Below are 42,886 nucleotides of genomic sequence, written 5' to 3'. Positions count from 1 at the left end.
CGATATCTATGCCGGCCCGTCGACGCGTTACTGTCCGGCCGGGGTCTATGAATGGGTGGAGAAGGACGGGCAGGAGACCTTCGTCATCAACGCCCAGAACTGCGTCCACTGCAAGACCTGCGACATCAAGGACCCCAACCAGAACATCAACTGGGTGCCGCCGCAGGGCGGCGAGGGGCCGGTATATCCGAATATGTGAGGCGGATTATCCCCACCGCCGACAATTTTTAGGTGCTGCCGCCTTCGTGGTCACTTGCTGCGGGCTGCCGTTAGCCGTTCGTTAACCATAATTTCCTTAGCTTGCGACATCTTGTTGACGCACTAAGGACACATTTCATGACGATCTCCCGCCGGGGCTTTCTGATCGCTCTGCCGCTTTTTGTCGCCGGCTGCTCCTCGACCGGCCTCAACAGCCAGACGAATTACGCCGCACTTCCGGATGAAAAATTCCCGTTGAAGCAGGTGCCGATCGACAAGATCAAGCCGGAGCTCCGCCGCCAGGAAGTGGCCTATGAAACCACCCATGCAGCGGGCACGGTGATCGTCGATACCCCGGCACGGCGCGCCTACTATGTCCTCGGCGACGGCCGGGCGGTGCGCTACGGCGTCGGTGTTGGCCGCGAGGGGTTGGCCTTTGCCGGCAACGCCTATATCGGCCGCAAGGCGGAATGGCCGAGCTGGACGCCCACCGAAAACATGCAGCGTCGCGAAGAGCGCTATCGCAAACTCGCTGGCGGCATGCCGGGCGGCCCGAACAATCCGCTCGGCGCACGTGCCATGTATCTCTATCGCGGCGGCGGCGACACGCATTTCCGCATTCACGGCACCAACCAGCCGCAATCAATCGGTCTCGCCATGTCGAGCGGCTGTATCCGCATGATGAACCATGACGTGATCGACCTCTATAGCCGTGTCGAAGTCGGCGCCAGGGTCGTCGTCATCCAGGCCTGAGCGGTCCAAATCAGTTTCATTGAAAGAGCCGCCGCAGCGATGGCTGTCGGCGACTTTCGACTTTGTTAGGTCCGGCTGGCGGTCAGCGGTGCCGGGCGGCGATCCCGGTGGAAAGTGCCACGCCGATGCCGGTGATCACGGCGGCGCTGATTTCCGTTAGCCCGATCGGTTCGCCAAGCAGGAAGCCACCGCCCAGCGTCGCCAGCACCGGTGTCAGCGCCGTGAAGGCGGCGGCCTGTGTTCCCCCGAGTGTTCTGACGGCGGTGCCGTAGGCGACCATGGCGACGAGGCCGGAAAGAACGCCCTGGCTTAGCACCTGCAGGCCGATTTCCGGGAGAGGCGCCTGCGGCAGGGAGATGCCGAAGATGAGGGCAAGCACGCCCATGATCAGGAAGGACCAGACGGCGATTAGCGCGCTTGCCTGCACGGCCGTCAGGCCCGAGCGGCGGAAGGCATGCGTATAGCTCGCCCACAGAAAAGCGCCGGCCGGGAGCAGCAGGAAGCTCGTCCATGGCAGCGAGGCATCCGCGAGGCTGTGCGTGAGCAGGATCAGCACGCCGGCGACGATCGCGGCGAGCCCGGCGATGCGGGTGGTGTCGGGTCTTTCGCCAAACAGGGTTATACCGATCAGCGCCGCAGCGAGCGGCATCGAGCCGCCGAGCAGAATGCCCGAAGAGGCAGCCGGCGTCGAATGAATTGCCAGCGTGGTCAGCAGGAAGAAGACGGCGCCCGAGCCGGACACCATGATCGCCAGCAGATGCAGCGGCACGGACTTCGGCAGCAGCCCGGTCTTCAGCCAGACCGGCGACAGCACTAGTGCGGGAATTCCGAAGCGGATTAGCCCGATGTCGATCGAGCCGAGCGGCGTTGCGGCGCTGTGGCGGGTGACAAGAAACCATGTCGCCCAGATCAGTACGGTAACGGTGCCGCCGGCATAACCCAGTGCCTGCGATGGCGACTTGTCGTTCGTAAATGCAATCGTGCTCATCGTCCTGTCCCTTCCTTCATCCGGAGCGTTCCGGTCGAGGAGAAGATTAGTTCGAGAGGGCAGGGCATGTCCTTGCTATCTCTGGCTCAAAAATCATGCTACGCGCAATCTTCTGCCAAACGACGCCAACGGGGATCGCGAAAATGCCAAATCTCGATAAATTCGATATCGCCATACTGAAGTGCCTGCAGGAGGATGCGCGGGCGACCAATGTCGAGATCGCCGAGAAGGTGAACCTTTCGCCGTCGCCCTGCCTGCGCCGCATCCGCAATCTCGAACGCTCCGGCATCATCCGCGGCTACACGGCCGATATCGACCGCAAGGAAGTCGGGCTCGGCCTGACCGTCTTCGTCGAGTTCAAGGTCGTTCATCACAGCCGCGAGAATTCCGAGGCGCAGCAGAAGGCGTTGCTCGCCATCCCCGAAATCGTCTCCTGCTTCCTGATTTCGGGCACCGCCGATTTCCTCGCCGAAGTGGTGGTGGAGGATCTTGCCGCCTACGAGCGGCTTCTGACGGAAACGCTTCTGACGCTCCCGAATGTCAGCGACATCCGCTCGAACTTCGCCATCCGCAGCATCAAGACACACGGACCGTTGAAGCTGCCCGAGGGAAGATGATTTCCCAATAGTTTTTCTCGCTAATAAAAACCCCTCCCCACAAGCGGGAGGGACTAATCTGGGGCACCGTCTCGCTCCCCACCAAGGGTCAATATTTGGGATGCGGGTGCGGCAGTTTAAGCCCCTCCCCTTGTGGGCAGGGGTTGGCGAGGGGTCTTGGGTGCTACAGCAGCGTCCCGCTGAGGATGAGCAGCGCCACCGAGAAGTAGATGACGAGCCCGGTGACATCGACGAGCGTGGCGACGAAGGGGGCTGAGGCGCTCGCCGGATCGAGCCGGAGCTTCTGCAGCACGAAAGGCAGCATCGAGCCGCAGATCGAGCCGAAGGTGACGATCCCGATCAGGGCGGCAAACACCGTGATGGCGACCATCTGCCAGTGCGGGCCGTAGTCGTAGAGCCCGGCCGACTGCCAGAAGACGATGCGCGTGAAGCCGACGAGGCCGAGGATCGCGCCGAGTACGATGCCTGTGGGAAGTTCGCGCAGCAGCACCTTCCACCAGTCCGAAAGCTTCAGCTCGCCGAGCGCCAAGGCCCGGATGATCAGCGAGGTCGCCTGCGAACCTGAATTGCCGCCCGAGCTCATGATCAGCGGGATGAACAACGTCAGCACCACGGCCCTTTCCAGCTCGCCTTCGAAATGCTGCATGGCGCTTGCCGTCAGCATCTCGCCGAGGAACAGGGCGGCGAGCCAGCCGGCGCGCTTGCGGATCATGCCGGCGAAGCCGATCTTCATATAGGGCTGGCCGAGCGCCTCCATGCCGCCGAACCTCTGGGCCGCTTCCGTCGTGTCTGAGATCATCGTGTCAATCACATCGTCGACGGTGACGATGCCGAGCATCTGCCCGTGCTCGTCGGTCACCGGCAGGGCGAGCAGGTCGTGTTTGCGGATCAGCCGGGCGACATCCTCCTGCTTCATCAGCGGATCGGCCGAAACCGGCGTGCCCTTCTGCGCCACCGTGAGGATGGAAGCATCAGGCTCGCCGGTGATGAGGCGGCGCAGCGTCACCACATGCATCAGCGCATGGCTGATCTCGTCGAGCACATAGATCGCATAGACGGTCTCGCGCGAGCGTTCGACCTGGCGCACATGGTCGAGTGTCTGGGCGACCGTCCAGTTCATCGGCACGCTGACGAACTCCGTCGTCATGATGCCGCCGGCCGTGCGCGGCGGATAGCCCATCAGGTGCTGGATCGCGATGCGCACCGGTTCGTCGAGGCTAGCAAACAGCCGGGCGCGGGTCTCGCCGTCGAGTTCGAGCAGCACGTCGGCGACACGGTCGTTGGACATGCCATGCAGCAGCCGTGCGGCATCCTCGGCACTGACCAGCGCCAGGATCTGCGCGGCGTTGCGAAGCTCCGGCCGGTCGAGAATATTGACGGCATAGTCGAGCGGCATGCCGGTCAGCACACGGCCGGCGTCCTGGACGGCAAGCGCGTTCAACGCATCGACGCGTTCGGCGATCGTTGCACCGCGGCTGTTGTTGATGAAGGCACGGGCGGCATGGCCTGCCCGAAGTGGGAAGCGATTGATGTTCATTGAGGCTCGCCTTTCCGTCGATCCGCCGTAGCGTCCCGAACGGGCGAGCCGACAGGAGTCGGTCAGCGCACGAGGGCCGCGTACGGCAAAGGCAATCGACTGCTACTGTCGCTTGGCATCTGAGTGATGGCTCCGTTAAAATCGGTGGAAGACAAGTGTCATCCACGTGTCATGCTAGGTGGTCCCGAACGCGGAATAAGTCAAGCGGGAGAAATGCTTAACGCCAGAATGTCGCACCTCGCGATGCAACATTCCAAGAGAGGTATTTGCACGGGCGACCGGGTCTCAGAACCCGGCAAGCACCGCCTTGCCCTTCATCCGGCCCGTTTCAACCATCGCATGCGCTTTCTTCAGGTTCGCCGCATTGATGGGGCCAATGGTTTCGGAAAGTGTCGTGCGGATCTTGCCGGCGTCGACGAGCTCGGAAATCCTGTTCAACAGCCTGTGCTGCTCGATCATGTCGGGCGTTTCGAAGAGCGGACGGGTAAACATCAGCTCCCAGTGGATAGAGGCGCTCTTGCGCATGAAGGGCACGACATCGAGGGTCTTCGGATTGTCGATCAACGCGAAGCGGCCCTGCGGCGCGATGACTTCGACGATGTCGCTGATATGGAGATCGGTGTTCGTCGTCGAGAAGATGAAGCCCGGGGCGCCGATGCCGAGCGCTGCCACCTGCGGTGCGATCGGGCTGGAATGGTCGATGACGTGATGGGCGCCGAGATCCTTCACCCAGTCCTGCGTTTCACGCCGCGACGCCGTGGCAATGACGGTGAGATCGGTCAGCACCCGAGCGATCTGAATGGCGATCGAGCCGACCCCGCCGGCGCCGCCGATGATGAGGATGGAGCGCGCCGCACCCGAAACCGGATCTTGCACCTTCAGCCGATCGAACAGCGCCTCATAGGCGGTGATCGTGGTCAGCGGCAGCGCTGCAGCGGCGGCGAAATCGAGGCTCTTCGGCTTGGCGCCGACGATGCGCTCGTCGACGAGATGGAATTCGGCATTCGTGCCGGGGCGGGCGAGGGCGCCCGAATAGAACACTTGGTCGCCGAGCTTGAACAGGGTGACGTCGGCGCCGACGGCCTTCACGATGCCGGCGGCATCCCAGCCCAATACCCTTGGCTCGTCCGTGGGCGGCGCCACATGAGCGCGGATTTTGACATCGGCTGGATTGACGGAAACGGCCTTGATCTCGACCAGCAGGTCGTGGCCTCGGGCTTCCGGTATCGGCAGCTCGATATCGATCAGCGAGGTTTCGGCGGTAATGGGTTGTGGGCTATTGTACGCAACGGCGCGCATGGCAAACTCCTGTGTTCTTTGCACGGAGGCTAGATGCGCACTATGCTGAAACAGCGCAAGAATGCACAAATTCTGTACATAGTACCAAAAAGGATACTGTAAAAATGTCGTTGCCCCGCGCCAAATTCATCAAGAATTTCCCCGGTTGCCCTGTGGAGGCGACGCTGGGTTTTCTCGACGGCAAATGGAAGGGGGTGATCCTCTTTCACCTGATGCAGGGCACGCTGCGCTTCAATGAACTGCGCCGCAAGCTGCCGGCCGTCACCCAGCGCATGCTGACCAAGCAACTGCGGGAACTGGAACAGTCCGGGCTGGTGTCGCGCACCGTCTATCCCGTCGTGCCGCCGCATGTCGATTATGCCATGACGCCGCTCGGCATGACGCTGAAGCCGGTCGTCGACGCGCTCGCCGCCTGGGGCGACGATTACGTCTTCTGCAGCCCTGAAGGGCGTGAGCTGCGCATGGCGTCAGACGGGCTCTATGCGCCGGCGCGGCGCTCCAGCCGTGCGGAGGCGGCGAAGACGAACAGGCCGAGGAAGGAAAGTGCTGCGCCTACATAGCCGGTTGCGGCAAAACCGTAACCCCAGGCGATGACGAGGCCGCCGAGCCAGGCGCCGATCGCATTGGCGATATTGAAGGCGGAATGGTTGGAGGCGGCGGCAAGCGTCTGCGCGTCGGCGGCGACATCCATCAGCCGCGTCTGCAGCGCCGGGCCGGCGGCAAAACCGCAGCCGACCAGGAAGACCGAGAGGCCGAGCATATAGGGATTGGCGGCGGTCAGCGAGAAGGTGGTCAGCACGACGATATTATAGACGAGCGAGCCGCCGATCGTGCCGAGCAGCGATTTGTCGGCAAGCCAGGAGCCAATGAAATTGCCGGCATTCATGCCGACGCCGAACAGTACCAGCATGATCGGGACGGCCGTTTCCGGCAGCATCGCCACCTGAGTGGTCGTCGAGGCGATATAGCTGAACATTGCAAACATGCCGCCGTAACCGACGGCGGCGATGCCGAGCGTCAGCCATACCTGCGGCCGGCGGAAGGCGCCGAGTTCGCGCAGGAAGCTTGCCTCTTCGGAAACCCTGTCCTGGGGAACGTAGAACCAGATCAGCACTACCGTCAGCAGGCCGAGCATGCCGACGGAGAAGAATGCGATCTGCCAGTCGAGCGACTGGCCGAAGAATGTCGTCAAGGGCGTGCCGAGAAGTGTCGCGACGGTCAGGCCGAGCATGACGCGGCCGACGGCCCGCGCGCGGCGATGCACCGGCACCATCGAGGCGGCGACCAGCGCCGCGACGCCGAAATAGGCGCCATGCGGCAGGCCGCTGACGAAGCGCAGCAGCGTGAAGGTTTCGAAGGTCGGCGCCATGGCGCTGGATATATTGCCGGCGGCAAAGATCAGCATCAGCGTCAGGAGCAGCGTTCGGCGCGCCATTTTCGCGGCGAGCACGGCGATAACGGGCGCGCCGATGACGACGCCGAGCGCATAGGCGCTGATGACGTAGCCGGCCTGCGGCGTCGTCACCGAGAAGGTGTCGGCGACATTCGGCAGCAGCCCCATGATCGCGAATTCGCCGGTGCCGATGCCGAAGCCGCCGCAGGCGAGCGCCAGCTGAACCAGGGCGACGGTCGTTGCCGATGGCAGCTCGTCATCCGGCTGGCTTTCGATGGAATCATTGATGGCGATCTCACTCATGAGCGCTCCTCGGGACGGTCGCTGCTTGGCATTGGCCTCAGGCGCAAGCGCGGCCGCGAGGCGATCGTGGTCTATGGCGGGAAGTGGAGACGATCTCTCCGATATCTGATCTATCCGTGATGTACCGGCAGGCGTCGAGTGCATTTTTCGCAGTGCAGCGTCCTGCTATGTGCATATGTCCGTTGCAATATTTGCAATTCAGTCATTCCTTCGGAAAGGCGGTTGTGCTTGAAATCGCCGATGCCGCAACCATCTCAAGGCAAAGGCAGGAACAATTCCGCGCCAGGGACGGGAGCCCTTATGAAGCTTGTAGGCTTTTTCAATCGCGACGGCGGCACCTTCAGGACCACCGATATGCTGGCCTACGAAAAGAGGGCGGAGGAGGCGTTCCGCGACGCGGGGCATGATTTCGACGCCATCGTCTTCTCCGGAAAGGAGATCATTCCCGCCATGGAGCGGGCGGCCAAGCGTGACGATATCGACGGCATCGTCGCCGGCGGCGGCGACGGCACGATTTCGGCCGCGGCATCGATCGCCTGGAAAAACGGCATTGCGCTCGGCGTCGTGCCGGCCGGCACTATGAACCTTTTTGCCCGCTCGCTGCGTGTGCCGCTCGATATCTGGCAGGCGCTCGATGTGCTTGCCACCGGCGAGATCGACAATGTAGATATTGCCAGCGCCAACGGACGCCCCTTCATCCACCAGTTTTCCGCCGGCCTGCACGCCCGCATGGTGCGCTACCGCAACGCCTACAGCTATCGTTCCCGCCTGGGCAAGATCCGGGCGAGCACGAAGGCGGCTTTGGGTGTCGTGTTCAATCCGCCGGAATTCGAAGTCGAGTTCGAGGCGGCCGGCATGCGGGAGCGCCGCTGGGTGTCGGCAATCTCGGTCTCCAACAATCCTTTCGGCGAGAATGCGCTGCTCTACGCCGATAATCTCAGAACCGGCGAACTCGGCTTCTATACGGCAAATCCGCTAAAGCCCCTCGGTGTCGCCCGCCTCGCCATCGACATGCTGCGCGGCAAGGTCCGCGAGAATGCCGACGTCATGGTGATGCACCCGGCCGAAGTGCAACTGCATTTCCCGAAACTGCGCTCCAAGGCCAATTGCGTGATGGACGGCGAACTGCTGCCGCTTGAACGCAATGTCTCGATCCGGCTGCATCCGGGCGAATTGAAGGTTATGGTCAAGCAGGGCCTGGCAGCGCAGGTGGATGAGGCCGAACGGCGCGAGCCCGCCGCGTAAGTCGGCCGCGGCGCAAGTTTTAGAGCCGCGGGAGATAGGTTTGGTAATCGAAATCCGAGACGGTGCGCAGATGCGCGAGTGCTTCCTTGCGCTTGGTGTCGCCATAAAGCGCCTGATAGCGTGCGCCGAAGGTATCGGCGATGAAGGGCGAGGTGCGGAAGGTCTCGACCGCGCTGAGGAAATCATGGGTCAGCCGTGTCGTCTCGGCAGGCGTGTGGGCGGGCGTCGTCTCCTCGCCGGGATCGAGTTCGCCGTCGAGGCCAAGCAGCATGCCGCCGAGGATCGCCGCCAGCAGCAGATAGGGATTGGCGTCGGCGCCGGCGACGCGGTGCTCGATGCGGGCGGCCGGCCCGTCCTTGTCGGGTATGCGGATCGCCGTGCCGCGATGGCCGTTGCCCCAGGTCAGATCGACAGGTGCAAACGAGCCCGGCTGGAAGCGGCGATAGGAATTGGCGAAGGGGGCGAAGACCAGTTGCGCTGCGCGCATCGTGTCGAGCAGGCCTGCCGTGACCGATTTCAGCCGCGTCGGCTCGCCGCCCTTGGCGTCGAGGATGTTGCGGCCTTGGCTGTCGATGACGCTTGCATGCACATGCAGGCCGGAGCCGGCATGGTCGGAATAGGGCTTGGCCATGCAGGTCGATTTCAGCCCGTGGCGGCGCGCCGCCTGCTCGGCGATGCGCTTGAGGTAGAGGCAATCGTCGGCGGCCGCCAGTGCATCGGGGCGATGCAGCAGGTTGACCTCGAACTGGCCGGGGCCGAATTCCGCCGTCGTTGCATCCGCAGGCAGTCCCTGCGCCTTCGCATAGGCCCTCAGCATCTTGAGATAGCCGTCGAGCGCATCGACTGCGCTCATGTCGTAGAGCTGGAAACCGTTCGGCTCGCCACGATAGGTGAGGCTTTCAGGCGGGGAAGGGCGCCCGGTTTCGCGCCAGTCGCCGGACATCACGTAGAATTCCAGCTCGGTGGCGACGACAGGCGTCAGCCCGCGCGCCGCATAGCGCTCGACCACCGAAGCGAGGATGGCGCGCGGATCCATGAAGCTCGGGCTGCCGTCGAATTCATGCATGGTGGCAAGCACCTGCATCGAGCCTTCGGGCGCCCAGGGCATCGGCGCCAGGCTGCGCCTGTCGGGGATGACCTTGCCGTCCGGATCGCCGATCGTCAGCGACAGGCCGGTGATGTCGTCATTGTCGTCGCCCCAGATGTCGAGCGATTGCGTCGAGGTCGGCAGGCGGATTTCGCCGGCCCAGACCTTGCCTTCGGCGCCTGATGGAAGCTGCTTGCCGCGCAGATCGCCGTTCATGCCGACGATCAGGATTTCGAAACGTGGGTCGCCGCCCTCGGTCTTGCCGTCCATCCTGCCGCTCGCCATGACCTTGAAAATCCTCCGGGACAAGGCCAAGCTCCTATCCCATCGATAGCAGCCTTTCAATCCGCGAGGGTCCTCACCTTATGCCCGATACTTCCCCACCCCCGAACCTTGAGGCGATCGACGCCGCGCATCACCTGCATCCCTTCGCCGACATGAAGAAGCTGAATGCCGATGGCACGCGCATCATCCAGCGCGGCGAGGGCGTCCATATCTTCGACAATCACGGCAGGAAATATCTCGACGGCTTTGCCGGCCTCTGGTGCGTCAATATCGGCTATGGTCGCCGGGAAATCACCGAGGCCGTCGCACGGCAGATGAACGAGCTGTCCTATTACAACACCTTCTTCGGCACGAGTTCGGCGCCGGCGACGCTGCTGGCGCAGAAAGTCACCGCCCATGCCGGGCCGCGTTTCAACCACATCTTCTTCACCGGCTCCGGCTCGGAGGCGAACGACACCTGGTTCCGCATGGCCCGTGTTTACTGGAGCGCCGTCGGCAAGCCGTCGAAGAAGATCGTCATCGCGAGAAAGAACGGCTATCACGGTTCGACCGTCGCCGGCGCCAGCCTTGGCGGCATGAAATATATGCACGAGCAAGGCGACCTGCCGATCCCGGGCATTGTCCATATCGGCCAGCCTTACTGGTACGGCGAGGGCGGCGATCTCTCGCCTGATGAATTCGGCCTCAAGGTCGCCCGCGAGCTCGAAGCGAAGATCGACGAACTGGGCGAAGAGAACGTCGCGGCCTTCGTCGCCGAGCCGGTGCAAGGCGCTGCCGGCGTCATCATCCCGCCCGAGACCTATTGGCCGGAGATTGACCGCATCTGCAAGGCGCGCAATATCCTGTTGGTAACCGACGAGGTGATCTGCGGTTTTGGCCGGTTGGGCGCCTGGTTCGGCCACCAGCATTTCGGCGTCGAGCCGGATCTCGCGCCGATCGCCAAGGGGCTGTCCTCCGGCTACCTGCCGATCGGCGGCGTCCTCGTCAGCGACCGCATCGCCGATGTGCTGATCAACGAGGTCGGCGAGTTCAATCACGGCTTCACCTATTCCGGCCATCCGGTCTGTGCGGCCGCCGCCCTCGAAAACCTGTGCATCATCGAGGAGGAGAAACTGGTCGAACGCGTGCGCGACGATATCGGCCCCTATTTCGGCAGGGCTTGGGCGGCGCTCGTTGATCATGATCTCGTCGGTGAGGCCGTCAGCATCGGCCTGATGGGCGCCCTGCAGCTTGCCGCCGACAAAAGCACCCGCGCCCGTTTTGAAAAACCCGATCAGGTCGGGGCGCTGGTGCGCAACCACGCGCTCGCCAACGGCCTCGTGCTGCGCGCCACCGGCGACCGCATGCTCGCCTCGCCACCGCTCGTCATCAGCCATGCGGAGGTGGACGAGATGGCAAGGATTACCAGGCTGGCGCTGGATTTGGCCTGGAAGGAGCTGAAATCCTGATTTCGCTCAGTTCAGCTGGTTGATCCAGGCATAGCCGAAACGGTAGCTGTCGTCGCCGCGCCTGTAGAAATAGGGCACGTCGATCACCAATCCCTCAGGTGCGGATGCGCCGAGATTGGCTTGGAGCCATTGCGCCATATCAGGCGGGAGTGCTTCGCTGCCGCCCTTAGGCGGTATCAGCCAGACGAGGAGAAGTGGTCGCCGGCCGGTCAGATCGGGGTTGAAACCGGGATAATCGACGGAGAGGACCGGCACGCCGGGAATATCCTGCCTGAGATTGCCGGCAAGCAGGCTGTCGCCGGCGAGGATCGCCGTCGGCTCGGCCTGTTTTCGCAAGCTTTCCAGCATCGTGGCATAGGGCCTGTTCAATCGTTCGTAATGACCGGAAAAGCGTGCCGCCGCGACGCTGGCGTAAAGGGCGGCCGGTACGCCGATCATGATGATGGCGACGGCGACCATGAAACGCCTGAACGCCCTACCTGTCGTGACGCCGGCGGCCTCGATCTTCAAGCAGAAATAGAGCGGCAGGATGAAGAGCATCGGTACCAGCCAGCGATCCTTGATGCCGGCCGCGCCGCCGAAGACGATCAGAAAGAGAATGCCGATGAGGAAGACGAGCATCATCCGCTCGATGAGCTGCGTCCATTCCGAGCCGGCGGTGAGCGCCGGGCGAAGAGCGTTGCCGAAGACGATGGCGAAGACCGCCACGGTCAATCCGGCAAAGCTGATGATGGCCAGAGCAAGCGAGCTGACACCCATGGTGACCTGCATGAAATAGCTCGCATCACCGCTCGCGGTCATCTTCTCCAGCGTGCGGGCGGTGGCGAAATCGAGATTGTCCTTCAGCCAGAAGAGATGCGGCAGGACGATGATAAGCGCCACGACAGCGGTCAGTAGCAGCCGCCGGTCGAAGATGCGCGGCCGCAGACGCGCATCCGCCAGCGCGGCAATCAGCGCTGCCGCCGGCAGGATTGCGAAATTATATTTGGCCAGCAGGCCGAAACCGATGCCGATGCCGGCGATCAGATAGGAAGCAAGGCCCGGCTGCTTCAGGCTGCGGATGAAGCCGTAGAAGAAGATGCTGGCCGAGAAGAATACCGCGACTGTATGCGTCAGGTCGCGCTGCATCTCGAAAACCATCTGCGGGATGGTCAGCAGCCCCAGCGTCGATATCGCCACCAGCGCCCTGTCGCGCAGGACGAGCCGTGCGGTCAAGCCGTACAGCAGATAGGAGATGAACAGCAGAAGGTTCTTGACCACCGAAAGTGCGGCAAGCGACACGCCTGTAAATTGGAAGACGGTGTATTGCAGCCAGTTGTAGAAGGGCGGCTGCGGGCCGTAGCCGGCGGCAAGCCATTGCGAGCGGAAGGCCTGTTCGGCCTCGTCGAGATCGAGCGAATGCGAGGTCGCCAGCCGCACGCCGATCTGAAGCACGAAATAGGCGGCCAGCAGGACGAAAATCCAGCGGATGTCGCGGCTGTCGGTTTCGGTCATCTATCTGGTCCCCGGCTGAACCCAGGCATAGCCCAGCGCGAAATTATCGCCCTGGCGGCCGAAATAATAGGGAAGCGACAGCGAGCCGATCTCCTGCGACGCAATGCCCGCCGTTGCCAGTGCCGACGAAAACCGTTCCGGCATGACCGCATCGGCGGCCGTCGCCGTCTTCTTGCCGCGCCAGACGACCAGCACCGGTCCCTTCGCCTCGGCATAGGCGGGAATGCCCGGTGCCGGAAAATCCGGGATGATCACCGGCACATCGGGAAATTGCAGCCGCATGTTTCCGCCGATATAGGTGTCCGAGGCGATCACCAGCGCCGGTTCCGCCTGCCGCGTCATCTCGCGGGAAAGGCCCGCCATCGGCACGTTCGGCCTCGCGTAGACGCCGAACAGGCCGGCGCCGACGACACGCAGGCCGAGCGCGATCAGCACGCAAGCCATCAGCACGGGCAGCACCGGCCGGAGGCGGCGCAGCCCCGCGGAAAGGTCGATGCCGGCAGCCTGCATCTTCGCCAGGAAATAGATCGGCAGCACCAGCAGGAACGGGTCGAGCCAGCGCTCGCGCACGGTGGTGGAACCGGTGAAGAGCACGATGAGAACGATGCCGGCAAGGCTTGCGAGCATCATCCGCTCGATCATCCGGGTCCAGCGGTTGCCGGCCGAAACGGCACGAACAAAATCCGGGCGGAAAGCGGCGGCGAAGATTGCGACCGGCAGGGCCGCAAAGGCGATGATGGCGACGACAAAGGCGATGAGGCCTTTGCCGGCTCGCGCGATGCCGGCCGGTTCGTTGCCGGCGGCCATCTTCACCAGAGTATCGGAGGATGCGAATGCGAGATTGTCCCGCAGCCAGATCGCGTGCGGCAGGATGATGACGAGCGCGACGGCGATCGCCGCCAGCATGCGCCAGTCGATCGCCCTGCGCCGCCATTCGGCATCCGGGAGTATGGCGATCAAGGCAGCGGCCGGCATCAGCGCGAAATTATATTTCGAGATCAGCCCGATGCCCGTGGCAAGCCCGAGCAGCAGATAGCTGCCGATAGCGGGCCGGTCGAGCGCGCGGAAGAAGCCGTAGAGAAACAATGCGCTGGCAAAGAGCAGCGCCGTCGTGTGGGTCAGATCCTGCTGGGCCATAAAGGAGACCTGGGGCAACGTGATCAGCGCCAGCATGCCGATGGCGGCAAGCGCCTGATCCTTTAAGACTTCGCGCCCGGCAAGGCCGTAAAAAAGGTAGCACAGGAAGAGCAGGATGTTCTTCGGCACGATCAGCGCGCCGATCGACATGCCCGTCACAGAAACGACGGCATATTGCATCCAGTTGTAGAAGGGCGGCTGTGGGCCGTAGCCCGCCAGCAGATATTGCGAGAAGAAGGATTGCTCTGCCTCGTCGAGCTCCAGCGAATGCGGAAGCGCGATGCGCAGCACGATGTTGAGCACGAAATAGGCCGCAAGCAGCAGGCCCGCGGTTTTGATCGTCCTCGTCGCGCGCTCCAGCATCGTGCTGCCGGCTTAGGCTTGGCTTCGATCGTCGAAGATCTGCCGCACGATATAGTTCGGCGAGGCATCGTCGCGGTAGTAAGTGCGCGCGATCATCTCCGCCAGGATGCCGGTTGTGATCATCTGCACCGACGACAGCAGCAGCACGACGCCGACCATCAGCATCGGGCGCGTGCCGATATCGTTGCCCATGATGAACTTGTCGAAGCCGAGATAGAGGAGGATCAGCATGGCGACCGCGCCGAGGCCAAGTCCCAGCGAGCCGAAGAAATGCCCGGGCCGGGCCTTGTAGCGCATGAAGAACATCACCGACAACAGGTCGAGGATGACGCGGAAGGTGCGCGAGATACCGTATTTCGAAACGCCGTGCTCGCGGGCATGGTGGGTGACGGCCATCTCTCCGATGCGCGAGCTCGGGACGACGCCCGCCACCCAGGCCGGGATGAAGCGGTGCATTTCGCCCATCAGCTTCACCTGCTTGATGATCGAGGCACGATAGATCTTCAGGCTGCAGCCGTAATCGTGCAGCTTGACGCCGGTGATGCGGCCGATCAGGTAGTTGGCGCACCAGGATGGGATCTTACGCAGGAACAGACCGTCCTTGCGGTTCTTGCGCCATCCCACCAGGAGGTCGAGTTCACGCCGTTCCAATTCGGCGACCATCGAAGGAATGTCCTTCGGATCGTTCTGCAGGTCGCCGTCCATCGTTGCAATCAGGCGGCCCTGGGCGGTGTCGATACCGGCCTGCATGGCGGCGGTCTGGCCGAAATTGCGCTGCAGCTCGACGATCCTGAGCGCCAGCCCTTCGCGTCCGACGAATTTGCGGGCGTTGACGAGCGTCGCATCCGTGCTGCCGTCGTCGATGAGGATCAACTCCCAGTGATGGGGATACCCGGCCATCGCAGCCACGACGCGCTCGACGAGCGGACCGACGCTTTCCTCTTCGTTGAAAATGGGCACGACCAGCGACAGCTCGAGCGATTGTATCGGATCAGTCGTACCGCGCATGGGCTCTACGGTTGTCTGCAACTTTCATCTCCAAAAGGCCGGACGGCCAGGCAATCTTTACTGCCGCCGCCGCGCTTGCGGAAGGCTAGTACATGAAGTGTCCACCGGTTGCCAGCGGACAATGCCGGTTTCCCCGCAATCGGCCGACCTGTGGGAACGCTATTTCGCGCCCCCCTCCACCCAGGAATAACCGATGGAGAAACTGCGTTTGCCGTCACCGAAGAGATAGGGCAGCGTCAACGTGTTCAACTCCTGCAGATGAATGCCCGATCTCACCAGATCGTTGGCAAAGCCGGGGGAAATTGTCGGGTCATCTGCGGTCTCGCCGCGCCAGATAACCAGCACCGGCCCCTTCGCCGTCGCATATTCGGGAACCCCGGAACCCGGGAAGAACGGTATCACCACCGGAACATCGGGTAGTTGAAGCTTCATATTGCCGGCGACGAACTTGGTTCCAGCCACGATGAGAACCGGCTTGCGGGTCGCGGTCAGTTCGGCGACGTAGCCGGCGAAGGGGACGTTCGTTCTCGTATAGGTGCCGATGTATTGAATGCCGATGATCCGGAAGAGAAGGATCGACAGGATGATCACCATGAACACCGGTACGACGGGGCGGAAGCGCGCAAGGCCGGCGGAAAGATCGACATCTGCGGTTTTCAGTTTCAGGAACAGATAGATCGGCAGGACGAGCAGGCAGGGGTCGAGCCAGCGCTCGTGAATATCGCTTGCGCCGGCGACGAGGATCACGCCGACGAAAGCGAGCAGGCTGACGAGCATCATCCGCTCGATCACCCGGATCATCGGGCTGGACGAGGACAGCGCGCGAAAGAAATCCCGCCGAAAGGCGGCGGCAAGCAGAACGATCGGCAATGCGACGAAGCCGAGCACGGCGATGAGGAGAGATAATAGTCCTTGTCCGATACGGGGGATGCCTGCAGGCGCCACATGTTCGGCGGTCATCCGCTCCAGTGTCGGCGCAGAGGCGCTGAGGAGATTGTCGGGCAGCCAGAGCGCATGCGGCAGCACGATCAGGATGGCGACGACGGTCGCCGGCAGCAAGCGCCAGTCGATGAGGCGGCTGCGCCACTCACGGTCCGGCAGCACGGCGATGAGCGCTGAGGCCGGCAGGATGGCGAAATTATATTTCGAGATCAGCCCGATGCCGGTGGCGATGCCGATGACCAGGAAGCTTGTAATCGTCGGCTGGCGCAGTGTACGGAAAAAACCGAAGAGGAAGAGCGAGGTCGCAAACAAGAGCGCGACGGTATGTGTCAATTCGCGCTGCGCCATCAGACCCACCTGCGGCAGCGTAATCAGGCTCAGCATGGCGACGGCTGCGAGCGAACGGTTCTTCAGCACCTCGCGGGCGGCAAGCCCATAGAATACATAGCAGCCGAAGAGAATGATGTTCTTCGGGACCGAGAGCACCCACATCGATATGCCGGTCACCGAAACGATGGCATATTGGATCCAGTTGTAGAACGGCGGTTGCGGGCCGTAGCCTGCAAGCAGGTATTGCGAATAGAAGGATTGCTCGGCCTCGTCGAGATCGAGCGTATGCGGCAAGGCGATGCGAAGCGCGATATTGAGCAGGAAATAGGCTGCCAGAAAAAGGCTTGCGCTCGGAATGTTTCTGGTAATCCGCTCCAACATCGATCTCCGCGTCAAGCCGGCAAGGCGAGTGATTTAGCGGTCAGCGCTCGGATCGTCGGCGGGGAAGCGTGTTCGCTGCCATCGCCCATCAACTCCGCCGTTGTGCGCAACCGTCATTTCTCCTAAAAGGCCTGGCGAACGGGGCCGATGCCGACGCCAAGCGAGGAATGCCTACTACATGAAGAGTTCGATCGTTGAAAGCCGGCAATCCTGGTTTATGCGCAATCGCATGACGGTGCTGACGGTCGTCATTGTCGCAGCCTATGCCCTCTTCATCCAATGGTTCTGGGGTTGGCCCGTCATTATCCGGCAGTGGGCCGATGTCGGCGCCGGCCCGGTGATCGGCGCGCTGGTGCTGTTGACGAGCACCTATTTCCTGCGCACCTGGCGCATCTATGACTACTTTCCGAAGGAGACGGCCGGCCGGTTCGCCGTCCTCTTCCGCGTCACGCAGATCCACAACCTGTTGAACATCATGCTGCCCTTCCGCACCGGCGAGACCAGCTTTCCACTGCTGATGCGCTCGGAGTTCGGCATTCCGCTGACGCGTGCAACTTCGGCACTCCTCGTCATGCGGCTGCTCGACCTGCACGCGCTTGTCGCTGCCGCCGGCATCGGTTTTGCCGTCGCCTCCGCCGATCCGATCGTTGCCTGGTCGCTCTGGACCGGCTTTCTGCTGCTGCCGGTCGCAGCCTTTGCCGCCCGCAAGCCGCTGCTGCGCCTCGCTGCCAGGCTGCTGCCGGAAAAGGCGCGGAAATTCGTCGCCGAGATCGAAAACGGTTTGCCGCTCGATGCCGTCGCCTTTGCGCGCGCCTGGGCGATGACCATCGTCAACTGGCTGGTAAAGGTCATGGTGCTGGCCTGGGCGCTCGGCCTGATGGGCGTGCTGCCGATAGCGGCAAGCTTCGGCGGCGCGCTCGGCGGCGAGCTTTCCTCCGTGCTGCCGGTCCATGCGCCGGGCGGCGTCGGCACCTATCCGGCCGGCATCACCGCCGGCGCCATTGCTCTCGGGGCTTCGAGCGAGCGGCTGGCCCTGGCCGCGCTCGCCCAGGCCAGCGTCAATGCCCACCTGCTGATCATCGTCTCGGCGCTCACCGGCACGGCGATCTCACTGCCGCTCGGGCGTCGCGGCAAGCTCTGAAATGCGCTTTCTTAAGAAGACCTGCTCCGGCTCCTGCCGGCAGAGCGACAGCGCTTTCTCATAGGCTGCGATCGCCTCCTGCCTCCGGCCAAGGCGGCGCAGGAAATCGGCGCGCGCCGAATGGGCGAGATGATAGGTCTGCAGTTCCCGGCGCTCCAGAATGGCGTCGATCAGTTCCAGCCCCTTCGCCGGCCCCTCCGCCATCGCGATCGCCACGGCGCGGTTGAGTTCGACGATCGGGGAGGGCTGGGCCGTCAGAAGCAGATCGTAGTAGAAGGCGATCCGCCGCCAGTCGGTCTCTTCCGCAACCGGTGCCCTGGCATGCTCGGCGGCGATCGCCGCCTGCAGCGTAAAGCTGCCGATCTCTCCTGCTCTCATTGTTTCGGCAAGCAGCGCCAGGCCTTCCCCAATCTTCGCATGATCCCAGAGCGAGCGGTCCTGATCGGCAAGCAGCACCAGCGCCCCCCGCTCGCTGCTGCGGGCGGTGCGGCGGGACTCCTGCAGCAGCATCAGCGCCAGCAGGCCGGAGACGTCGGGATGCGGCAGCAGCGCCAGAAGCAGCCGTGCCAGACGGATTGCCTCTGCGGTCAGGTCGGCACGGACCACGTCTTCGCCCGAAGAAGCGGAATAGCCCTCGTTGAAGACAAGGTAGATCACGTGCAGAACCTGCTCGAGCCGCTGCGGCAGCGCCTCGTGGCCCGGCACCTCGTAGGGGATCTTCTCAGCCCGAATCCTGCCTTTGGCGCGGACGATCCGCTGGGCAATCGTCGGTGCCGGCACGAGGAAGGCATGGGCGATTTCTTCGGTGGTCAGTCCGCAGATTTCCCGAAGCGCCATTGCCATCTGCGCATCGGCAGGAATGGCGGGATGGCAGCAGGTGAAAATCAGCCGTAGCATGTCGTCCTCGATCGGTTCCATGTCGCTGATGTAAGTTGCCTCGGGCGTGTAGAGGCTGTCCTCGATGTGGTGCTGCGAAGCATCGAAACGCGCCCGCCGCCGGATCGTGTCGATTGCCTTGAAGCGGCCCGCCGAGACCAGCCAGGCGAAGGGGTTGCCGGGAATGCCATCCGCCGGCCATGTCTTGGCGGCCGCGGCAAAGGCGTCGTGGAGCGCTTCCTCGGCCCGGTCGAAATCGCCGAGCAGGCGGATCAGCGTCGCCAGCACCCGGCGCGACTGTGTTCGGTAGATCTCGTCGATCACGTTTTCCAATCTGGCACCTCAGTCCGGCAGCGTCAGCATCCGCACGGGCCGCAGTTCGACCGCGCCGAAGCGCGCCGAGGGGATCCGCCCGGCAATTTCTCTTGCCGCCGCCATGTCAGGCGCCTCGATGACGTAGAAGCCGGCCAGATGTTCCTTCGTCTCGACATAAGGGCCGTCGGTCACAGACAGCGCACTGTTTCGCACACGCAGCACGGTCGCCTTGTCGGGCATCTCTAGCGCATCGGCATGGATCATGATGCCGTCGCGGCGCAGTTCCTCGTCGAAGGCGAAATGCGCTTTGATAAGGTCATCGGTTTCATCAGGTGTCAGCGTGCCGTCGGTATCGGCGCAATTGTAGATCAGGCAGATGTAGCGCATGCCTATCTCCCATCCTGAATGGAATAGGCCGGGCGCACTTCGATCGAGCAATATTTGAGGATGGGAAAACTGGAGGCGATGGTCTTCGCCTCCTCGATATTCTCGGCTTCGATCAACACAAAACCGCCGAGATGCTCTTTGATCTCGGCAAACGGTCCATCGGTCGCGGAGACTTCGCCATTGTGCAGACGGACCGTGATCGCCATTGACGGCTCATGCAAGGCGAACGCCGCTTGCAGATGACCGCTGTCGCGCCAGCGATTGTCGCTGGCGATGCATTCCTGTGTGAGCGCATCCCATTCGCTCTGAGGGACCAGCTTGCTTTTTTCCGTGTCGAACCAGATCTGGCATAAAAACTTCATTGGTACCTCCTCATTGAGCTGCGAATTCGTGAATGGGCCGCACCTCGATCGCGCCGAGCCTGGCAAGCGGGATGCCGGCGGCAATGCGGATCGCGTCGTTGAGGTCCTTGGCCTCGATCAGGATGAAGCCGCCGAGCGCCTCCTTGGTCTCGACGAAGGGACCGTCCGTGACCGACATTTCGCCGCTGCGCACCCGGACCGTCACCGCCGATTTCGGCTGCTGCAGCGCCTGGGCGACGATCATATTCCCGCTTTCGGCGAGATCCTTGTCGTAGTTCAGCGAATTCGCGTCGAGCTCGGCCTTCTCTTCTTTCGTCATGGCGTCGAGTATCGCGCCGTCGAACCACACCTGACAGAGATATTTCATCGCAGGCAGCCTCCTTTGCCGTGTTCCATACCCCTGGACGAACGACCTCCGTACATTTCGACAGCGGCGGAAAAAAATCTTTGTGCCGGTCAGGTGTCGAAATCGCAAGGCAGCACTCGACAAGGCTTCATCGAAACCTGTCGAGGAGAACTGAAATGAGCATTCTTGAAATCGCGCTGGCAAGCCAGATCTGGGCACGCCGCCATGAAAAGCGTCAGCCTAAGTTCGATGAAAGCGACGGTCTGAAGATTCTCCAGCGCACCGCTTTCGCCTTCATCGCCTTCACCCTGCTGATATCAGGGCTGAATGCCGCCGCCGGCAGACCGCAGATGCTTGCGGACCACCCAGCACCTGTCGTGGCGGGACGGTGAGGAAACCGCCTATTGGAAGGCGGTTTCGAAGAAGCTGCGCAGTTTGCGTGAATGCAGCGCTTCCGTCGGCATGGCGGCGAGCTTCTGCACGGCGCGGATGCCGATCTGCAGATGCTGGTTGACCTGCGTGCGGTAGAAGGCGGTCGCCATGCCCGGCAGCTTCAATTCGCCGTGCAGCGGCTTGTCGGAGACACAGAGCAGCGTGCCGTAGGGCACGCGGAAGCGGAAGCCGTTGGCGGCGATCGTCGCCGACTCCATGTCGAGCGCGATGGCGCGCGCCTGCGAGAGCCGCTTCACCGGCCCGCGCTGGTCGCGCAGTTCCCAGTTGCGGTTGTCGATGGTGCCGACGGTGCCGGTGCGCATGATGCGTTTCAGCTCGAAGCCCTCGTAGCCGGTGATTTCGGCAACGGCTGCCTCCAGCGCCACCTGCACTTCGGCGAGCGCCGGGATAGGCACCCAGACCGGCAGGTCGTCATCGAGCACATGGTCTTCGCGCATATAGGCATGGGCAAGCACGTAGTCGCCCAGCCGCTGGCTGTTGCGCAGACCGGCGCAGTGGCCGAGCATCAGCCAGGCATGCGGGCGCAGCACCGCGACGTGGTCGGTGATCGTCTTGGCGTTGGAGGGGCCGACGCCGATATTGATCATAGTGATCCCGGCATGCCCCTTCTTCTTCAGATGGTAGGCCGGCATCTGCGGCAGGCGGGCGAGTGCCGCATCCGTTTCCGGCGCGCTCGAGCCCGGCAGGGTGACGATGTTGCCGGGCTCGACGAAGGCGGTGTAGCCGTCGCCGCCCTCCGCCATCAGCTTGCGCGCCCAGCTGCAGAATTCATCGATATAGAACTGGTAGTTCGTAAACAGCACGAAATTCTGGAAGTGCTCGGCATGCGTCGCGGTATAATGCGACAGACGGGCGAGCGAATAGTCGATGCGTTGCGCGGTGAACGGCGCAAGCGGCGAGGGCTCTCCCGGCGGCGGGATATATTCGCCATTGGCGATCTCGTCGTCGGTGGTGTTGAGATCCGGCGTGTCGAAAATATCGCGCATCGGAATGTCGATGAAGGCGTTGGTCGATGCTTCCACATGCGCACCCTCGCCGAAGGCGAAGTGCAAGGGGATCGGCGTCGTCGATTCCGAAACGATGACCGGAACATTGTGGCTCTTCACCAGGAGCGCCAACTGCTCCTTCAAGTAATGTTTGAAGAGCTTCGGCCGGGTGACCGTCGTCGTATAGATGCCCGGTGCCGTGACGTGGCCGTAGGAAAGGCGCGAATCGACGTGGCCGAAGCTTGTCGTCTCGATGCTGACCTGGGGATAGAAAGCACGGTAGCGCGAGGAGATCGGAGCGCCTTGCGCAAGCTCGGTGAAGCTCTTGATCAGGAACGCTGTATTGCGCTCGTAAAGCGCCGTCAGCGCTTCCACCGCCTTGGCGGGATCATCAAAGCTCTGAGGCTGGAAAGGAGGTGGCGAAGATATGTCGAGCGGCGACAAAGGGGAGATTCGTTTGTTCATGACGCATTATAGAGACTTGTTTTTGACAAGCAAACGACGCGCCCCGGCGGAATCTGATTATTTTATCCTCTTTGGTGTCGGATATCGTCAGTGCACCGATGGCGCGCAGAAAGTGCCGTTTCGTTCCAGGCAGGTATAGCTCGCGCCGAAATGCGACTGTGCGCCACCTCCGCCATTATGCACCACCACCGCCGAAAACGTGACAGCGAAGATCGCCGCAAACAGTGTGATAATGCTGAACCGTTTTGCCAGGATATACATGTCCATCGCCGTTCCCCCCGATACGCAACTCTATCGTGACAACAGTTTTGCCATGGGGCGGCTGAATGAGTGCTGAGATACCGGTTCATCCACCGTTCACCTTGCCGGGCACGCTGGGGGCGGGATCGGGAGAGAAGAGGGTTTTTCAGGGCCACGCTCCCACGCGTTAGGCTTTCCCGCGGCGTCCGGGCGAAGGGGCAGAAAGGCCGCGGGAATGCCGGTGCATCGGCATTCCCGCGTCTGATGATCGTTGTTGAACTGCCTGATGCGCTCAGAGCCGCGTCCAGGTCTGTGACTTGCAGAGCACTTTCATCACGCAGCCCTGCATCCTCAGCGAATTGCCGGAAATCTTGCCCGAGCCGCTATAGGTCTTGTCGGCGGCCGGGTCGGTGATCTCCCCGGCATAGCTGCCGCCGGTTCCCGCAAGCGTGCCGATCTTCCGGCCGGCATATTTACCGGTCTTCAACGTCACGCAATAACTGCCGCCGCAGGAGACGATCACTGCCGTGTCGCCGGCGGCTGTTTTCCAGCTGCCGACGATCGGCTCTTCAGCATGGGCGATGCCCGAGATCATTGCGATGGCGCTGGCGAGAACGAAGCTGCGGATCATCTTTTCCTCCATGATGTCCCTGATCGGGCGCGAAATTAACTGACGCGAACGTAAAGGTAAATATGCGTGGTCATTTTCCAGGCTAATGCATGTCGCCCGGCAGTGTGCAGCGGTCCCGGGATAACGACATGCATAAAAACAACAAGCTTTAGCGGCGGAAAAAGCGCCGAGAAACACTCATGCGGCGACCTTTCAAAATTTCGGCTGCTGATTTCATGATGAACGATCCCTTTATTTTCAGATCTGAATCTTTCGTAAAATTCGAGCGAAAATCCTTAAGCTACAAGGCATCTGATGTTTAACAAAAACCCAAATTTACCAAGCATTTGCACTTTGTTTGTCTAGAATTAATCATGCATTTTAGGCGTTTTTTGAAAGCCGTTCGGCATAGTGAAGCCATCAAACGAGCGGGGCAAACCCGCCGGACCGCAAGGGCCGCAAGCCGCGATAGACGGCAAGGCCCGGAGGTAAAACAGGGTAAGTCATAAACAGGCTAACAGGGATAAAACCGATGGCACGCTTTGAAATGCACAATGCTGAAACGGCCACCATGGGTGGCGACAACAGCGCCGATGTCTTCTGTGAAATGGGTCTGATGTATGCGACCGGCCGCGGCTGCGAAGTCGATCTGGTCGCAGCCCACAAATGGCTGAACATCGCCGCAATCAAGGGCAACGATCGCGCCGCCGAGCTTCGTGCGGATGTGGCCGCCGCCATGGACAAGATGCAGATCGTGGCGGCGCTGCGCGCCGCCCGCGAATGGATGACGGTCCACTGAACCTGTCCTGCCGACCCGGCGGGAATGGATATAAGAACCTCGGAAAGAGGGGAGCCGGCAGGGCGCTTTCGATGGGCCCGACGCCAGGAGAACGGAACCGCGGCCGGATCCTCCACCGGCCGCGGTTCTGCTGTTTTACATCAACTGTAAGAGCATGATGTCGCCCGAAAACCGCTGACACTTTTCGGCATCATGCTCTATCAGCCGATCTGTTTCAGCACCTGCGGCAGCGCGTCTTCGAACAGCGCCATATCCGCCTCCGGCCCGACGCTGACGCGAATGCAGCGATTGAGTGGCGCCACGCCGGGCATGCGGATGAAGACGCCGCGTTCCATCAGCCCGTCGACGATCGCCCGCGCATAGGCGCCATCGCGGCCGGCGTCGATCGCCACGAAATTCGTAGCCGAGGGCAGGGGCTCAAACCCGTTTGCCCGGGCGATGCCGCCGATCCGCTCCCGCGCCGCCTGGATTTTCCCGACTACCTCGGCGAGATAGGCCTGGTCCTTGAGAGCGGCAAGGGCTGCGGCCGTCGCCAGCCGGTTCATGCCGAAATGATTGCGGATCTTGTCGAAAGCCTGCGCCGTCCCGGCCGTCGAAATCACGTAACCGGTGCGTGAGCCGGCCAGTCCGTAGGCCTTGGAGAAGGTGCGGGTGCGAACGACGTTCGGCAGTTCGATCAGCGAGGCGATCGACGGCAGCGCGCTTGCCGGCCCGGTCTCGCTATAGGCCTCGTCGAGTACCATCAGCGTCGTCTCGGGCAGCGCCCGGGCGAAGGCGACGATCCTGTCGGCATCCCACCAGCTTCCCATCGGATTGTCGGGATTGGCGAAATAGACGAGCGGCGCGTTCTCCCGTTTGACGGCATCGAGCAGGCCGTCGAGATCCTCGCGGTCGTTGGCGTAAGGAACGGTCACAAGCCGGCCGCCGAAGCCGGCGACGTGGAAATTGAAGGTCGGATAGGCGCCGAGCGAGGTGACGACCGGCGCGCCGGGCTCGATCACCAGCCGGACGATCTGGCCGAGCAATTCGTCGATGCCGCTGCCGATGGCGATATTGGCAGCGGGGACGCCGAGATGGTCTGCAAGCGCGTGCCGGAGAGCGAAATTCTCCGGGTCATTGTATTTCCAGATATTGCCGGCCTCCTCGCGCATCGCTGCAAACACCGAAGGAGCGGGGCCGAAGCCATTCTCATTGGCGCCGATGCGAGCCGAAACGGCAAACCCGCGCTGGCGCTCGATCGCCTCGGGACCGACGAAGGGAACAGTGGAGGGCAGGGCGCTGGCAAGAGGCGTGAAGCGCGAAAAGGCGGACATGCGAAGGCAGTTTCCCGGATATGTTGACGATCGGCGCAACAATAGGCCCGGCCACCACCGACGCAAGCAACATTATTTCTGCAACCAGCTTGTTGTCGGCCTGTTTTACGCGCGGAAGATCGGCGCCCGCCGGGCGGCGATTGCTTCCATGTTGCCGACAAGGAAATCGGTGCGGACGACGCGGCGCAGAACTTCGGGGTCCATGATATTGATGAACCGCACCCCGATGCGTTCCTTGTGACGGTAGACCTCGGCACAGCCGATCCGGTAGGCGAGGCCGAGAATGTTGAGATAATAATGTTTCGGCAGGCCGGCGGTGGTCGACACGATGAACGTGGCGCCGCCTTGGGAGATATCGATGATCTCGGCGCTTCGCATCGAGACGCCGGTGAGGCATGGACGGACGGCGACGATACGGGCTGGCCGCTTGACGCTGAACTCTTCCCAGCGCAGGTCGTAGACAGCGGATTTGACCGTGGCAAGGTGTGTGGCGCGGAGCATAGACATTCACATTCTCCGTCAGTCAGGACGCATTTGGGGTCTTCATCACAAGCATGCGGGTCTTGATCACAAGCGAGCGGTCTTGATCACGATCAAGCGGGGTCTTGATCACGATCAAGGTCACACGAATGTTTTGCACATTCGTCAAGGATAAAATTACAATTTTAACGAGTTCAAACTTTGTTCCCAAGCGGGACGCCCCGATGTTCATTATCGGGACGCGGGCTTTCAACCGGAGGTCTCGTTTTCAGCCAAGGATTCTGACGGCGAGATATCCGCCGACGGCAGTCACCCCCGTCAGCAACGTGCCCCAGGCCATGTCAATGAGGCTCATCGTGAGCGGCCAGTTGCGGAGCGTTGCGAGATTGGTGATGTCGTAAGTGCCATAGGCCGCCAGTCCCAGAATGGCACCGTGGAGAAGGGCCGTGGCGATCGAGCCCGCTGATAATGCCGGCAGCACGGCAAGCACAACCACCGCGGCGGCAAAGAACAGATAAAACAGCGCGGCGACGGCAAGATTGGGCGAGGGCAGCATCAGCGCTCCCAGCTGGTCGCGATAAAAATTGCGCGCCACCAGTCCAAGCCAGATCCCGTCGCAGACGAGAAGGGTGAGAAAGGTGCCGGCATAAGCAAACAATGCTGTTTTCATCGTTGATCTCCGAACCTGTCTTTCTACGCGGCAACGGCCGATCGGATCGCTGTCCGATCGATTTTGCTGCAATTTTTGCGAACTCTTTCAATGGCCGGGCGTTCTGCCTTGATCGATGAAGCACGGCGCGCTTCGAATGACGACAGCGAGGAGTTGAAAATGACCAACGTCAAAATCCCTTGGGAATCATGGGTCGTGGTCTGCGACGGAGCCAAGGCTCTGATCATGCAGAATGCTGGCGACGCTCAACTGATGAACCTAAAGGTGCTTGAAACCCTGACGCAGCCGAGCGCGCCGGATCGCGAGATGGGCGCCGATAAGCCAGGCCGGACCCATGCCGCAGACGGCTTGAGCGGCAGCGCTGTTGAGGAGACCAGTTGGCAGGACCAGGCCGAAGCCGGATTTTTGAAACAGGTGGCCGAAAAGCTCGATGAGCTGGTGCAGAAGAAGAACGCCCGTCGCATCGTTATCGTTGCACCGCCAAAGGCGCTCGGTACATTGCGGCCGGCGCTTCGTGCCGACACGCAAGCCGCGATCACCGCGGAGGTGGCAAAAGATTATACCAATATGCCGGTGGACGAGATCGAGCGGCATCTCGCTGCTTGAGGGTAAGCCGATCTCCCAGACATCCAAAACAAAGCGATAGGGAAAACGCGGGTTTGACGGCCCGCGTTTTCGCTTTATATCGCCGGGCTCTGCCCGGCAAACAGCGCTTCATGATCGGCAAAGAGCGCTGCCAGGCGGTCGATGACGATTCTGACCTCCGGCCGTTGCCTCTCGTCGTCATGCGCGACGATCCACATATCGTAGGTCAGCGCGTCGATGAGCGGCCCGGCGCGGACAAGCTTGCGGTCCTGATCGCCGATGAAACAGGGAAGCACGCCGCGGCCGGCGCCGCCGCGGATCAGATGAAACAGCATATGCGGCGTGTTTGTCCAACTGGTGATCCAGTAGTCCGGCTGCTCAAACGTCCATTTATCCGCCGGCGTGACGGCGGTATCGGTGCCGAGCGAGATCCAGTTGCAGTTGGACGCGTCATAATCCGCTGCCTGGTAAGCCGCATGCGCCACCTTGACCGAGCGGCGGATCGCGACGTTGCCGCTGTCGGGCCGGCTGTGGCCAACGGCGATATGCGCCTGGCGATAGGTGAAATCGACGCCGGTATCGCAGGTCTTGTAGCACATGCGGAAGCTGTCTTTCGGCGTCCAGACGCTGGCGAGATGGTCGGCGATGAAGCGCGAGGTCCAGCTGTCGGCGGCCGTCGAGACGATCGGCAGCGTCAGAACCTCGCCGCGCCAGTCGGAGATCGCCCGCGCCGCATCCTGCATCAGCCGCACGCGGTCGAGCAGTTCCTGCCCATCTTTCGCCAGCAGATAACCGGTGGGGCCGCGGCTGAACAACGATCGGCCCGTCACCCGTTCGAGCGCCAGCATGCGCCGGCCGATCGTCGGCGCGCTGAGGCCGGTGCGCGCGGCTGCCGCCGAAAGCCCGCCGCCGGTCGCGACATGGAAGAACAGCTGCAGGTCGTCCCAGTTCGCATCTTTCATGGATGAAAACCCCCTTTCCCCAGCGCCTCTACATCGGAGAGGCGTGAAGGCCTAGCTCAAGTGCTCCAGCAATAGATGGAGGATGAAGCAATGCTTCTCAACTGGATCATTCTGTTCGAGGAAGTCGAATCCCGCAGTCGCCGCATGCGCCGCGATCCCATGGCCGATCCGCTCGATGGACCGGAATGGCGCGGACTTCTCTGGATCGTTCCGATCATGGCATACCTGGCCTCGAGAAGAGGCGAGACGAGGAGATGGCGCCGCCACAAGGCGCAGCTTGGACGAAGCCTCAGGTTTCGAAGCTCAGCCGCAGCACGTGGTGCAGGAATTCCGGATTGAGCAGCATGTTGAAGCTGACCGTCACCCATTCGCCTTCGCGCTTGACCATGGTCGCGCCGATCTCGTCATGGATGCCGAGGATTTCGAGGAAGAAATGGCTCGGCATTTCCAGGTTCGGGCTGACTTCGAGCAGTGCGCCGGCAAGGGTGATCGTGCGGATCAGGCAGCGCACCTGCGTTCCGGTGCTGAGGTGGTGGCCGACGAAAATGATATTGCCGGGCCTGTCGAGCTTGAATTCCCTGTAAGCACGTTCCGGCTTGGGGTGGTCTGTGTCGAGGTGCATCTGAAAGGCCCTTTTAGCCTCCGCTTGTTCTACCACAGGATATTAGTTGAAGAATGCTGACGATTGCTGAAGAACATTGTGAAGATTGAATGCTTATGGGGGACTTGCGGGAAAATCGCACCGATTTCGGGCAGATTTGCCCCAAATTTGCTCACTCCAGCTCAATGTCAGCCATTCTTGACATGTCGGCAGCCTTCGCGCATACAAAGGCCGGTTCGAGGCACCGGCCGCTCGCGGATGAAAATCCATGGTGAAGTCCTCGCGATCATGGTCACGGCCCTTGTGCATGCTGACTGGCGGCAATGCGAGCTCCCATCTACAGTCGAAGAGCATGCCTTGCGAAGGCTCACTCCATGACGACCACCTATCCTGCCATTGACGAATTGAAGGCCCAGGCCAAACGCCTGCGCCAGGCGATGAACGATCGCGGCACCGCGCTGACCCACAGTGCCGCCTTGGAAATGATTGCCCGCCAGCACGGCGCGCGTGACTGGAATACGCTGGCGGCGCTAGCGGCAAAGGCCAATGCGGCTGCGAAGACGCCGCTCTTCGTCGGCGCGCATATTCGCGGCCGTTATCTCAATCAGCCGTTCACCGGCGAAATCCTCTCGCTCTCGGCCCTGCCGGGCGGCGATCTCCACAGGATCACCATCCATTTCGACGAAGCGGTGGATGTCGTGACCTTCGAGAGCTTTTCAGCCTTTCGCCGGCGTGTGACCGGACAGGTCGACGCCGACGGCGTCTCGCCGAGGAAAACCTCGAACGGCGTGCCGCATCTGGTGCTTGATCTCTAAATCACTTTTGATTCCCTTTGAGGCCGCCTGAATCCGGATGTTTTCTACCCGGATCGGACCTCGCCATCCCGCACGGATTTCTCCATGACCGATCTTTCCCAGGGCAATGCCTTTCTCACCGGCTGGTTGCCGGGCGTCTTCATCAGGACGGCGGCGCCGATCGTCGCGATCACCACGCTCAACGGCCTCTTCACCGTCGTCGACGCCTATTTTCTCGGCGCCTATGTCGGCCCTGACGCGCTCTCCGCCGTCAGCCTGATTTTCCCGGGTCTGATGCTTCTGATCGCCCTGCAATCGCTCGTTTCGAACGGCATGGCGAGCATCCTCGCGCGCCGGCTCGGGGCCGGCGATCGCCGGGGCGCGGGCAGGGTATTTGCCGGCGCCCATATGCTGGCGCTGGCCGTCACCCTCATCCTCAACATGCTCTACTGGACCCTGGGCCGCCAGATCATCGACGCCGGTGCCGGTACGGCCGCGGTGGCCGAGGGTGCCATGCTGTTCATGGGCGCGATGATAGCCTTTGCGCCGGTGAGCTTCTTCCTGTCGCTGCATCTCGACGGATTGCGCTGCGAAGGCAAGATCGGTTTCATGACGCTGGTGACGCTGTCAGCCTCGCTGCTCAACATCCTCGCCAACTGGCTATTCATGGCGGTGATGCATTGGGGCGTGCTCGGTTCGGCCGCCGGCTCCATCGCCTCGCAATTCGTCTGTCTCGCCGCCGTGCTCGCCTATCGTTGGCGCCGGCCGGCGGCACTCAGGCCTTCTCGAGGTTTCGCGCTTGCCGAATGGCGCGGCATCGTCGCCTTCGGCGCGCCGATGAGCCTCGGCTTCATCGGCATATCGCTGGCATCCGCCGCCATTCTCGTCAATATCTCGCTCTGGAGCGTGGCAGATCATGTCGCGACGGTCGCCGCTTACGGCATCATCACCCGGATCATGACCTTCACCTATCTGCCGCTGCTTGGTCTCAGCATCGCCCTGCAGACGATTGCCGGCAACAATCACGGCGCTGGCCTCGGGCTTCGTGTCGGCCGCAGCCTGCAGATCGCCATGCTTTCGGCACTCGTCTATTGCAGCCTGGTCGAGATCGCCGTCGAACTGCTGGCCGGCCGTCTCGGCGCCATCTTCGTCACTGACCCCGCCATTGTCGCCGAGGTCAGGCGAATTCTGCCCTGGACGATCGGCGCCTATTTCCTCTTCGGGCAGATGCTGATCCTGTCTTCCTATTTCCAGTCCATCGGCGATGCACCGCGCGCGGCGATTTTCGGACTGTCGCGGCCCTATCTCTTCACCCTGCCGCTCACCTTCCTGCTGCCCTTCGTCTTCGGCGAGCAAGGGATCTGGATGGTGCCGGTCTTTGCCGAGGCAGGCATGTCCATTCTTGCCTTCCTGGTGCTGTCGCAGAATGCCAGGCACCGCGGCTGGCGCTACGGACTTCTGCCCGCCTGAGTCGTAATAGCCGCGCGGGGAGCGCGGCTATTGGCCGATCCCGTCTATTCCTTGCCCGCCGAAGCGGCCGATGTCGCGGCTTCCGCCTCGTTCAGCGCCTCGGCGCATTCCTGGCAGCAAACCTCGACAGTCTTGCCGCCGAGCTTGACGGTGATGGTCTCTGCGCCGAGTTCACAGTCGCAGGCAGCGCATGTCGTCTTCTTCATAGGATGATCCTCCGGTTGATCGTCCCCGGATCGGGACAGTCTCATAAGATCATCGAAGACCGCATCGCCGCTGTCGAAATCTTTAGCGATCGATGTGGGACTTACTTGCGCCGCAACCGCGCCGAGCGCTGGAATTCGGCTGGCGTCTGCCCGAAGGACTGCTTGAAGGACGCGCTGAAATGGCTGTGGCTTGAGAAACCGAGATCGAGGCCAAGCGCCGTCAGATCTTCATACTGGCCGAGCAGATCGAGTGCGCGGGCGAGCCTGAGCCGCAGCTGATAGCGGTAAAGCGGCGTCGCCTCGACCTGCTGGAAGACCTGGGTGAGATAAACAGGCGAGACGCCGACTTCGGCGGCGATTTCCGAAAGTGTCCAGCGCCGGGCGAGATCGGAGGAAAGCACAGCTTTGCCCGGTCGACGAGTTTCTGCCGGCCGGCGCTGGCGCCCGCCGCATGCGATGTGCGCTCGCCGAGCGAGCGGCGCACCAGCGTCAGCGCCAATGTTTCCGCCTCCAGCGTCTCGGCGACGTTGCGGCGGAGACCATGACGCAGAAGCGCGACCAGTGCCTGCGCGCGCGGATCGATCCGCCGGCGCTGGCGACGGAATGAAAAGGCTGCACCCCGCTGCACCTGGTCCTTCGGCGCGAGCTCTTCGAGCATGGTCTCATCGATCGCGAGATCGACGCAGGCGTCGCCTCCTTCGATCGGATGGCTGATCCTATAACCCTGGTCGGCATTGAAGAACAGCATCTGATTGGCCTCGGCCACCGTATCATTGCGGCCGACATGCCGCATGAAGACGCCGCGATAGGGATAGACGAGGCTCGTCTTGTGAGCGCATTCCTCGTCGCCCTTATGGCGGCAGCCGCCATCGCAGACGATGTCACGAATGGCGACGGTCTTCGTTTGCAGGAGCAGCGCTGTTGAAAACTGCGACATCTTATATTCCCAGCCGGACAGGCCGCCGACGAGGCGACCCGCGGCACAGTATCACAACTGTTGCCTGTGTTCAGTAGCGACTATAGACGTGAACGTCGCTTTCCGTCTGCCCCCTGGAAAGGCCGATATCCTTCAACTGATCGTCGGAAAGTTCCATCAGCGCATTGCGGTTGCGCCGTTCGCCGATCTTGCGTGCGAGCCAGCGGACGGCCGTGATTGCCGCAGGCAACAGGCCGGGCCTGTGACGCGAGGAATGGACGTTGCGGCCTGCTATGGAAATATTCGAGCTATGCATGATGATCCTCCATCCTTGTTGGATGGAGGCAGTGAACCATCAGCGGCGGCTCGGCGCTGTCAGATTATTTAGCGATCTGAGGCAGTCCTCACGCCTTGATCAGCCACTCGTGCTCGACGGCATTGTGGAATTTCCAGATCCGTTTCGGCCCGGCCATGACGTTGAGGTAGTAGAGATCGTAGCCATGCGTTGCCGCGCAAGGATGGTAGCCCTTTGGCACCAGCGTCACGTCGCCGTCCTCGATCGCCATCGCTTCGTCGAGCGAGCGGTCGTCGGTGTAGACGCGTTGGAAACCGAAGCCCTGCGGCGGGTTGAGGCGATGGTAATAGGTCTCTTCCAGGAAGCTCTCGTTCGGCAGATCGTCCCGGTCGTGCTTGTGCGGCGGATAGGAGGAGGTGTGTCCACCCGGCGTGATCACCTCGACGACGAGCAGCGAATGCGCCGAGCTGTCGTCCTCCGGCATGATATTGTTGACGTAGCGCACATTCGTACCCTTGCCGCGCGTCACCTGCGGATGCGTGCCGGGCGGGATTTCTTTCGCCTGATAGGTGCCGCCGCCGGGCGCCGAGCAGACGGCGAGTTCCAGATCGGTCTCCGCCGTCACCGACCATGTCGATCCCATCGGGATGTAAAGCGCATGCGGCGCGCCTTCGAACGGGGTCATGCGGCCGCCGAGCGTGCCGAAATCCTTGGTTCCGGCCGATGCCTTGCCCTTGCCGGTGACCCAGACGAGGCAGACTTCCCGGTCGCCGGTCTCTCCCGAAACCGTCTCGCCCGGCTTTAGCCGGTGCAGATCGAAGCCGACATAGGTCCAGCCGGCATTCTCAGGGGTGACATGCGTGACGCGGCCATGCGTGCCCGATGGTTTCACCTTGAGGTTTGGCATTGGTGGTTCTCCTCGTACGTTAAAAACTCCCCGCCCCAAACCCCTCCCCACAAGGGGGAGGGACTTAATCTGCGGCGCTGTCTCGCCCTCTTGCGGCGTTCCTTTTGCAAGTGGCGCAGTCTGGAGCGGGGCGGTGCCTCAAGTTAAGTCCCTCCCCCTTGTGGGGAGGGGTTGGTGAGGGGTTTTCTTTTCCGTTATCGCTTAGGGAAACCTTCGGTCTCCACCGTGTAACCGGCAGCCGTCATCACCCGCATCAATTCGGCATGGCCGATCTCGGCCATCTTCTGCGGCGGCGCCTTGCGCGGATCCTGCTCGGCTTCGACGACGAACCAGCCTTCATAGCCGTGGTCGGCCAACCGCTGGACGATGGCGCCGAAATCGAGCGAGCCGTCGCCCGGCACGGTGAAGGCGCCGAGCGCCACTGCGTCGAGGAAGGACTGCCGGCTGCGGTCCAGCCCGTCGATGACCGACTTGCGGATATCCTTGACGTGAACATGGTTGATGCGGGCGTGGTGATGGTCGATGGCGCGCAACACGTCGCCGCCCGCAAAGGCGAGATGGCCGGCATCGAGCAGCAGCGGAATGCCTTCGCCCGAAGAACGCATGAAGGCGTCGAGTTCCGGCTCGGTTTCGACAACGGCTGCCATATGATGGTGATAGGAGAGCGGCATGCCCTGTTCGGCGCACCATTCGCCGAAATCCGTGACGCGGCGTGCATAGGCCTTCATCTCGTCGTCGGCAAGGCGCGGCTTGGTCGCGAGCGGTTTGGAGCGGTCGCCCTGGATCGAGCGGCCGACTTCGCCGTAAACGATGCAGGGCGCATTGACCGCCTTGAACAATTCGATCATCGGCGCGATGCGGTCTTTGTTGGCGGCAAGCTCCTCATTGACCAGTGTGCCGGAGAACCAGCCGCCGCACAGCGTCACATCCGCGGCGCGCAGAATGGGCAGCATTTCCTCGGGATTGCTTGGGAAACGGCGGCCCTGTTCCATGCCGGTGAAACCGGCGCCGCGCGATTGCCGCAGGCATTCCTCGAGGGACACGTCGTCGCTGAGTTCAGGAAGATCGTCGTTCCACCAAGCGATGGGCGACATGCCAAGTTTGGCCTTCATCTATAGTCTCCTTAAAAATAGTGCGGAGGAGTGGGCGCTCCTCCGGAAAATGATGGCAATCGAATCAGCCGATGCGCTGGGAAGCGCGCGCTTCGACATAGCCCTTGCGCGCCTTGTTGACCTCTTCGCGCGGGCTGACCTCCGGCACCGCGACATCCCACCAGTGGCCGCCGGCCTCGGTGGTGATCAAGGGATCGGTGTCGATGAGGAAGACCGAGGTGCGATCGTTCTTCTTTGAGTCGGCGATCGCCTGCTCGAGTTCGGCGATAGAGGCGACCTTGACGGCGATGGCGCCCATGCTTTCGGCATGTGCGCGGAAATCGATCTCCGGCATCACCTCGTGATAGGAGTCCTTGAGCAGGTTGTTGAAGTTGGCGCCCCCGGTTCCCATCTGCAATCGGTTGATGCAGCCATAGCCGCGATTGTCGAGCACGACGATGTTGAGCTTGAGGCCAAGCATGACCGAGGTGGCGATCTCGGAATTCATCATCATGTAGGAACCGTCTCCAACCATGACGACGACATCGCGTTCGGGATGCGCCATCTTGGCGCCGAGCCCGCCGGCAATCTCGTAGCCCATGCAGGAAAAGCCATATTCCATGTGATAGCTGCCCGGCGCCGTCGCCGGCCAGAGCTTGTGCAATTCGCCGGGAAGACCACCGGCGGCGCAAAGCACCGTCGTATTGTCGCCGCCGATCGAACGCGCCACTGCGCCGATCACCTGCGCATCGGAGGGCAGGGCGGCATTGGTCGTCGCCATCGCCTTGGCGGCCGCCTCCATCCAGACCTTCTTCTCCGCAGTTGCCTTTTCGGCAAGTGCCGCCGGTGCCTTCCAGCCGGAAAGCCCTGATGAAAGCGCCTTCAGCCCTTCGCGGGCATCGGCGACCAGCGGATGACTGTCATGCTTCACCGCGTCATAAGCGGCGATATTGAGCCCAACCATCCTGAGGCTGTCGTTCTTGAACAGCGCCCAGGACCCGGTGGTGAAATCCTGGCAGCGCGTGCCGACGGCGATGACGAGATCCGTCTCCTCCGCAATCGCATTCGCCGCCGACGTGCCGGTGACGCCGACCGAGCCGATCGCCAGCGGATGGGTCTCGTTGATCGACGATTTGCCGGCCTGAGTGACGACGACCGGAATAGCGTGAGCCTCGGCAAAAGCAGCAAGCTCCTTCGTCGCCTGCGAATAAAGCACACCGCCGCCGGCAACGATTACCGGCTTCTGCGACGCCTTGATCAGCGCGATGGCATTGGCCAGCTCGTCCGCATCCGGCTGCGGCCGGCGGGTCGCCCAGACTTTTTCATCGAACAGGCTTTCCGGATAATCATAGGCCTCAGCCTGGACGTCCTGGCAGAGCGACAAGGTCACCGGGCCGCAATCCAGCGGATCGGTCAGCACCTGCATGGCGCGCTTCAGCGCCGAAATGATCTGTTCAGGCCGGGTGATGCGGTCGAAATAGCGCGAAACCGGGCGGAAGGCGTCATTGGCCGAAACCGTGCCATCGCCGAAATCCTCAATCTGCTGCAGCACCGGATCCGGCGCGCGGTTGGCGAAGACGTCGCCCGGCAGGAAGAGAACGGGAATACGGTTGACATGCGCGACGCCGGCAGCCGTCACCATGTTCAGCGCGCCGGGGCCGATCGACGTCGTGCAGGCCATGAAGCGGCTGCGGAAATTCGCCTTGGCATAGGCGATGGCGGCATGCGCCATGCCTTGCTCGTTGTGGGCGCGATAGGTCGTCAGTTCGCCGCGCACCTGGTAGAGTGCCTCGCCGATGCCGGCGACGTTGCCATGACCGAAGATCGCCCAGACGCCGCCGAAGATTGGCACCTTCTTGCCGTCGACAACAGTCATCTGCTTTTTGAGGAAATGCGCGACGGCCTGCGCCATCGTCAACCGTATCGTCTTGCCCATCGGGGCCTCCCGGACTTTTGACATTCTGTCTTTTCCCCTCCCCAACCCCTCCCCACAAGGGGCAGGGATTTAATTTGCGGCGCTTCCTCAGGCAAATTTCAGCGTCTCTTCCTATAGGAGGGCGCTGTCTGACATCGAGCGGTGCTCCGCGTAAGTCCCTCCCCCTGTGGGGAGGGGTTGGGGAGGGGTCTTTTTCCTATTTCCTACTGACGGCCGCGCGTCTTCAGCCACGCCTCTGTCAGTTGCCGGAAGCGGCCGGCCATATCGGCGATCGCTTCCTCGTCGTTCATTGCGCCCGAAAGCCAGGCGCGCGCCGCATCGGCAAAGATCGTCCGGCCGACGGCAAAGCCCTTCACCGAAGGGGCCGCCAGCGTCGCCTCGAAGCAGGAGATCAGCTCCTCGGCGGGCGCTTCGAGCCCCAAGAGCACGATACCCCGGCACCATGGATCATTTTTGGCGATCACCGCATCGATCTTCTTCCAAGCTTCGCTCGATGCCTGCGGCTCGAGTTTCCACCAGTCCGGCTTGATGCCGAGCGCATAGAGTTCTTCGAGCGCGGTCGCGATCGTATCGTCGGTCAGCGGTCCGTTCTTGCCGGCGATGATCTCCACCAGCAGCTCGCGCCCGACCTTGCGTGCGGCTTCGAACAGCGTGCGCAGCTTCTCCTGCTGCTCGCTCTTCAATTCGGCCGGATCGTCGGGATGATAGAAGCACAGGCACTTGATGCAATGGCCGAGCGGCCATTCGACAAGCTGGGAGCCGATATCCTGGCTGAATTCGAAGCGCAGTGGCTTCGAGCCGGGCAGCTCCACCGGCCGGCCGATCCAGGAGAAATTCTTCGTCGCCGCATCGAAGAAGGCGTCGCGGCCGAAACGTTCGTCGATCAGCATGCCGTAACCGTCGCGGCCGTCCGAAACCCGCGCTGCCGCCGAGACCGCCAGCCGCTTGAAGGCGACGATCTTCTCATGGCCGACGCCGAGCTCGTCGGCGACGCTGACGAGCTGCGAACGGTGGTCGATCGCCAGCGCCATCAGCAGCGGAATTTCGCCGCGCCGGGTCGATGCCCAATGAATATGGTTGATCGCCTCATCCTTGCGCAGCGCCCGATGTTTGCTGCCGGTCTTCAGGAAGTAGTCGAGTTCCGCCCAGGTCGGATATTCCGGCGAGCAGAGCAGGCGGGAGACGGCGAAGGCGCCGCAGGCATTGGCCCAGGTGGCGCAGGTCTGCAGCGGCTCGTCGCGCAGGAAACCGCGCAGGAAGCCGGACATGAAGGCATCGCCGGCGCCGAGCACGTTGAAGACTTCGATCGGGAAACCCTGGCCGACGATGCCGGCTTCTAGATCGTCGGCGATCGGCCCGTCATAGACGATGCAGCCCATGGCGCCGCGCTTCAGCACGATCGTCGCCGGCGTCAGGCGGCGAATCTCCGTCAGCGCGCCGAGCACGTCATCGGCGCCGGAAGCGATCAGGATTTCCTCTTCGGTGCCGACGATGAGATCGCAATCCGGCAACGTCTCCTTCATCTTCGAGGAAACGCGGTCGGATTTCACGTAGCGTTCGAAGCCTTCGGCATGGCCGGCAAGACCCCAGAGGTTCGGCCGATAGTCGATGTCGAAGATCACCTTGCGGCCGTTCGCCTTGGCGATGCGGATCGCCTTGCGCTGCGCGGCCTCGGTATTCGGCCGGGAGAAATGCGTGCCGGACACCAGGACAGCGCGCGACGACTTGATGAAATTCTCGTCGATATCGCCTTCGTCGAGCGCCATGTCGGCGCAGTCGGAGCGATAGAAGATCATCGGCGACACGCCCTCGGCCTCGACCGCAAGCAACACCAGCGCCGTCAGCCGCTCTTTGTCGGTGATTATGCCGTCGGTCGCGACACCTTCGCGCGCCGCTTGCTCTCGGATGAAGCGTCCCATCTGCTCGTCGCCGACGCGGGTGATGAGGCCAGATTTGAGACCGAGCCGCGCCGTGCCGATGGCGATATTGGACGGGCAGCCGCCGACCGATTTGGCGAAGGTGCCGATATCCTCCAGTCGTGACCCGATCTGCTGGCCGTAAAGATCGACCGAGGAACGGCCGATAGTGATTACATCAAGCGCCGGCTCCGGCTGTGAACCCGGATTCGATTGTACCATGATGTCCTCCCGCTAGATTTTGCGCGGCTTCCAGTGCCTGCGAATTTCAATAATGAAACATCGGTTCCGATATTTTGTCAATTCGGAATGTTTATTCCATTTTGGCTTTCCCAGCTTTTGCATGCTGACGCTTGCGCCGCCGCTCGGCGATGGCGACCGGCAGCGCCATGGTGAGCGCCATCGAGGCCGACAGCGAGCGGAAGCCGGCGAAATCGGCCTCGGCCACCTCGAACCAGTGCGTGGCGCAGGCGGCAAGCGGCGAGAAGGCCGAGTCGGTGATGGCGATGACGGGGACGCCGCGGTCGGCGAGTTCCTGGCTCTGGTTGAGGCTGTCGGCCGCATAGGGCGAGAAGCTCGCGGCGATCGCCGCATCCTTCGGTGTTGCGAACTGCACCATTTCAGGGTCGACGCCGTTCGGCGAGGCGACGATCTGGTGGCGGATATTGAGCTTGGAAAAAGCGTAGGTCATGTGCGCCGTCAGCGGGTAGGAGCGCCGTTTGGCGATCAGATAGATCGTCTCGGCGGCGGCAAGGATATCCACGGCTTTGGTGAATGTGTCGCTCTGTACCGTCGCCGCCAGCCGATTGACCGACTGGCTGGCCGCGGCAATGAAGCCGGACAGCAGATTGGCGTCCTCGTCGTCGCCGCTCGCCTGCTCCAGCGTGACGAGCCGCTCTTCATAGCTCAGCGTCCGTTCGCGCAATCTTTCACGGAAGATGCTCTGCAGGTCGGAAAAACCTTCGTAGCCCAGATGATGCGCCAGACGCACCAGCGTCGAAGGTTGGACCTCGGAGGCGGCCGCGATGCTCGCCGTCGTGCCGAAGGCGATCTCGTCGGGATTGCCGAGCGCGAAGGCGGCAACCTGCGCCAGCCGCTTCGGCATGCTCGCCTTGCGCTCGATGATGGTGCTGCGCAGGCTTTCGAAATCGCGCGGCACACGTGCGTGCCTCTGGGGGTCATTATCCATGCTTGCAGCTCACGAGATGAAACAAATATTCCATATTGTCGAGCATAAACGATTTCAAACGGCACGCCTAATTGTTTTTAATCGCCTGTAATTCAAGGCCTTTAGACAATCCTCCCGAAAAATGGTGCCGGTGACTGTGGATGGGTCTCTTGTCAAAATGATCCAAATATTCCAAAAATCCGCGCGCAGCTCTGGAGGAGACGGAAATGAAGCCACTCGGCATTGGTTTGATCGGCACCGGCTATATGGGCAAGTGCCACGCGCTGGCATGGAATGCGGTGAAGACGGTGTTCGGCGATGTCGAGCGTCCGCGTCTCGTGCATCTGGCCGAAGCCAATGCCGGGCTTGCTGAGGCGCGGGCCGGTGAGTTCGGGTTCGAGAAGGCGACGGCTGACTGGCGGGCGCTGATCGCCGACCCCGAGGTCGATGTCGTCTCGGTCACCACACCCAATCAGTTCCATGCCGAGATGGCCATTGCAGCGCTTGAAGCCGGCAAACACGTCTGGTGTGAAAAGCCGATGGCGCCGGCCTATAGCGATGCCGAGCGTATGCTGGAAACGGCGAAACGATCAGGCAAGGTTGCCGCCCTTGGCTACAATTACATCCAGAATCCCGTCATGCGGCACATCAAGACGCTTATCGGCGAGGGCGCCATCGGCACGGTCAATCATATCCGCGTCGAGATGGACGAGGATTTCATGGCCGATCCCGATGTCTTCTTCTATTGGAAGAGCGAGCTTTCCGCCGGCTACGGCGCGCTCGACGATTTTGCCGTGCACCCGCTGTCGCTGCTCTGGTATCTCTTCGGCCATGTCGAGGCCGTCATTACCGATATGGTAAAGCCCTATGCCGACCGCCCGCAGAGCGAGGGTGGTCGGCGTGACGTCGAAAATCACGATGCCGCCAATGTGCTGATGCGGCTTGGCGGCGGCATCTCCGCCGTGTTGATGGCCAACCGCGCCGCCTGGGGCCGCAAGGGCCGCATCGCCCTGCAGATTTATGGTTCAAAAGGTTCGATCGTCTATGACCAGGAGCGGATGAACGAATTCGAGCTCTATCAGGCCGAGGGTCGCGGCTCCGAACAGGGCTTTCGCAAGATACTGGCGGCGCCAGCCCATCGGCCTTATGATCGCTTTATCCCGGCGCCCGGCCACGGCCTCGGCTTCAACGATCTGAAGATCATCGAATGCCGCGAGCTGATCCGGGCAATATCGGGCGAGCCGTCGTCGATCGTGACATTTGAAGACGGTCTCAGGATAGAGAAGTCGGTGCATGCCATGGCACAGTCATTCCACGAGCGTCGCTGGATCGAGATCGGCTGAAGGTAAGAAGCCGCTTTCCGTTGACGGCGCATAGGGCAGGGGATAGGCCTTGGCATGAGTGTCGGGCCTAGTTTCAGGAGTGAGATCGTGACGGATAGACTGGTGATCATCGGCGCGGGGCAGGCCGGTTTCGCAATGGCGGCAAAGCTGCGTGCCTTGAAGGACACGCGCCCGATCACCCTTATCGGCGCCGAAGACGTCGCGCCCTATCAGCGCCCGCCGCTTTCGAAGAAATACCTGCTCGGCGAAATGGCCTTCGACCGTTTGCTGTTCCGCGACGAGCACTGGTATGGCGATAATGACGTCGACCTTCGCCTTTCCACATGGGCCGAGCAGATCAAACCGGACAGCAAGCAGGTTCTGCTGCAGGACGGCTCCGTTCTCGACTACGGCACGCTGGCGCTCGCCACCGGCTCGACTCCACGCCGGCTGCCGGCCGCAATCGGCGGCGATCTCGAAGGTGTCTATGTCGCCCGCGACAAGCGCGATGCCGATCTGCTCGCCGAGGAGATGCGCCCCGGTCGCCGCGTCCTCATCATCGGTGGCGGTTATATCGGCTTGGAGGCGGCAGCCGTCGCCCGCCATCGCGGCCTTGAGGTCACCGTCATCGAGATGGCCGACCGCATCCTGCAGCGGGTCGCGGCGAAGGAGACCGCCGACATCATGCGCGGGATCCATCAGTCCCACGACGTGGTGATCCGCGAGAAGACCGGGCTCAAGCATCTGGTCGGCAAGGATGGGCGCGTTACCGGCGCCGCACTGTCCGACGGATCGGTTATCGACATCGACTTTGCCGTCGTCGGCATTGGCGTCGTGCCGAATGACCAGCTCGCCAAGGAAGCCGGCCTCGAAGTCGCCAACGGTATTGTCGTCGACGAATACGCCCGCACCTCCGATCCGGCGATCTATGCCGCCGGCGATTGCGCGGCGCTTCCCTGGCAGGGGGGCCGCATCCGGCTCGAATCGGTGCAGAATGCCGTCGACCAGGCCGAAGCGGCGGCAGCGGTCATTGCCGGTGGCAGCGAGCCCTATGATCCGAAGCCATGGTTCTGGTCCGACCAGTATGATGTCAAGCTGCAGATCGCCGGCTTCAATCTCGGTTATGACGAAACGCTGCTGCGCCCCGGCGCTCGCGAAGGCGCCCATTCCATCTGGTACTTCCGGGAAGGCCTGCTGATCGCCGTCGATGCCATCAACGACGCCAAAGCCTATGTGACCGGAAAAAAGCTGCTGGAATCCGGGACTAACCCCGACAGATCGATTCTCGCCGACCCCTCTACCGATCTCAAGCGCCTGCTCGGGTGAGTCGGGAGCCCATTCCGCAAGGAATGGCCCCTGCGGGGACGCCGTGTTGGGATCGCCGCTCCTATCGGACGCTGGACGGCAAAGCTCAGCTTCGTCGTCGAAGAACGAAGCGCGATCAAATTTCCCCGATCACGCCTGCAAATGCGGTCTGTTTACGCAACCGTCCGAAATGCCAGCCACTGCATTTCTTCTGGTGAAACCTGAAAAAACCCTTGCATTCACAGACCGGTCACCATAGTTAGGCCGCACCGGAGAGGTGGCCGAGTGGTCGAAGGCGCTCCCCTGCTAAGGGAGTATACGTCAAAAGCGTATCGTGGGTTCGAATCCCATCTTCTCCGCCACTTTGATTTTTCCCAGCTCAGTTCAATCCTTATCGTGCGGCAGAGAATAACCTGCGCTTAGGCGGTTATGTCTCGTGGTCGCTGGACGGTCATGCGCCACGGCGCGTAATGAGAAAATCGCTTCGCCTCGAATGGGAGAATCGCCAGCAGGGAATCACTCGCCGCTCCCATGCCCCCCGGCAGGCAGCGAAACCGGATCTGTGCATGTCCGGTTACGCTTGCAGCAGTGGTGATATCCCTTCAGCATCCGGATTTCGTCAAGAAAGCGTCGAAAATGTGCGGCGCAGCCGATGTCCAGTTCACTGTCGCTCCCACTTAAGCCGCCGCAAAATCAGGGTTTTCTTAACAAAGCATAAAGGAAATCGAGGCCGGCTGCCCCACTTGTGTCCTTTGAGCAACAGAAAGTCGGGAAGGCTCCCTCAAACCCCCCATCCGAGTAAGTTGGTGATTGCGTGACGGCTTCCGTCTTGTATTTTCAGCGTCGGAAGCCAGGGCGACTGATCGTCCACTTCTTGCAACACGGGAATGGGGCAGGGAACGCTGCTCAGCGAAAGATCCCAAACCCGATCGAAACTTTGAATTGGAGGTCATTTATGAACATCAAGAGCCTTCTTCTCGGCTCCGCTGCTGCTCTCGCAGTAGTTTCCGGTGCTCAGGCTGCTGACGCTATCGTTGCTGCCGAGCCGGAACCGGTTGAATACGTCCGCGTCTGCGACGCTTACGGCACCGGCTATTTCTACATCCCGGGCACCGAAACCTGCCTCAAGATCGAAGGCTACATCCGTTTCCAGGTCGACGT

General features: G+C 62.0%; 44 protein-coding genes, 1 tRNA gene and 1 pseudogene. 17 read left to right on the top strand and 29 right to left on the bottom strand.

Annotated elements, in window-relative coordinates; translation table 11 throughout:
* Together FHX03_RS33620 and FHX03_RS33615 are read left to right on the top strand one after the other, a co-directional pair.
* Positions 1-199: 4Fe-4S dicluster domain-containing protein (locus FHX03_RS33620; RefSeq protein WP_183857499.1), on the top strand; the 199-nt coding region annotated here is incomplete at its 5' end.
* A gap of 137 nt (positions 200-336) precedes the next feature.
* Entirely contained in the window at positions 337-951 is a 615-nt protein-coding gene (locus FHX03_RS33615; protein WP_097629477.1) for a L,D-transpeptidase, read from the top strand.
* An 82-nt stretch (positions 952-1,033) separates the two neighbouring features.
* Here FHX03_RS33615 and FHX03_RS33610 read toward each other — a convergent pair whose 3' ends face one another.
* Complete coding sequence (locus tag FHX03_RS33610; RefSeq protein WP_097629478.1) at positions 1,034-1,939, bottom strand: DMT family transporter; 906 nt, start codon at positions 1,937-1,939, stop codon at positions 1,034-1,036.
* Positions 1,940-2,034: 95 nt separating this feature from the next.
* Between FHX03_RS33610 and FHX03_RS33605 the strand changes: the two genes are divergently transcribed.
* Positions 2,035-2,556 (top strand): Lrp/AsnC family transcriptional regulator, encoded by a 522-nt coding sequence (locus tag FHX03_RS33605; RefSeq protein WP_179867185.1) that lies wholly within the window; start codon positions 2,035-2,037, stop codon positions 2,554-2,556.
* Between the two features lie 163 nt (positions 2,557-2,719).
* On the opposite strand, the gene mgtE is transcribed toward FHX03_RS33605, so the two are convergent.
* Entirely contained in the window at positions 2,720-4,093 is a 1,374-nt protein-coding gene (gene mgtE, locus FHX03_RS33600; RefSeq protein ID WP_183857497.1) for a magnesium transporter, read from the bottom strand.
* 285 nt (positions 4,094-4,378) lie between these two features.
* Positions 4,379-5,392 (bottom strand): zinc-binding alcohol dehydrogenase family protein, encoded by a 1,014-nt coding sequence (locus FHX03_RS33595; RefSeq protein ID WP_097629480.1) that lies wholly within the window; start codon positions 5,390-5,392, stop codon positions 4,379-4,381.
* Positions 5,393-5,496: 104 nt separating this feature from the next.
* On the opposite strand from FHX03_RS33595, the gene FHX03_RS33590 reads away from it, so the two are divergent.
* Entirely contained in the window at positions 5,497-5,952 is a 456-nt protein-coding gene (locus FHX03_RS33590) for a winged helix-turn-helix transcriptional regulator (RefSeq protein ID WP_097629481.1), read from the top strand.
* On the opposite strand, the gene FHX03_RS33585 is transcribed toward FHX03_RS33590, so the two are convergent.
* Positions 5,871-7,088, bottom strand: coding sequence for an MFS transporter (locus tag FHX03_RS33585; RefSeq protein WP_131711782.1), 1,218 nt, complete (start codon positions 7,086-7,088; stop codon positions 5,871-5,873). The two genes, FHX03_RS33590 and FHX03_RS33585, sit on opposite strands and share 82 nt — an antisense overlap.
* A 300-nt stretch (positions 7,089-7,388) precedes the next feature.
* Between FHX03_RS33585 and FHX03_RS33580 the strand changes: the two genes are divergently transcribed.
* Positions 7,389-8,333, top strand: coding sequence for a diacylglycerol/lipid kinase family protein (locus tag FHX03_RS33580; RefSeq protein ID WP_183857496.1), 945 nt, complete (start codon positions 7,389-7,391; stop codon positions 8,331-8,333).
* A gap of 19 nt (positions 8,334-8,352) precedes the next feature.
* On the opposite strand, the gene FHX03_RS33575 is transcribed toward FHX03_RS33580, so the two are convergent.
* On the bottom strand, positions 8,353-9,705 hold the full coding sequence (locus tag FHX03_RS33575; protein WP_097629484.1) for a glutamine synthetase family protein: 1,353 nt from the start codon (positions 9,703-9,705) through the stop codon (positions 8,353-8,355).
* An 80-nt stretch (positions 9,706-9,785) separates the two neighbouring features.
* Between FHX03_RS33575 and FHX03_RS33570 the strand changes: the two genes are divergently transcribed.
* Positions 9,786-11,153 carry an aspartate aminotransferase family protein gene (locus FHX03_RS33570; RefSeq protein WP_183857494.1) on the top strand — a complete coding sequence of 456 codons (1,368 nt, stop codon included), beginning with the start codon at positions 9,786-9,788 and terminating at the stop codon, positions 11,151-11,153.
* Between the two features lie 6 nt (positions 11,154-11,159).
* On the opposite strand, the gene FHX03_RS33565 is transcribed toward FHX03_RS33570, so the two are convergent.
* The 4 genes from FHX03_RS33565 to FHX03_RS33550 form a co-directional block, all read right to left on the bottom strand.
* Positions 11,160-12,647, bottom strand: coding sequence for an ArnT family glycosyltransferase (locus FHX03_RS33565; protein ID WP_183857492.1), 1,488 nt, complete (start codon positions 12,645-12,647; stop codon positions 11,160-11,162).
* Positions 12,648-14,147, bottom strand: coding sequence for a glycosyltransferase family 39 protein (locus FHX03_RS33560; protein ID WP_183857490.1), 1,500 nt, complete (start codon positions 14,145-14,147; stop codon positions 12,648-12,650).
* 12 nt (positions 14,148-14,159) lie between these two features.
* On the bottom strand, positions 14,160-15,176 hold the full coding sequence (locus tag FHX03_RS33555) for a glycosyltransferase family 2 protein (RefSeq protein ID WP_183857488.1): 1,017 nt from the start codon (positions 15,174-15,176) through the stop codon (positions 14,160-14,162).
* 138 nt (positions 15,177-15,314) lie between these two features.
* Positions 15,315-16,808, bottom strand: a complete 1,494-nt coding sequence (locus tag FHX03_RS33550; protein ID WP_183857486.1) for an ArnT family glycosyltransferase — start codon at positions 16,806-16,808, stop codon at positions 15,315-15,317.
* Positions 16,809-16,986: 178 nt separating this feature from the next.
* Here FHX03_RS33550 and FHX03_RS33545 point away from each other — a divergent pair, with 178 nt between their 5' ends.
* A complete protein-coding gene (locus FHX03_RS33545; RefSeq protein WP_183857483.1) occupies positions 16,987-17,949 on the top strand; it encodes a lysylphosphatidylglycerol synthase domain-containing protein in 963 nt (320 codons plus the stop codon).
* On the opposite strand, the gene FHX03_RS33540 is transcribed toward FHX03_RS33545, so the two are convergent.
* Genes FHX03_RS33540 through FHX03_RS33525 form a run of 4 tightly spaced genes read right to left on the bottom strand, consistent with a single transcriptional unit; the run spans position 17,917 to position 20,256 of the window.
* The gene (locus FHX03_RS33540) at positions 17,917-19,158 is read right to left on the bottom strand and encodes an RNA polymerase sigma factor (protein ID WP_183857481.1); all 1,242 of its coding nucleotides are present in this window, start codon (positions 19,156-19,158) and stop codon (positions 17,917-17,919) included. The two genes, FHX03_RS33545 and FHX03_RS33540, sit on opposite strands and share 33 nt — an antisense overlap.
* 9 nt (positions 19,159-19,167) lie before the next feature.
* The gene (locus FHX03_RS33535) at positions 19,168-19,527 is read right to left on the bottom strand and encodes a YciI family protein (RefSeq protein WP_183857479.1); all 360 of its coding nucleotides are present in this window, start codon (positions 19,525-19,527) and stop codon (positions 19,168-19,170) included.
* A gap of 2 nt (positions 19,528-19,529) precedes the next feature.
* Positions 19,530-19,889, bottom strand: a complete 360-nt coding sequence (locus FHX03_RS33530; protein WP_097629493.1) for a YciI family protein — start codon at positions 19,887-19,889, stop codon at positions 19,530-19,532.
* Between the two features lie 10 nt (positions 19,890-19,899).
* Positions 19,900-20,256 carry a YciI family protein gene (locus FHX03_RS33525; protein WP_183857477.1) on the bottom strand — a complete coding sequence of 119 codons (357 nt, stop codon included), beginning with the start codon at positions 20,254-20,256 and terminating at the stop codon, positions 19,900-19,902.
* Between the two features lie 155 nt (positions 20,257-20,411).
* Here FHX03_RS33525 and FHX03_RS33520 point away from each other — a divergent pair, with 155 nt between their 5' ends.
* On the top strand, positions 20,412-20,627 hold the full coding sequence (locus tag FHX03_RS33520; protein ID WP_097629495.1) for a hypothetical protein: 216 nt from the start codon (positions 20,412-20,414) through the stop codon (positions 20,625-20,627).
* Positions 20,628-20,636: 9 nt separating this feature from the next.
* Here FHX03_RS33520 and FHX03_RS33515 read toward each other — a convergent pair whose 3' ends face one another.
* The 3 genes from FHX03_RS33515 to FHX03_RS33505 form a co-directional block, all read right to left on the bottom strand.
* Positions 20,637-22,139, bottom strand: coding sequence for an AMP nucleosidase (locus FHX03_RS33515; protein WP_097629496.1), 1,503 nt, complete (start codon positions 22,137-22,139; stop codon positions 20,637-20,639).
* A gap of 87 nt (positions 22,140-22,226) precedes the next feature.
* Positions 22,227-22,406 carry a hypothetical protein gene (locus tag FHX03_RS33510; protein ID WP_003587629.1) on the bottom strand — a complete coding sequence of 60 codons (180 nt, stop codon included), beginning with the start codon at positions 22,404-22,406 and terminating at the stop codon, positions 22,227-22,229.
* A gap of 265 nt (positions 22,407-22,671) precedes the next feature.
* A complete protein-coding gene (locus tag FHX03_RS33505) occupies positions 22,672-23,010 on the bottom strand; it encodes a DUF2147 domain-containing protein (protein ID WP_097629497.1) in 339 nt (112 codons plus the stop codon).
* 511 nt (positions 23,011-23,521) lie between these two features.
* On the opposite strand from FHX03_RS33505, the gene FHX03_RS33500 reads away from it, so the two are divergent.
* Positions 23,522-23,788 carry an SEL1-like repeat protein gene (locus tag FHX03_RS33500; protein ID WP_003569238.1) on the top strand — a complete coding sequence of 89 codons (267 nt, stop codon included), beginning with the start codon at positions 23,522-23,524 and terminating at the stop codon, positions 23,786-23,788.
* A gap of 200 nt (positions 23,789-23,988) precedes the next feature.
* On the opposite strand, the gene FHX03_RS33495 is transcribed toward FHX03_RS33500, so the two are convergent.
* From FHX03_RS33495 to FHX03_RS33485, 3 genes are all read right to left on the bottom strand, one after another.
* On the bottom strand, positions 23,989-25,101 hold the full coding sequence (locus FHX03_RS33495; RefSeq protein ID WP_097629498.1) for a pyridoxal phosphate-dependent aminotransferase: 1,113 nt from the start codon (positions 25,099-25,101) through the stop codon (positions 23,989-23,991).
* Between the two features lie 105 nt (positions 25,102-25,206).
* Positions 25,207-25,608: a pilus protein PilZ gene (locus FHX03_RS33490; protein WP_003569234.1), complete on the bottom strand. Its 402-nt coding sequence runs from the start codon at positions 25,606-25,608 to the stop codon at positions 25,207-25,209.
* Between the two features lie 241 nt (positions 25,609-25,849).
* The gene (locus FHX03_RS33485; protein ID WP_097629500.1) at positions 25,850-26,251 is read right to left on the bottom strand and encodes a DUF2177 family protein; all 402 of its coding nucleotides are present in this window, start codon (positions 26,249-26,251) and stop codon (positions 25,850-25,852) included.
* A gap of 159 nt (positions 26,252-26,410) precedes the next feature.
* Here FHX03_RS33485 and FHX03_RS33480 point away from each other — a divergent pair, with 159 nt between their 5' ends.
* Positions 26,411-26,857, top strand: a complete 447-nt coding sequence (locus FHX03_RS33480) for a host attachment protein (protein WP_097629514.1) — start codon at positions 26,411-26,413, stop codon at positions 26,855-26,857.
* Between the two features lie 74 nt (positions 26,858-26,931).
* Here FHX03_RS33480 and FHX03_RS33475 read toward each other — a convergent pair whose 3' ends face one another.
* On the bottom strand, positions 26,932-27,798 hold the full coding sequence (locus FHX03_RS33475) for a LysR family transcriptional regulator (protein ID WP_097629501.1): 867 nt from the start codon (positions 27,796-27,798) through the stop codon (positions 26,932-26,934).
* Between the two features lie 90 nt (positions 27,799-27,888).
* Between FHX03_RS33475 and FHX03_RS34850 the strand changes: the two genes are divergently transcribed.
* Positions 27,889-28,137: a hypothetical protein gene (locus FHX03_RS34850; RefSeq protein WP_097629515.1), complete on the top strand. Its 249-nt coding sequence runs from the start codon at positions 27,889-27,891 to the stop codon at positions 28,135-28,137.
* Here the strand turns inward: FHX03_RS34850 and FHX03_RS33470 are convergent.
* Complete coding sequence (locus FHX03_RS33470) at positions 28,088-28,420, bottom strand: hypothetical protein (protein WP_003587619.1); 333 nt, start codon at positions 28,418-28,420, stop codon at positions 28,088-28,090. The two genes, FHX03_RS34850 and FHX03_RS33470, sit on opposite strands and share 50 nt — an antisense overlap.
* Before the next feature lie 353 nt (positions 28,421-28,773).
* Here FHX03_RS33470 and FHX03_RS33465 point away from each other — a divergent pair, with 353 nt between their 5' ends.
* Positions 28,774-29,214: a glyoxalase superfamily protein gene (locus tag FHX03_RS33465; protein WP_097629502.1), complete on the top strand. Its 441-nt coding sequence runs from the start codon at positions 28,774-28,776 to the stop codon at positions 29,212-29,214.
* Positions 29,215-29,298: 84 nt separating this feature from the next.
* Positions 29,299-30,663: an MATE family efflux transporter gene (locus FHX03_RS33460; RefSeq protein WP_097629503.1), complete on the top strand. Its 1,365-nt coding sequence runs from the start codon at positions 29,299-29,301 to the stop codon at positions 30,661-30,663.
* A gap of 44 nt (positions 30,664-30,707) precedes the next feature.
* Here FHX03_RS33460 and FHX03_RS33455 read toward each other — a convergent pair whose 3' ends face one another.
* The 8 genes and pseudogenes from FHX03_RS33455 to FHX03_RS33420 form a co-directional block, all read right to left on the bottom strand.
* The gene (locus FHX03_RS33455) at positions 30,708-30,869 is read right to left on the bottom strand and encodes a hypothetical protein (RefSeq protein ID WP_003587616.1); all 162 of its coding nucleotides are present in this window, start codon (positions 30,867-30,869) and stop codon (positions 30,708-30,710) included.
* Positions 30,870-30,970: 101 nt separating this feature from the next.
* A pseudogene (locus tag FHX03_RS33450) lies at positions 30,971-31,806 on the bottom strand (helix-turn-helix transcriptional regulator).
* A 70-nt stretch (positions 31,807-31,876) separates the two neighbouring features.
* A complete protein-coding gene (locus tag FHX03_RS33445; RefSeq protein ID WP_097629505.1) occupies positions 31,877-32,101 on the bottom strand; it encodes a DUF1127 domain-containing protein in 225 nt (74 codons plus the stop codon).
* A gap of 88 nt (positions 32,102-32,189) precedes the next feature.
* Positions 32,190-32,987 carry a 5-deoxy-glucuronate isomerase gene (gene iolB / locus FHX03_RS33440; RefSeq protein WP_097629506.1) on the bottom strand — a complete coding sequence of 266 codons (798 nt, stop codon included), beginning with the start codon at positions 32,985-32,987 and terminating at the stop codon, positions 32,190-32,192.
* A 194-nt stretch (positions 32,988-33,181) separates the two neighbouring features.
* On the bottom strand, positions 33,182-34,099 hold the full coding sequence (iolE, locus tag FHX03_RS33435) for a myo-inosose-2 dehydratase (RefSeq protein ID WP_097629507.1): 918 nt from the start codon (positions 34,097-34,099) through the stop codon (positions 33,182-33,184).
* Between the two features lie 64 nt (positions 34,100-34,163).
* A complete protein-coding gene (iolD, locus tag FHX03_RS33430) occupies positions 34,164-36,014 on the bottom strand; it encodes a 3D-(3,5/4)-trihydroxycyclohexane-1,2-dione acylhydrolase (decyclizing) (RefSeq protein WP_097629508.1) in 1,851 nt (616 codons plus the stop codon).
* A 203-nt stretch (positions 36,015-36,217) separates the two neighbouring features.
* Positions 36,218-38,152 carry a bifunctional 5-dehydro-2-deoxygluconokinase/5-dehydro-2-deoxyphosphogluconate aldolase gene (gene iolC, locus FHX03_RS33425; RefSeq protein ID WP_097629509.1) on the bottom strand — a complete coding sequence of 645 codons (1,935 nt, stop codon included), beginning with the start codon at positions 38,150-38,152 and terminating at the stop codon, positions 36,218-36,220.
* Positions 38,153-38,243: 91 nt separating this feature from the next.
* Entirely contained in the window at positions 38,244-39,119 is an 876-nt protein-coding gene (locus FHX03_RS33420; protein ID WP_097629510.1) for a MurR/RpiR family transcriptional regulator, read from the bottom strand.
* Positions 39,120-39,325: 206 nt separating this feature from the next.
* On the opposite strand from FHX03_RS33420, the gene FHX03_RS33415 reads away from it, so the two are divergent.
* From FHX03_RS33415 to FHX03_RS33400, 4 genes are all read left to right on the top strand, one after another.
* Positions 39,326-40,441, top strand: coding sequence for a Gfo/Idh/MocA family protein (locus tag FHX03_RS33415; protein ID WP_097629511.1), 1,116 nt, complete (start codon positions 39,326-39,328; stop codon positions 40,439-40,441).
* An 87-nt stretch (positions 40,442-40,528) separates the two neighbouring features.
* The gene (locus tag FHX03_RS33410) at positions 40,529-41,746 is read left to right on the top strand and encodes an NAD(P)/FAD-dependent oxidoreductase (RefSeq protein WP_097629512.1); all 1,218 of its coding nucleotides are present in this window, start codon (positions 40,529-40,531) and stop codon (positions 41,744-41,746) included.
* A 250-nt stretch (positions 41,747-41,996) separates the two neighbouring features.
* A tRNA-Ser gene (locus tag FHX03_RS33405) sits at positions 41,997-42,087 on the top strand.
* 593 nt (positions 42,088-42,680) lie between these two features.
* The coding region (locus tag FHX03_RS33400) for a porin (RefSeq protein ID WP_183782274.1) at positions 42,681-42,886 on the top strand (206 nt) is incomplete at its 3' end.

Source organism: Rhizobium sp. BK456 (genome assembly GCF_014194045.1).
Classification (GTDB): Bacteria; Pseudomonadota; Alphaproteobacteria; order Rhizobiales; family Rhizobiaceae; genus Rhizobium; species Rhizobium redzepovicii.
Note: the sequence above shows the minus strand (reverse complement) of the source record. Positions and strands in the feature narration are given on the sequence as shown.

Coding starts and splice junctions, on each gene's coding strand:
- FHX03_RS33615 (WP_097629477.1), top strand. CDS start 337: ATGACGATCTCCCGCCGGGGCTTTCTGATCGCTCTGCCGCTTTTTGTC.
- FHX03_RS33610 (WP_097629478.1), bottom strand. CDS start 1,939: ATGAGCACGATTGCATTTACGAACGACAAGTCGCCATCGCAGGCACTG.
- FHX03_RS33605 (WP_179867185.1), top strand. CDS start 2,035: ATGCTACGCGCAATCTTCTGCCAAACGACGCCAACGGGGATCGCGAAA.
- mgtE (WP_183857497.1), bottom strand. CDS start 4,093: ATGAACATCAATCGCTTCCCACTTCGGGCAGGCCATGCCGCCCGTGCC.
- FHX03_RS33595 (WP_097629480.1), bottom strand. CDS start 5,392: ATGCGCGCCGTTGCGTACAATAGCCCACAACCCATTACCGCCGAAACC.
- FHX03_RS33590 (WP_097629481.1), top strand. CDS start 5,497: ATGTCGTTGCCCCGCGCCAAATTCATCAAGAATTTCCCCGGTTGCCCT.
- FHX03_RS33585 (WP_131711782.1), bottom strand. CDS start 7,088: ATGAGTGAGATCGCCATCAATGATTCCATCGAAAGCCAGCCGGATGAC.
- FHX03_RS33580 (WP_183857496.1), top strand. CDS start 7,389: ATGAAGCTTGTAGGCTTTTTCAATCGCGACGGCGGCACCTTCAGGACC.
- FHX03_RS33575 (WP_097629484.1), bottom strand. CDS start 9,705: ATGGCGAGCGGCAGGATGGACGGCAAGACCGAGGGCGGCGACCCACGT.
- FHX03_RS33570 (WP_183857494.1), top strand. CDS start 9,786: ATGCCCGATACTTCCCCACCCCCGAACCTTGAGGCGATCGACGCCGCG.
- FHX03_RS33565 (WP_183857492.1), bottom strand. CDS start 12,647: ATGACCGAAACCGACAGCCGCGACATCCGCTGGATTTTCGTCCTGCTG.
- FHX03_RS33560 (WP_183857490.1), bottom strand. CDS start 14,147: ATGCTGGAGCGCGCGACGAGGACGATCAAAACCGCGGGCCTGCTGCTT.
- FHX03_RS33550 (WP_183857486.1), bottom strand. CDS start 16,808: ATGTTGGAGCGGATTACCAGAAACATTCCGAGCGCAAGCCTTTTTCTG.
- FHX03_RS33545 (WP_183857483.1), top strand. CDS start 16,987: ATGAAGAGTTCGATCGTTGAAAGCCGGCAATCCTGGTTTATGCGCAAT.
- FHX03_RS33535 (WP_183857479.1), bottom strand. CDS start 19,527: ATGCGCTACATCTGCCTGATCTACAATTGCGCCGATACCGACGGCACG.
- FHX03_RS33530 (WP_097629493.1), bottom strand. CDS start 19,889: ATGAAGTTTTTATGCCAGATCTGGTTCGACACGGAAAAAAGCAAGCTG.
- FHX03_RS33525 (WP_183857477.1), bottom strand. CDS start 20,256: ATGAAATATCTCTGTCAGGTGTGGTTCGACGGCGCGATACTCGACGCC.
- FHX03_RS33520 (WP_097629495.1), top strand. CDS start 20,412: ATGAGCATTCTTGAAATCGCGCTGGCAAGCCAGATCTGGGCACGCCGC.
- FHX03_RS33515 (WP_097629496.1), bottom strand. CDS start 22,139: ATGAACAAACGAATCTCCCCTTTGTCGCCGCTCGACATATCTTCGCCA.
- FHX03_RS33510 (WP_003587629.1), bottom strand. CDS start 22,406: ATGGACATGTATATCCTGGCAAAACGGTTCAGCATTATCACACTGTTT.
- FHX03_RS33505 (WP_097629497.1), bottom strand. CDS start 23,010: ATGATCCGCAGCTTCGTTCTCGCCAGCGCCATCGCAATGATCTCGGGC.
- FHX03_RS33500 (WP_003569238.1), top strand. CDS start 23,522: ATGGCACGCTTTGAAATGCACAATGCTGAAACGGCCACCATGGGTGGC.
- FHX03_RS33495 (WP_097629498.1), bottom strand. CDS start 25,101: ATGTCCGCCTTTTCGCGCTTCACGCCTCTTGCCAGCGCCCTGCCCTCC.
- FHX03_RS33490 (WP_003569234.1), bottom strand. CDS start 25,608: ATGTCTATGCTCCGCGCCACACACCTTGCCACGGTCAAATCCGCTGTC.
- FHX03_RS33485 (WP_097629500.1), bottom strand. CDS start 26,251: ATGAAAACAGCATTGTTTGCTTATGCCGGCACCTTTCTCACCCTTCTC.
- FHX03_RS33480 (WP_097629514.1), top strand. CDS start 26,411: ATGACCAACGTCAAAATCCCTTGGGAATCATGGGTCGTGGTCTGCGAC.
- FHX03_RS33475 (WP_097629501.1), bottom strand. CDS start 27,798: ATGAAAGATGCGAACTGGGACGACCTGCAGCTGTTCTTCCATGTCGCG.
- FHX03_RS34850 (WP_097629515.1), top strand. CDS start 27,889: ATGCTTCTCAACTGGATCATTCTGTTCGAGGAAGTCGAATCCCGCAGT.
- FHX03_RS33470 (WP_003587619.1), bottom strand. CDS start 28,420: ATGCACCTCGACACAGACCACCCCAAGCCGGAACGTGCTTACAGGGAA.
- FHX03_RS33465 (WP_097629502.1), top strand. CDS start 28,774: ATGACGACCACCTATCCTGCCATTGACGAATTGAAGGCCCAGGCCAAA.
- FHX03_RS33460 (WP_097629503.1), top strand. CDS start 29,299: ATGACCGATCTTTCCCAGGGCAATGCCTTTCTCACCGGCTGGTTGCCG.
- FHX03_RS33455 (WP_003587616.1), bottom strand. CDS start 30,869: ATGAAGAAGACGACATGCGCTGCCTGCGACTGTGAACTCGGCGCAGAG.
- FHX03_RS33445 (WP_097629505.1), bottom strand. CDS start 32,101: ATGCATAGCTCGAATATTTCCATAGCAGGCCGCAACGTCCATTCCTCG.
- iolB (WP_097629506.1), bottom strand. CDS start 32,987: ATGCCAAACCTCAAGGTGAAACCATCGGGCACGCATGGCCGCGTCACG.
- iolE (WP_097629507.1), bottom strand. CDS start 34,099: ATGAAGGCCAAACTTGGCATGTCGCCCATCGCTTGGTGGAACGACGAT.
- iolD (WP_097629508.1), bottom strand. CDS start 36,014: ATGGGCAAGACGATACGGTTGACGATGGCGCAGGCCGTCGCGCATTTC.
- iolC (WP_097629509.1), bottom strand. CDS start 38,152: ATGGTACAATCGAATCCGGGTTCACAGCCGGAGCCGGCGCTTGATGTA.
- FHX03_RS33420 (WP_097629510.1), bottom strand. CDS start 39,119: ATGGATAATGACCCCCAGAGGCACGCACGTGTGCCGCGCGATTTCGAA.
- FHX03_RS33415 (WP_097629511.1), top strand. CDS start 39,326: ATGAAGCCACTCGGCATTGGTTTGATCGGCACCGGCTATATGGGCAAG.